The 55,287-nt window shown below is 67.1% G+C and carries 59 protein-coding genes (2 of these 59 only partly in view); 34 read left to right on the plus strand and 25 right to left on the minus strand.

Annotated features, from left to right (window positions below; all coding sequences use genetic code 11):
• The 5 genes from trhA to GYM46_RS01960 form a co-directional block, all read right to left on the minus strand.
• Positions 1 to 511, minus strand: partial view of a PAQR family membrane homeostasis protein TrhA gene (gene trhA / locus GYM46_RS01940; RefSeq protein ID WP_008263735.1) — the 5' portion only. 122 nt of this gene lie to the left of the window's left edge; 511 of the gene's 633 nt are visible here — the first part of the coding sequence; it begins with the start codon at positions 509 to 511; its stop codon lies beyond the left edge, outside the window.
• Between the two features lie 205 nt (positions 512 to 716).
• Positions 717 to 1,574, minus strand: a complete 858-nt coding sequence (locus tag GYM46_RS01945) for an SMP-30/gluconolactonase/LRE family protein (protein ID WP_008263857.1) — start codon at positions 1,572 to 1,574, stop codon at positions 717 to 719.
• Entirely contained in the window at positions 1,571 to 2,203 is a 633-nt protein-coding gene (locus tag GYM46_RS01950; RefSeq protein ID WP_008260372.1) for a 2-dehydro-3-deoxy-6-phosphogalactonate aldolase, read from the minus strand. Before GYM46_RS01950 ends, GYM46_RS01945 begins: the two co-directional genes overlap by 4 nt.
• Positions 2,200 to 3,075: a 2-dehydro-3-deoxygalactonokinase gene (locus GYM46_RS01955; protein WP_050771605.1), complete on the minus strand. Its 876-nt coding sequence runs from the start codon at positions 3,073 to 3,075 to the stop codon at positions 2,200 to 2,202. Before GYM46_RS01955 ends, GYM46_RS01950 begins: the two co-directional genes overlap by 4 nt.
• Positions 3,076 to 3,100: 25 nt before the next feature.
• Complete coding sequence (locus GYM46_RS01960; protein WP_040349981.1) at positions 3,101 to 4,675, minus strand: sodium/sugar symporter; 1,575 nt, start codon at positions 4,673 to 4,675, stop codon at positions 3,101 to 3,103.
• Positions 4,676 to 4,867: 192 nt separating this feature from the next.
• Here GYM46_RS01960 and GYM46_RS01965 point away from each other — a divergent pair, with 192 nt between their 5' ends.
• The 15 genes from GYM46_RS01965 to GYM46_RS02030 all read left to right on the plus strand — a co-directional run bounded on the left by GYM46_RS01965 (position 4,868) and on the right by GYM46_RS02030 (position 21,744).
• Positions 4,868 to 5,641, plus strand: a complete 774-nt coding sequence (locus tag GYM46_RS01965) for an IclR family transcriptional regulator (RefSeq protein ID WP_008264181.1) — start codon at positions 4,868 to 4,870, stop codon at positions 5,639 to 5,641.
• 127 nt (positions 5,642 to 5,768) lie between these two features.
• Complete coding sequence (locus GYM46_RS01970; RefSeq protein WP_035305134.1) at positions 5,769 to 6,518, plus strand: SDR family NAD(P)-dependent oxidoreductase; 750 nt, start codon at positions 5,769 to 5,771, stop codon at positions 6,516 to 6,518.
• The gene (locus GYM46_RS01975; RefSeq protein ID WP_008264367.1) at positions 6,519 to 8,330 is read left to right on the plus strand and encodes an IlvD/Edd family dehydratase; all 1,812 of its coding nucleotides are present in this window, start codon (positions 6,519 to 6,521) and stop codon (positions 8,328 to 8,330) included.
• A 158-nt stretch (positions 8,331 to 8,488) separates the two neighbouring features.
• Complete coding sequence (galA, locus tag GYM46_RS01980; RefSeq protein ID WP_040349980.1) at positions 8,489 to 10,948, plus strand: beta-galactosidase GalA; 2,460 nt, start codon at positions 8,489 to 8,491, stop codon at positions 10,946 to 10,948.
• Between the two features lie 29 nt (positions 10,949 to 10,977).
• Positions 10,978 to 13,596 (plus strand): TonB-dependent receptor, encoded by a 2,619-nt coding sequence (locus GYM46_RS01985; protein ID WP_008264327.1) that lies wholly within the window; start codon positions 10,978 to 10,980, stop codon positions 13,594 to 13,596.
• 34 nt (positions 13,597 to 13,630) lie between these two features.
• The gene (locus GYM46_RS01990; RefSeq protein WP_081836051.1) at positions 13,631 to 15,043 is read left to right on the plus strand and encodes a glycoside hydrolase family 53 protein; all 1,413 of its coding nucleotides are present in this window, start codon (positions 13,631 to 13,633) and stop codon (positions 15,041 to 15,043) included.
• A gap of 200 nt (positions 15,044 to 15,243) precedes the next feature.
• Complete coding sequence (locus GYM46_RS01995; protein WP_008258730.1) at positions 15,244 to 15,549, plus strand: DsrE family protein; 306 nt, start codon at positions 15,244 to 15,246, stop codon at positions 15,547 to 15,549.
• Positions 15,550 to 15,646: 97 nt separating this feature from the next.
• Entirely contained in the window at positions 15,647 to 16,297 is a 651-nt protein-coding gene (locus GYM46_RS02000) for a peroxiredoxin (protein ID WP_008258834.1), read from the plus strand.
• Positions 16,298 to 16,489: 192 nt separating this feature from the next.
• Positions 16,490 to 17,431, plus strand: a complete 942-nt coding sequence (locus GYM46_RS02005) for an MBL fold metallo-hydrolase (protein ID WP_008264229.1) — start codon at positions 16,490 to 16,492, stop codon at positions 17,429 to 17,431.
• Positions 17,428 to 17,916 carry a TIGR01244 family sulfur transferase gene (locus GYM46_RS02010; protein WP_008258850.1) on the plus strand — a complete coding sequence of 163 codons (489 nt, stop codon included), beginning with the start codon at positions 17,428 to 17,430 and terminating at the stop codon, positions 17,914 to 17,916. Before GYM46_RS02005 ends, GYM46_RS02010 begins: the two co-directional genes overlap by 4 nt.
• Positions 17,917 to 17,920: 4 nt before the next feature.
• Positions 17,921 to 18,715, plus strand: coding sequence for a sulfite exporter TauE/SafE family protein (locus GYM46_RS02015; RefSeq protein ID WP_164952582.1), 795 nt, complete (start codon positions 17,921 to 17,923; stop codon positions 18,713 to 18,715).
• A 9-nt stretch (positions 18,716 to 18,724) separates the two neighbouring features.
• Positions 18,725 to 20,152, plus strand: a complete 1,428-nt coding sequence (locus GYM46_RS02020) for a cytochrome ubiquinol oxidase subunit I (protein ID WP_008263196.1) — start codon at positions 18,725 to 18,727, stop codon at positions 20,150 to 20,152.
• Complete coding sequence (gene cydB / locus GYM46_RS02025; RefSeq protein WP_008259839.1) at positions 20,142 to 21,143, plus strand: cytochrome d ubiquinol oxidase subunit II; 1,002 nt, start codon at positions 20,142 to 20,144, stop codon at positions 21,141 to 21,143. Before GYM46_RS02020 ends, cydB begins: the two co-directional genes overlap by 11 nt.
• The gene (locus tag GYM46_RS16920) at positions 21,143 to 21,271 is read left to right on the plus strand and encodes a DUF2474 domain-containing protein (RefSeq protein WP_194943540.1); all 129 of its coding nucleotides are present in this window, start codon (positions 21,143 to 21,145) and stop codon (positions 21,269 to 21,271) included. Before cydB ends, GYM46_RS16920 begins: the two co-directional genes overlap by 1 nt.
• Positions 21,268 to 21,744: a methyltransferase family protein gene (locus GYM46_RS02030; protein WP_008259823.1), complete on the plus strand. Its 477-nt coding sequence runs from the start codon at positions 21,268 to 21,270 to the stop codon at positions 21,742 to 21,744. Before GYM46_RS16920 ends, GYM46_RS02030 begins: the two co-directional genes overlap by 4 nt.
• A gap of 646 nt (positions 21,745 to 22,390) precedes the next feature.
• Here the strand turns inward: GYM46_RS02030 and GYM46_RS02035 are convergent.
• Both GYM46_RS02035 and GYM46_RS02040 read right to left on the minus strand, forming a co-directional pair.
• On the minus strand, positions 22,391 to 22,816 hold the full coding sequence (locus GYM46_RS02035; protein WP_008259726.1) for a DUF305 domain-containing protein: 426 nt from the start codon (positions 22,814 to 22,816) through the stop codon (positions 22,391 to 22,393).
• 57 nt (positions 22,817 to 22,873) lie between these two features.
• The gene (locus GYM46_RS02040; RefSeq protein ID WP_040349360.1) at positions 22,874 to 23,149 is read right to left on the minus strand and encodes a metal-sensitive transcriptional regulator; all 276 of its coding nucleotides are present in this window, start codon (positions 23,147 to 23,149) and stop codon (positions 22,874 to 22,876) included.
• A gap of 102 nt (positions 23,150 to 23,251) precedes the next feature.
• Between GYM46_RS02040 and GYM46_RS02045 the strand changes: the two genes are divergently transcribed.
• From GYM46_RS02045 to GYM46_RS02070, 6 genes are all read left to right on the plus strand, one after another.
• Complete coding sequence (locus GYM46_RS02045; RefSeq protein ID WP_040349359.1) at positions 23,252 to 25,606, plus strand: heavy metal translocating P-type ATPase; 2,355 nt, start codon at positions 23,252 to 23,254, stop codon at positions 25,604 to 25,606.
• Between the two features lie 147 nt (positions 25,607 to 25,753).
• Positions 25,754 to 26,248: a DUF305 domain-containing protein gene (locus tag GYM46_RS02050; protein ID WP_228763639.1), complete on the plus strand. Its 495-nt coding sequence runs from the start codon at positions 25,754 to 25,756 to the stop codon at positions 26,246 to 26,248.
• Between the two features lie 117 nt (positions 26,249 to 26,365).
• Positions 26,366 to 26,728, plus strand: a complete 363-nt coding sequence (gene copC / locus GYM46_RS02055; RefSeq protein ID WP_008260662.1) for a copper homeostasis periplasmic binding protein CopC — start codon at positions 26,366 to 26,368, stop codon at positions 26,726 to 26,728.
• Positions 26,729 to 26,732: 4 nt separating this feature from the next.
• Positions 26,733 to 27,647 carry a copper homeostasis membrane protein CopD gene (copD, locus tag GYM46_RS02060; protein ID WP_008260446.1) on the plus strand — a complete coding sequence of 305 codons (915 nt, stop codon included), beginning with the start codon at positions 26,733 to 26,735 and terminating at the stop codon, positions 27,645 to 27,647.
• A gap of 62 nt (positions 27,648 to 27,709) precedes the next feature.
• A complete protein-coding gene (locus GYM46_RS02065; RefSeq protein ID WP_040349358.1) occupies positions 27,710 to 28,042 on the plus strand; it encodes a hypothetical protein in 333 nt (110 codons plus the stop codon).
• A 48-nt stretch (positions 28,043 to 28,090) separates the two neighbouring features.
• The gene (locus GYM46_RS02070) at positions 28,091 to 28,237 is read left to right on the plus strand and encodes a hypothetical protein (RefSeq protein WP_164952583.1); all 147 of its coding nucleotides are present in this window, start codon (positions 28,091 to 28,093) and stop codon (positions 28,235 to 28,237) included.
• Positions 28,238 to 28,335: 98 nt separating this feature from the next.
• Here GYM46_RS02070 and GYM46_RS02075 read toward each other — a convergent pair whose 3' ends face one another.
• Genes GYM46_RS02075 through GYM46_RS02085 form a run of 3 tightly spaced genes read right to left on the minus strand, consistent with a single transcriptional unit; the run spans position 28,336 to position 30,504 of the window.
• Entirely contained in the window at positions 28,336 to 28,827 is a 492-nt protein-coding gene (locus tag GYM46_RS02075) for a YybH family protein (protein WP_008260359.1), read from the minus strand.
• A 49-nt stretch (positions 28,828 to 28,876) separates the two neighbouring features.
• The gene (locus tag GYM46_RS02080; RefSeq protein ID WP_008259918.1) at positions 28,877 to 29,353 is read right to left on the minus strand and encodes a DUF411 domain-containing protein; all 477 of its coding nucleotides are present in this window, start codon (positions 29,351 to 29,353) and stop codon (positions 28,877 to 28,879) included.
• Positions 29,350 to 30,504, minus strand: coding sequence for an acyltransferase family protein (locus GYM46_RS02085; protein WP_198004268.1), 1,155 nt, complete (start codon positions 30,502 to 30,504; stop codon positions 29,350 to 29,352). The genes GYM46_RS02080 and GYM46_RS02085 overlap by 4 nt, the downstream gene beginning before the upstream one ends.
• A gap of 140 nt (positions 30,505 to 30,644) precedes the next feature.
• On the opposite strand from GYM46_RS02085, the gene GYM46_RS02090 reads away from it, so the two are divergent.
• The 7 genes from GYM46_RS02090 (at position 30,645) to GYM46_RS02120 (ending at position 35,651) form a co-directional block, all read left to right on the plus strand.
• Positions 30,645 to 30,911, plus strand: a complete 267-nt coding sequence (locus GYM46_RS02090) for a hypothetical protein (protein ID WP_205911595.1) — start codon at positions 30,645 to 30,647, stop codon at positions 30,909 to 30,911.
• On the plus strand, positions 30,908 to 31,348 hold the full coding sequence (locus GYM46_RS02095; protein ID WP_008264166.1) for a Spy/CpxP family protein refolding chaperone: 441 nt from the start codon (positions 30,908 to 30,910) through the stop codon (positions 31,346 to 31,348). The genes GYM46_RS02090 and GYM46_RS02095 overlap by 4 nt, the downstream gene beginning before the upstream one ends.
• 9 nt (positions 31,349 to 31,357) lie before the next feature.
• Positions 31,358 to 31,927: an RNA polymerase sigma factor gene (locus tag GYM46_RS02100; protein ID WP_008260971.1), complete on the plus strand. Its 570-nt coding sequence runs from the start codon at positions 31,358 to 31,360 to the stop codon at positions 31,925 to 31,927.
• Positions 31,928 to 32,055: 128 nt separating this feature from the next.
• Positions 32,056 to 33,867 (plus strand): copper resistance system multicopper oxidase, encoded by a 1,812-nt coding sequence (locus tag GYM46_RS02105; RefSeq protein WP_008264371.1) that lies wholly within the window; start codon positions 32,056 to 32,058, stop codon positions 33,865 to 33,867.
• Positions 33,864 to 35,015, plus strand: coding sequence for a copper resistance protein B (locus GYM46_RS02110; protein WP_040349356.1), 1,152 nt, complete (start codon positions 33,864 to 33,866; stop codon positions 35,013 to 35,015). Before GYM46_RS02105 ends, GYM46_RS02110 begins: the two co-directional genes overlap by 4 nt.
• Positions 35,016 to 35,032: 17 nt before the next feature.
• On the plus strand, positions 35,033 to 35,416 hold the full coding sequence (locus GYM46_RS02115) for a copper resistance CopC family protein (protein ID WP_008261639.1): 384 nt from the start codon (positions 35,033 to 35,035) through the stop codon (positions 35,414 to 35,416).
• A gap of 10 nt (positions 35,417 to 35,426) precedes the next feature.
• Positions 35,427 to 35,651, plus strand: a complete 225-nt coding sequence (locus GYM46_RS02120; protein WP_008262058.1) for a hypothetical protein — start codon at positions 35,427 to 35,429, stop codon at positions 35,649 to 35,651.
• 52 nt (positions 35,652 to 35,703) lie between these two features.
• Here GYM46_RS02120 and GYM46_RS02125 read toward each other — a convergent pair whose 3' ends face one another.
• The 3 genes from GYM46_RS02125 to GYM46_RS02135 are packed head-to-tail and all read right to left on the minus strand — an operon-like array spanning position 35,704 to position 36,700.
• Positions 35,704 to 36,063: a bleomycin resistance protein gene (locus tag GYM46_RS02125; RefSeq protein ID WP_040349972.1), complete on the minus strand. Its 360-nt coding sequence runs from the start codon at positions 36,061 to 36,063 to the stop codon at positions 35,704 to 35,706.
• Positions 36,064 to 36,098: 35 nt separating this feature from the next.
• Positions 36,099 to 36,317, minus strand: coding sequence for a GDCCVxC domain-containing (seleno)protein (locus GYM46_RS16925; RefSeq protein WP_083793340.1), 219 nt, complete (start codon positions 36,315 to 36,317; stop codon positions 36,099 to 36,101).
• Complete coding sequence (locus GYM46_RS02135) at positions 36,314 to 36,700, minus strand: MFS transporter permease (protein WP_008264030.1); 387 nt, start codon at positions 36,698 to 36,700, stop codon at positions 36,314 to 36,316. Before GYM46_RS02135 ends, GYM46_RS16925 begins: the two co-directional genes overlap by 4 nt.
• Before the next feature lie 62 nt (positions 36,701 to 36,762).
• Between GYM46_RS02135 and GYM46_RS02140 the strand changes: the two genes are divergently transcribed.
• The gene (locus GYM46_RS02140; RefSeq protein ID WP_040349355.1) at positions 36,763 to 37,167 is read left to right on the plus strand and encodes a MerR family transcriptional regulator; all 405 of its coding nucleotides are present in this window, start codon (positions 36,763 to 36,765) and stop codon (positions 37,165 to 37,167) included.
• A gap of 40 nt (positions 37,168 to 37,207) precedes the next feature.
• Here the strand turns inward: GYM46_RS02140 and GYM46_RS02145 are convergent, their stop codons facing one another.
• The gene (locus GYM46_RS02145; RefSeq protein WP_008261099.1) at positions 37,208 to 37,606 is read right to left on the minus strand and encodes a four-helix bundle copper-binding protein; all 399 of its coding nucleotides are present in this window, start codon (positions 37,604 to 37,606) and stop codon (positions 37,208 to 37,210) included.
• 947 nt (positions 37,607 to 38,553) lie between these two features.
• Here GYM46_RS02145 and GYM46_RS02150 point away from each other — a divergent pair.
• Positions 38,554 to 38,982, plus strand: a complete 429-nt coding sequence (locus GYM46_RS02150; RefSeq protein WP_008263799.1) for a DUF411 domain-containing protein — start codon at positions 38,554 to 38,556, stop codon at positions 38,980 to 38,982.
• Positions 38,983 to 39,001: 19 nt separating this feature from the next.
• On the opposite strand, the gene GYM46_RS02155 is transcribed toward GYM46_RS02150, so the two are convergent.
• Positions 39,002 to 41,161 carry a heavy metal translocating P-type ATPase gene (locus GYM46_RS02155; RefSeq protein WP_040349352.1) on the minus strand — a complete coding sequence of 720 codons (2,160 nt, stop codon included), beginning with the start codon at positions 41,159 to 41,161 and terminating at the stop codon, positions 39,002 to 39,004.
• 190 nt (positions 41,162 to 41,351) lie between these two features.
• On the opposite strand from GYM46_RS02155, the gene GYM46_RS02160 reads away from it, so the two are divergent.
• A complete protein-coding gene (locus tag GYM46_RS02160; protein ID WP_232216216.1) occupies positions 41,352 to 41,867 on the plus strand; it encodes a Fur family transcriptional regulator in 516 nt (171 codons plus the stop codon).
• On the opposite strand, the gene GYM46_RS02165 is transcribed toward GYM46_RS02160, so the two are convergent.
• From GYM46_RS02165 to GYM46_RS02205, 9 genes are all read right to left on the minus strand, one after another.
• Positions 41,868 to 43,070, minus strand: a complete 1,203-nt coding sequence (locus GYM46_RS02165; RefSeq protein WP_008261134.1) for an acyltransferase family protein — start codon at positions 43,068 to 43,070, stop codon at positions 41,868 to 41,870.
• Positions 43,071 to 43,493 (minus strand): hypothetical protein, encoded by a 423-nt coding sequence (locus tag GYM46_RS02170; protein ID WP_112863181.1) that lies wholly within the window; start codon positions 43,491 to 43,493, stop codon positions 43,071 to 43,073.
• Positions 43,494 to 43,496: 3 nt separating this feature from the next.
• Entirely contained in the window at positions 43,497 to 43,940 is a 444-nt protein-coding gene (gene copM, locus GYM46_RS02175) for a CopM family metallochaperone (protein WP_008261944.1), read from the minus strand.
• A complete protein-coding gene (locus tag GYM46_RS02180) occupies positions 43,937 to 46,003 on the minus strand; it encodes a heavy metal translocating P-type ATPase (RefSeq protein ID WP_008263530.1) in 2,067 nt (688 codons plus the stop codon). Before GYM46_RS02180 ends, copM begins: the two co-directional genes overlap by 4 nt.
• Before the next feature lie 150 nt (positions 46,004 to 46,153).
• Positions 46,154 to 46,843: a methyltransferase family protein gene (locus tag GYM46_RS02185; protein ID WP_008264189.1), complete on the minus strand. Its 690-nt coding sequence runs from the start codon at positions 46,841 to 46,843 to the stop codon at positions 46,154 to 46,156.
• Positions 46,840 to 47,400 carry a cation transporter gene (locus tag GYM46_RS02190; RefSeq protein ID WP_008261511.1) on the minus strand — a complete coding sequence of 187 codons (561 nt, stop codon included), beginning with the start codon at positions 47,398 to 47,400 and terminating at the stop codon, positions 46,840 to 46,842. Before GYM46_RS02190 ends, GYM46_RS02185 begins: the two co-directional genes overlap by 4 nt.
• A 38-nt stretch (positions 47,401 to 47,438) precedes the next feature.
• Entirely contained in the window at positions 47,439 to 50,660 is a 3,222-nt protein-coding gene (locus tag GYM46_RS02195; protein WP_008263211.1) for an efflux RND transporter permease subunit, read from the minus strand.
• An 11-nt stretch (positions 50,661 to 50,671) separates the two neighbouring features.
• A complete protein-coding gene (locus GYM46_RS02200) occupies positions 50,672 to 51,880 on the minus strand; it encodes an efflux RND transporter periplasmic adaptor subunit (protein ID WP_040349349.1) in 1,209 nt (402 codons plus the stop codon).
• Positions 51,880 to 53,085 carry a TolC family protein gene (locus GYM46_RS02205; RefSeq protein WP_244304272.1) on the minus strand — a complete coding sequence of 402 codons (1,206 nt, stop codon included), beginning with the start codon at positions 53,083 to 53,085 and terminating at the stop codon, positions 51,880 to 51,882. The genes GYM46_RS02200 and GYM46_RS02205 overlap by 1 nt, the downstream gene beginning before the upstream one ends.
• Before the next feature lie 189 nt (positions 53,086 to 53,274).
• Between GYM46_RS02205 and GYM46_RS02210 the strand changes: the two genes are divergently transcribed.
• A complete protein-coding gene (locus GYM46_RS02210) occupies positions 53,275 to 53,610 on the plus strand; it encodes a hypothetical protein (RefSeq protein WP_156796407.1) in 336 nt (111 codons plus the stop codon).
• Between the two features lie 223 nt (positions 53,611 to 53,833).
• Here the strand turns inward: GYM46_RS02210 and GYM46_RS02215 are convergent, their stop codons facing one another.
• The gene (locus GYM46_RS02215) at positions 53,834 to 54,265 is read right to left on the minus strand and encodes a hypothetical protein (RefSeq protein ID WP_008262257.1); all 432 of its coding nucleotides are present in this window, start codon (positions 54,263 to 54,265) and stop codon (positions 53,834 to 53,836) included.
• A 255-nt stretch (positions 54,266 to 54,520) separates the two neighbouring features.
• Between GYM46_RS02215 and lspA the strand changes: the two genes are divergently transcribed.
• Complete coding sequence (gene lspA / locus GYM46_RS02220; RefSeq protein WP_008258720.1) at positions 54,521 to 55,045, plus strand: signal peptidase II; 525 nt, start codon at positions 54,521 to 54,523, stop codon at positions 55,043 to 55,045.
• 190 nt (positions 55,046 to 55,235) lie between these two features.
• On the plus strand, positions 55,236 to 55,287 hold the start of the coding sequence (locus GYM46_RS02225; RefSeq protein WP_153923203.1) for an MAPEG family protein. Its footprint extends 296 nt past the window's final position; 52 of the gene's 348 nt are visible here — the first part of the coding sequence; it begins with the start codon at positions 55,236 to 55,238; its stop codon lies off the right edge, out of view.

Consider the following 55,287-nt stretch of genomic DNA (forward strand, 5'->3'; position numbering starts at 1 on the left):
AATACAGCAGGCCGCCGACCGCCAGCAGGATCAGCGGCGCGATCCCGAGGCTCTCCATCAACGGCTGAACCGCGATCACCATGAGCCAACCCAGGGCCAGGTAGATCGCGATCCAGAAACCGCGCCCCAGGCCCGGCAGCAGCAACTTGGCCAGGGCGCCGAACAGCGCCGTGGCCCACACCGCCGCCGTCATCCCCCAGGCCCAGCCCCCCGTCAGATGTTGGGTGGTGAACGGCGTGTAGGAGCCCGCGATCATGAGGAATATCCCCGCATGGTCGAAGCGCCGCAGCACCGGCTGAAACCGCGCGGGCGCGAAATTATAGGCCGTCGAAAGCGCGAGCATCGTCAACAACCCGCCTGCGTAGATGGCCGAGGCCGCCAAGCGGCCCACATGGCCGAACCCGATCGCCAGACCCAGCAGCATCCCGCCCCCGACGAGAGCGAGCGCCAGACCCGTCAGGTGCACCACCAGATCGGCCAGCCGCGCCTGGGGGTCGTCATAGTGTTTCATGAGCGTGGATGGGTCGGTCACGGGCGTATCCGATGCTGGGCCGCCAACGGCTACACCGCCTCCAGGAGGCGCGCCAAGCGCTGCGGCGATTTCAAGCGGCCAGTTCGAGGAATCTGCCGCTTAAACCGTCACCGGCACAGGCCATCCGCCAGGCGCCTCAGCCTGTCACGCCAATTGCCGCCGACATCATCGGCCTCAAGGGCGATCACAGCCGGATCAGGTTCTGCGGCAGGCCGGGCGTCTTGACCCGCAACCGGTAAAGGCCGCCCAGAGTCGGTTGTTCGCCGCGCTTGTCGGCGTTCCCCAGCCAGGCCGTGGTCATATAGAGGTCGCGCAGATCCTCGCCGCCGAAGGCCGCCTTGGTGACGGTCTGGACCGGCATGTCGATCTTGCCGATCCGTTCGCCCTCAGGCGAAAACTGCGCCACCCCCCAGCCGTTGAACAGACCGACGTGCAACACGCCGGCGGAATCCATGCTGGGACCGTCGGCATAGCCGTCGTCGGTCACGGCGAAGACCCGCCGGTTCGACAGCGCCCCGTCGTCATGGTCGAAGGCCAGGATGGTCCTGGCCAGGGTGTCGTGGTGATACAGGGTGCGGCCATCCGGGCTGAGGCACGGCCCGTTGGTGACGCCATAGCCATCGTCGTGCCGTGTCAGCTCGCCGTCGGCCCAGCGATACAGGGCGCCGGTCTTGACCACCTCGCTGTCGTCCATCGAGCCGAACCACAGCGACCCGTCAGGGGCGACGAAGCCGTCGTTCAGCCGGTTCTGCGGCCGGTCTTGCTCGACCGGTTGGATCAGAGTGAAGACACCCGTATCCGGTTCAAACCGGTGCAGGCCGCCGCGCACCCCGCAAACCAAAGATCCGTCCTCGGCCGGCAGGGCGAAACCGATCTGGTCGGGCGTGTCCCAGGACGCCGTGTCGCCGGTCGCCGGCGTATAGCGGTGCAAGCCCCGGCCCTTGATATCGACAAACCAAAGGGCCCCGCGCACGGCGTCCCAGGCGGGGCCTTCCGCCAGCTCGGCCCCCAGGTCCCAGACAAGTTCGGCTGCGGCGCTCATTGTCCGCTTCCGAACCAGGCCGCGACGAAGGCGCACGCAGCCGCACCCACCTCGTCCGCCGTTCGGCCGGGTCTGTAGAGGGCCGAGCCGATGCCGAAGCCGTCGGCGCCCGCCGCGCGCCAGGCGCCCATGTTGTCCGGATCGACGCCGCCGACCGCATAGACCGGCTGCCCCTTGGGCAGGACCGCCTTGATCGCCTTGACGGCGCCCGGCCCGGCCAGTTCGGCGGGAAACAGCTTCAGCACGTCGGCCCCCGCCTCCAGCGCAGTAAAGGCTTCCGTGGGAGTGAAAAAGCCGGGCATGGTGAACAGGCCCAGCGCACGGGCGCGTTCGATTACGCGCGGGTCAACGTTGGGCGAGATCACCAGTTGCCCGCCCGCATCCGCGACGTCCTGCGCGGCCGAGGGCGTCAGGACCGTGCCCGCTCCCACCACCGCCCGGCCATCCATCGCGTCACGCAGCCTCCGGATGCTCTCCAACGCGCGGGGAGAGTTCAACGGCACCTCCAGGCAGGTGAAGCCGGCCGCGACCAGGACCTCGCCGATCTCGACCGCCTCCTCGGGCGTCAGGCCGCGCAGGATGGCCACGAGGGGCAGCGTCTTCAGGGCCTTTTCGACGGCCTGGGTCATGGGATCGCCTTCCAGATGCGGTGGAGTCCGTGCGCCACAGCCACTTCGCCGGAGGTGCTGCGGATGTCTTTAAAGCCGGCCAGAGCCAGGGCGCGTGCATAGCGTTGGCCCAGGCCCGCCTCGCTCACCACCTGCACCGGCTTGTCGCGATGGGTCGTCTCGGCCGCCAGTTCGGTGCCGATCAACAGGCCGGACAAGAAGTCCGCCGCCCCCTCTGGGCGCAAGGAGCCGGCCAACTGCCGGACGCGAACAGTGAACAGGTGGGCGGTGACGGCCGGGTCGGACAGCGCCAGCCGCACCCCATCGTCGAAGGCGGCGTCGTCACCGCCCGGCGCTCCCATGTCGCGACCGATCAGTGTGGCGTGGCGCACGGCGGCGAACAGTTCGCCGGTCAGATAGGTGCGAAAGCCCGCGATGGCGCCGTTCTCGACCCGCACCCATTTGCTGTGGGTGCCGGGGGCGATCATCAGGCCTGTTTCGTCTGGGCCGAACAGCCCCAGCGCCTGCGTCTCCTCGCCGCGCATGACGTCGCCCAGTCCCTGGGGCGTCAGGGCGACGCCGGGAACGATATAGATGTCGCGCGCCGCATCCGGTCGGGCCAGTCGCGCAGCCAGGGTCGCCACATCGGCCGGGCAGAAGGCATAGGGCGTCTCGATCCAGCCTTGGCGCGATCCGGCCATGCCCGCGATCAGCACCGGCGCCAGGTCCAGCCAGTCGCCCGCCACCTCTTCAAGCACCCCGAGGAAGGCGCCGGAGGCCAGGCGGCCGACGCCGCGGGGGTCGATGCGCCGATCCAGCACCGCCCCGTCCGCCCCCAGTCGCATGACGCGCAGATTGCTGGTGCCCCAGTCGACGCCGATCAGTCCGGTCATCTCGATGCGTTCATACAATGAGCGATCACCACCAGATCGAATAGACCAGGATCAGGAAGGCCACGACGCCGACCGCGGCCAGATTGAAGCCCAGCGAGGTCTTGTAGCTGATCTGGTCCAGCTTGATCTTCATGGCGTCTGGCTTGGCCGGGATCAGCAGCGACACGACCACGGCCGCGACCAGGGAGACGACGAAGACGACGCCGACCCGGTTCATGAAGGGGAAGATGAACTGGCCGGTCTCCTGCAGCCACCAGAAGATGGCCGACAGCACCACCGAGCCGATGGCGGCGGTCAGGGCGCCAGCTTCAGACGCGCGCTTCCAGAACAGGCCCAGCATGAAGATGACGACGATGCCCGGCGTGAAGAAGCCCGTGAACTCCTGGATGAACTGGAAGGCCTGATCAAACCCGCCCAACAGGGGACGGGCGGTCAGGATGCCGATGACCACGGCGGCGACGGCGGAGATGCGGCCGACCGTGACCAGCTGGTGCTCGGGCACGTCCTTCTTGATCTTGGCGTAGAGGTCCAGGGTGAAGATGGTCGAGATCGAGTTCACCTTGGACGCCAGCGAGGCGATGATGGCGGCGATCAGGGCGGCGAAGACCAGACCCTTCAGGCCGACCGGCAGCAGGTTCATCATCGACGGATAGGCCTGGTCCGGCGCCGACAGGTTCGGGGCCAGGATCAGGGCGGCCATGCCGGGCAGGACCACGATCACCGGCATCAGCAGCTTCAGATAGGCGGCGAAGGCGATGCCTTTCTGGGCTTCCGGCAGCGACTTGGCGGCCAGGGCGCGCTGGATGATGTACTGGTTGAAGCCCCAGTAGCTGATGTTCATGACCCACAGGCCGCCCAGCAGAACGGCGATGCCCGGCAGCTCCTGATAGTGCGGATTGTCCTTCGACAGGATCATGTCGAACTTCTCGGGGAACTGGGTCAGCAGAGTGTGGAAGCCGGCCGCCGCGCCGCCCTCGCCGCCGATGGTCGACAGGGCGATGAAGCCGATGATCAGACCGCCGCAGACCAGCAGGGCGACTTGCACGATGTCGGTCAGGGCCACGGCCTTGAGGCCGCCCCACAACTGATAGGCCAGGGCGAAGACGCCGATGGCGACGATGGCGTAATCCTGGTTGAACCCGGTCACGGTGTGGACGGCGATGGCGCCCAGCCACAGGATCGAGGTCACGTTGACGAAGACGTAGAGCAGCAGCCAGAAGACGGCCATGACATTGCGGATCGTCGGCCCGTACCGCTGCTGCAGGAACTGCGGCATGGTGACGATGTCGTTGCGCAGGAAGATCGGCAGGAAGAACTTGCCGACGATCAGCAGGGTCAGGGCCGCCATCCATTCATAGGAGGCGATGCCCAGGCCGATCACATAGCCCGAGCCGCTCATGCCGATGATCTGTTCGGCCGAGATATTGGCCGCGATCAGCGAGGCGCCAATGGCCCACCAGGGCAGGCTCTTGGACGCCATGAAATAATCGGTGGAGGTCTTCTGCTCGCCGGCCTTGGTCCGCGAGACCCACTGGGCCAGGCCGAAGATGAAGACGGCGTAGATCGCCAGAATGGCCAGATCGATGCCCGCGAGCGTCATGTGCATTTCCCCCAACTATCGTGCCCTTTGGTTCGGGCTTCCGCAAAAGCCTAAGGGAGGCGCGGGCGGGCTGCAACGGCTTTTTATATATGCGTAAACATTTCACGGGCGACAATGTTAGGGTCGGTGTCCTTCGAGGCTTCACCCGATCAGGGAGCCCCGGTAGCCTATCCATCTTCCGACAGGATTCTCATGACTGGCCAAGCTTCCACCGACGATCGCAAATACCGCGCCCCGGCGCTCGAGAAGGGGCTCGACGTCCTTGAGCTGTTGTCGGCCCAGGGCGAACCCATGACGCCATCGCAGATGTCGGTGACGTTGGGGCGTTCGGTCAGCGAATTGTTCCGGATGATCCAGGTGCTGGAGTTCCGCGGCTATATCGAACAGTCGCCGGACGGCTATCGGCTGACCAACCGCCTCTTCACCCTGGGCATGACCCAGGCCCCGATCAAATCTCTGGTCGACGTCGCCATGCCGGCCATGCGTGACCTGGCGTCCACTACGCGACAATCCTGCCATCTCGTCGTACCCTCCGGTGACCAGATCGTGGTCATCGCCCGGATCGAGAGCCCCGGAGATCTGGGTTATTCGGTCCGGATCGGCTATCGCCGCAGCATTCTGGACGCCACCTCGGGGCTGATGTTCTATTCGCGCGCCAACGAGCGAGCGCGCAAACATCTGCACGACCGTCTCGTCGCCCTGTTCGGAGCGGCGGTGGTGGCCGAGTTCGCCGAACGCGCCGACGCCATGACCCAGGGGGCGCATGTCGAGCGGGCCAGCGATTTCGTCGTCGGCGTGACCGATCTGGTCGCCCCGATCATGGGCTCGGACGGCGTCATCGCCACCCTGATCACGCCCTTCATCGAACAGACGCCCATGGTGTGCAGCAAGGCGGAGGCAGCGACCCTGCTGGTGCGGACGGCCACAGCGATCTCCGGGCAGATGAGCGCCGTCTCCCAAGCCTGAGAGCCAGGACAGTCCACCGTTGACAGGGCCAGTGGCTATTGCCATTTTCGTGGACGGCACAGGTTTCATTTGTAAAATCTCACAAGTCGCCGGATAAACGGCGGGCGTCGAGGAGGCGCGCTCTATCATGGCCGCCATCTATCCTGATCTGAAGGACAAGACCGTCATCGTCACCGGAGGCGCGGGGGGGATAGGCGAAGCCATAGTCCGCAGCTTCCACGCCCAGGGCGCCCGGGTCGGCTTCCTGGATATCGACACACAACGCGGACCCAGGCTTCGGGCCGAGTTGGGGGCGGACACATTGTTCATTCCCTGCGACCTGACCGACATTCCGGCCTTGAAGGCTGCGGTCGCGGAAGTGCGCGCAGCGTTCGGGCTGATCGACGTTCTGGTCAACAACGCCGCCCATGACGAACGTCATGCGACCCTGGACGTGACCGAGGAATACTGGGACGGCCGCATGGCCATGAACCTGAAGCACCTGTTCTTCGCCGCCCAGGCCGTGCTGCCGGACATGCAGGCGACGGGCAAGGGCGCCATCGTCAATCTGGGATCCACGTCATGGATCATCGGTCAGGGCGGCATGCCGGCCTATACGGCGTGCAAGTCCGCCGTGATTGGGCTGACCCGTTCGCTGGCCCGCGACTTCGGCCCCTTCGGCGTGCGGGTGAACGCTGTCGCGCCTGGATGGATCATGACCGAGCGCCAGTTGGAGCTGTGGGTCACGCCAGAGACCGAAAAGGAAATCTACGCCAACCAGTGCCTCAAGCGCCGACTCGTGCCGGACGACATCGCCAAGGTGGTCGTCTTCATGTGTTCGGACGAGGCGGGGGCAATCACCAACCAACACTATGTCGTCGACGGCGGCTGGACCTGAATGACCGATACCTCAAAGACCCCTCCCCCCTCCAAGACGCTCCGCAGCCGCGCCTGGTTCGACAATCCGGAAAATCCGGACATGACGGCCCTCTATCTTGAGCGCTATCTGAACTACGGCCTGACGCGCAAAGAGCTGCAGTCCGACAAGCCGATCATCGGCATCGCCCAGACCGGTTCGGACCTGTCGCCGTGCAACCGCCACCACCTGGTGCTGGCCGAGCGCGTGCGTGAAGGCATCCGTGAGGCGGGCGGCATCGCCATGGAGTTCCCAGTTCACCCGATCCAGGAAACCGGCAAGCGCCCGACCGCCGGCCTGGACCGCAACCTGGCCTATCTGGGGCTGGTCGAGAGCCTGTACGGCTATCCGCTGGACGGGGTCGTCCTGACCATCGGCTGCGACAAGACCACGCCCGCCTGCCTGATGGCGGCGGCCACCGTCGACATCCCCGCCATCGCCCTGTCGGTCGGACCCATGCTGAACGGCTGGCACCGGGGCGAGCGTACCGGGTCGGGCACGATCATCTGGAAGGCGCGCCAGATGATGGCGGCCGGCGAGATCGACTATGACGGCTTCATCGAGTTGGTGGCGTCCTCGGCTCCGTCGGTCGGTTACTGCAACACCATGGGCACGGCGACGACGATGAACTCGCTGGCCGAGGCCCTGGGCATGTCGCTGCCCGGCTCGGCCGCCATTCCCGCCCCCTACCGCGAGCGCGCCCAGGTCGCCTATGAGACCGGGCTACGGATCGTCGAGATGGTGCGCGAAGATCTGAAGCCGTCAGACATCCTGACGAAAGAGGCCTTCCACAACGCCATCGTCGTCAACTCGGCCATCGGCGGCTCGACCAACGCCCCGATCCACCTCACCGCCCTGGCCCGCCACGCCCATGTCGACGTGCCGCTGAAGGACTGGCAGACTGAGGGGCTGCACGTTCCGCTGCTGGTCAATCTGCAGCCCGCCGGCGCCTATCTGGGCGAGGACTATTTCCACGCCGGCGGCGTGCCGGCGGTGGTGTCAGAGCTGATGAAACAGGGGCTGATCCGCGAGAACGCCCTGACCGTCACCGGCAAGTCGATCGGCGACAATTGCCGCGACGCCGAGATCGTCCTGCCCGATGTGATCAAGACCTTCGACGCCCCGATGAAGACCGACGCCGGCTTCGTCGTCTTCACCGGCAATCTGTTCAACTCGGCCATCATGAAGCTGAGCGTGATCTCACCCGAGTTCCGCGAACGCTATCTGTCCAACCCCGATGACCTGAACGCCTTCGAGGGCCCTGCCGTCGTGTTCGACGGACCCGAGGACTATCATCACCGGATCGACGACGAGAGCCTGGGCATCACCGAACAAACCCTGCTGTTCATGCGCGGCGCCGGCCCCATCGGCTATCCGGGCGCGGCCGAGGTCGTGAACATGCGGCCGCCGTCCTACCTGATCAAGAAGGGCGTCAGCGCCCTGGCCTGTATCGGCGACGGACGCCAGTCGGGCACCTCCGGTTCGCCGTCGATCCTGAACGCCTCGCCGGAAGCGGCGGCGGGCGGGAACATCGCCCTGCTGAAGACCGGCGACCGGGTGCGGATCGACATGAACACCGGCCGCGCCGACATCCTGATCTCGGACGAGGAACTGGCCGAGCGCCGCAAGACGTTCGAGGCGGCGGGCGGCTACAAATACCCGGCCTCCCAGACGCCGTGGCAGGAAATGCAGCGCGCGGTGGTCGGTCAGTTGGAGACCGGCGCCGTGCTGGAACCGGCGGTCAAATACCACCGGATCGTCGACAGGTTCGGTCTGCCTCGCGACAGCCACTGAGCACGATCAACATCGCCTGTAAAAATTATTTCATTGACAGAAGTCGGCCTAGCCGGTTTCCTGAACTCAAGGGCCGGCAACAGGCCTGAGGGTTTCAGGGAGGCGTCGCGTTGGATCGCGAAGATCTACTAGTTTCACGCGTGGATCGGCGCGCCCTGATGCAGGGCGCAACGGCGGCGGCTGTGGCGGCGATTCTTCCCTCAACCCCGGCCTTGGCGGCGACGCCCGAGACCCGACGACGCATCAAGCTGGCGTTCGATTGGAAGTTCGCTCTCGGCCACGCGGCGGACATCGACAAGGATTTCGGCTTCGGTCGAGATCAACGCACCTACGCCAAAACGGGCGGCTCCGAGACCTCCCCCATCGCCGAGGCGGCGAAGGCGGACTTCGACGATTCCGCCTGGACCGACGTCCAGACTCCGCACGACTGGGCGATCGACCTGCCCTACGATTCCACGCCTCGCATCCTGGCGCCCGATCAGGACGATCCCCGCGCCGCGCATGGGTTCCACGCCCTGGGCCGCGACCATCCCGAGAACAGCGTCGGGTGGTACCGACGCCCCCTGGACATCCCGGCCGACTGGGCCGGCCGCCGCATCGGACTGGAGTTCGACGGCGCGTTCCGCCAGGTCGTGGTCTTCGTCAACGGGATCATCGTCGACGAGCATGCCGGCGGCTATTCGCCCTTCCGCATCGACATCACCGACGTGGCGCAACCCGGCCGCCCCAACTGGCTGACCGTCCGTGTGGACGCCAGCTTGGGCGAGGGCTGGTTCTATGAAGGCGCGGGTCTTTACCGACATGTCTGGCTGACGGCGGCGAACCCGGTCCATGTGCCCCCCGACGGCGTGTTCATCCGGGCGGAGCCGCAGGGTTCGGGTGCACGGGCGACGGTCGAGGCGGCCGTGCGCAACCAGTCGGACTCGTCTCGCACGGCGACGGTGCGTACCGTCGTCGTGGCGCCGAACGGCCTGGAGAAGGCGCGACGGGAAGTCATGCTGTCGCTGGCGCCCTGGAGGAACGAAAACGCCGACCTGGCCCTGGCCTGGGACGTTGCTCCCCTGTGGTCGCCCGCCGATCCCCAGCTCCATCGGCTGACCACCGAAATCGAGATCGACGGCGTCGTGGTCGACCGGATCGAGACGCCCTTCGGCGTCCGGTCCGCGGTCTTCGACGCCCAACGCGGCTTCCTGCTCAATGGACAACCGCTGAAACTGCTCGGCGCCTGCTGTCACCAGGACCACGCCGGCGTCGGCGCCGCCATCCCGGATCGGCTCCAGGATTGGCGGATCGAACAGCTGAAGGCCATGGGCTGCAACGCCTATCGCGCCTCGCATAATCCGGCCATGCCGGAGCTGATGGACGCCTGCGACCGGCTGGGAATGCTGGTCATCGCCGAGACGCGGCGTATGTCCTCCGACGAAGAGTCCATGACAGAGCTGGCCACCCTGGTGCGGCGCGACCGCAACCGACCCTCGGTCATCGCCTGGTCGATCGGCAATGAAGAACAGGCGATCCAGGGCAACGAAACCGGCGCCGCCATCGCCCGCACCATGAAGCGGCTGGTCAACCGCCTGGACCCGTCCCGCCCCGTCACGGCCGCAAAGGACCAGGACTTCGACACCGGCGTATCGCGCGTCGTCGACGTTCTGGGCTTCAACTATCGCACCCCCCAGATGGAGGGCTATCACGCCCGCTTCCCAGATCAGCCCATCCTCGGCAGCGAGACGGGCAGCACGGTCTCGACCCGGGGCGAATATGTGCTGGACGCGGCCCGGCACATCGTCCCCGCCTATGACCGCGAACACCCCTGGTGGGCCTCGACCGCCGAGGAATGGTGGACCATTGCGGCTGAGCGCCCCTATATCGCCGGCGGCTTCATCTGGACCGGCTTCGACTATCGCGGCGAACCGACGCCCTACAGCCGTTGGCCCAGCGTCGGCTCCTACTTCGGCGCCATGGACTCCTGCGGCTTCCCGAAGGACAATTACTGGTACTACCGCGCCTGGTGGCGGCCCGAACCGCTGCTGCACCTGTTCCCGCACTGGAATTGGGAAGGGCGCGAAGGCGAGGAGATCGAGGTCTGGGTCCATTCCAACCTGGATCGCGTCGAACTGTTCGTGAACGGCCGCTCGGTCGGAGCGAAGACCGTCGAACGCAATCGTCACCTGGCCTGGTCCGTCCCCTATGCGCCGGGCGTGCTGGAGGCGCGCGGGTACAAGAATGGTCACCTAGTCTCGACCCAGCGTCGCGAGACCGCCGGCGCCCCGGCGGCTCTGCGTCTGTCCGTTGATCGTCAACGATTGACTGCCGACGGCGAGGACGTGGCCATGATCGCCACCAGCGTCGTGGACGCCCGTGGCCGACCCTGTCCGCGCGCCAACGACCTTGTCGCCTTCGAGGTTGCGGGCGACGCCCGGGTCATCGGCGTCGGCAACGGCGATCCTGTCAGCCACGAGCCGGATCGCAGCGACCGCCGACATCTGTTCAACGGACTGGCCCAGGCCATCGTCCAGACGGGCCGCAAAGGCGGCCCCATCACCGTCACCGCGCGGGCCGACGGGCTGCGGCCCGCCGTGCTTCGTCTCGACGCCCGCAACACCAAACTATCGACCTGAAAATCAGGCGAGCACAGGGGGAGTTTCTAATGACCGCCAATCGCAAGACCATCGCCGCCGCCAGCGTATCGCTGGCCGCCCTTCTCGCCGCAGCCCCCGTCTGGGCCCAGGAGGCCCCCGCCACCGACGACGCCGCCCAGGTCGACGAGGTTGTCGTCACCGGCATCCGCGCCTCGCTGCGCGACGCGATCGGCGTCAAGCGCCGCTCTGACCTGGTGGTCGAGGCCATCTCCTCCGAGGACATCGGCCAACTGCCGAACGTGACCATCGCCGAAGAGCTGGTGCGTCTTCCCGGCGTCAACGGCACGCGCGACCGCGGCAACCAAAGCCAGGCCTCGATCCGGGGCCTCGGCCCGCGCCTGGTGCTGGGCCTCGTCAACGGCCGCGAGGTCGCCTCGTCGGAGCCGGACCGCAACGTCCGCTGGGAAATCTATCCGTCGGAGGTCGTCTCGGGCGTCGAGGTCTACAAGTCCCAGTCGGCCGACCTGATTTCCGGCGGCATCGCCGGCACCATCAACATCCGCACCATCCGCCCGCTGGACTATCGCGGCCCCAGCTTCGTCGGCACCGCCGGCGCGGTCTATTACGAGGGCGGCGAGGACCTGCCTGACTATGATCCGCTGGGTTCGCGCTTCAGCGCCAGCCTTACCCATCGGCTTACCGATACCCTCGGCGTCAACCTGGGTGTGACCCACCAGGAGCAGAAGAACGGCTATTCGACCTTCGAGGGCTGGGGCTGGAACGACGAAGATACGGGCGGATCGCCCGGCGATATCGACGGCGACGGCGATCTGGACGCGACCTTCTGGGGCGCCCAGACCCAGGTCAAACGCCTGACCGAGACCCGCAACGGCGTAAACGGCGCCCTGCAATGGAAGCCGTCCGACCAGTTCGAACTGAACATGGACGCCCTCTATTCGAAGGTCGAAATCGACGAGGACCAGAACCAGATTTGGTACGGCAGGAACAACACCTACTCGAACTTTGCCGGCGCCTCCGGCTGGGCCTACGGCGATCCGGCCGCCTCCTACACCATCATCGACGGCACAGTGGTCGCCGCCACGCTGCCATTCGCCTCGGTCACCAACGTCATCGCCAAATACGTCGAGGACAAGACGCTGCTGGCCACGGGGCTGAACGGCAAGTGGATGTCGGGCGCCTGGACCCTGACCGGCGACGTCGCCTATTCGAAGGCCGAGCGCGAGAACCTCTGGCGCGCGATCTTCACCGAACACTATCCGGCGCTCGCCGGCGTCGACATGACGCCGGGCCGGACGCCGTCGGCCTTCGCCAGCTATGATACGTCAGACCCCAGCTTCCAGCCGCTGTTTGACTATGTCCCCGGCCAGGCGGACGGCGGCAAGCTGACGGACGAACTGACGTCGGCCCAGTTCGACGTCGCCCACTACGGCGGCGAGACGGGCGTCACCAAGACCTCCTTCGGCGTCCGCGCCTCTGACCGGTCGAAGGCCTACGAGCGACTGCTGTGGACCCAGGCGCCGATCGTCGCCACCCTTCCCTCGTCGCTGCTCAGCAGCTTCACCGTCTCCGACTTCGACACCCCGGGCTTCCTGAACGGCGATTTCGACGCTGTGGCCCAGGCGGCCTACGGCGGCTTCGTCCAGCCCGCAGACGCCGTGGACGAGGCCTCGGGATGGTCCGTCGATGAAACGGTGTTCGAGGCCTATGTGAAGGTCGATTTCGCCGGCGACTTCGCGGGCCTGCCCGTCACTGGCAACGTCGGCATGCGTGCGGTTCAGACCGAGACCACCAGCAACGGCTATGAATCCGTCAACAGCGGAGCCCTGACGCCGATCTCGATCGACAATGACTATTTCGAACTTCTGCCCAGCCTGAACCTGACCCTGGCCCTGGCCGAAGACCAACAGCTGCGGTTTGGCCTGGCCCGGACCCTGGCGCGTCCGCCGCTGGATGAACTGCGCGCCGGCCGCACCCTGTTCAACACCAGCCCTCCGCCCACAGGCTCGGCCGGCAACCCGAACCTGACCCCCTACATCGCCAACCAGGTCGACCTGTCCTACGAGTGGTATTTCGCGCCGGAAGCCCTGTTCGCCGCCGCCGCCTACTACAAGGACGTCGAGACCCACATCGGCTACTTCACCCAGCCGGTGACCATCGACGGCGTGACCTACAATGTCACCGGTCCGTTCAACGGCGACGGCGGCGGCATCAGCGGCATCGAGCTGACCTTCCAGACGCCGTTCCGCTTTATCCCGGCGCTCGAGAATTTCGGCGTTTACGCCAACTTCGCCTATGTCGATTCCGACGTGAAGGAGTTCTCGCCGGCCAACAACCCGCTGGAGTCGACCGGCCTGGCCCGCGAGACGGCGACGGTCGACCTCTGGTACTCCGACGGCAAGTTCGAGAGCCGGCTGGGCTACAAGTACCACAGCCCCTTCACCGTCATCAGCGGCTGGGACGGGTCTGCGCTGCGCACGCTGGACAACGAATCCACCCTGGACTTCAGCGCCTCCTACCAGGTGACGTCGAACCTGGGCGTACGCTTCCAGGCCAGCAACCTGACCGATGAAGAGGTCAACACCTACTACGACAACGACGAGAACCGTCTGGCCAGCAACACCCGCTTCGGTCGCCGGTTCAGCCTCGACGCCACCTTCCGCTACTGACCCCGCGTCGCACCTCAAGCCTACGGAATCGCCCATGAAGATCCGCCGCATCCTCCTTCCCGCCTTCGCCGCCCTGATGGCCTTGCCCGCGCAAGCCCAGCAGGCGGGCCAGCCGGCGCCCTTCTATTTCGGCGCCGACCTGTCCTATGTGAACGAGATGGAGGACTGCGGCGCGATCTATCGCAAGGACGGTCAGGCCCGCGATCCCTATGGCCTGTTCGCCGAAATGGGGACCAATCTGGTGCGGGTCCGGATCTGGAACGACGCCGAATGGACCAACTACAGCGACCTGGACGATGTGCGCGAAACCATCCGCCGCGCCCGCGCGGCCCGAATGGAGGTTCTGCTCGACTTCCACTATTCGGACGACTGGGCCGACGGGGACAAGCAGATCGTGCCCAAGGCCTGGCGGTCGATGCGCGACGACACGCCGGCCCTGGCCCAGGCTCTTTATGACTACACTTTCCAGACCCTTCGGACGCTCGACGCCGAAGGCCTGATGCCGGACCAGGTTCAGGTCGGCAATGAAACCAACCCCGAAATGATGGGCGAGCTCGACTGGAAGACCGCCCGCCCCGGCATCAACTGGGAACGCAACGCCGCCCTGTTCAACGCCGGGATCAAGGCCGTACGCGACGCCGGCGCCCAGTCCAGCATCCAGCCTTTGGTCATGCTGCACATCGCCCAGCCCGAGAACGTCGAACCCTGGTTCGCCGACGCCTGGAAGCACGGAGTCACCGACTTCGACCTGATCGGCGTCAGCTATTATCGCAAATGGTCGACCCAGGGCCTGGACGGACTGGAGCAGACGATCAATCGTCTGCGCCATCGCTATCCGGCGGAGGTGGTTGTGGTCGAGACCGCCTATCCGTTCACCACGGACTCGGCGGACGATTCCCCGAACCTGCTGGGCGAGGACTCCCTCTTGCCCGGCTATCCCGCCACCTACGAGGGCCAGCGCCAGTACATGGTCGATCTGACCCAGCGGGTGAAGTTCGCTGGCGGCGTGGGTGTCGTCTATTGGGAACCGGCTTGGGTCTCTACCGACTGCTCGACCCGCTGGGGTCAGGGATCCAACTGGGAGAACGCGACCTACTTCGACTGGCGACGCGACGGGGAACCGACCCCTGCGGCGACCTTCGCCCAAGCCGCCTATCAAGAACCGACGACCATCACTCTGACCATTCGTCGTCCCGAGGGCGCCGCCGGGTCATTGTGGCTCTGGGGCGATTTCCTAGGCGCCAACGACGTCGCCGTGCGGCTCGCACCCGACGGCTCCGACCCAGGTCTTTACCGTTACACGACGAAAGTCAGGCCCGAAACCGACATCCGATTCCAAGTCTTCGACCGCCGCCCCTTCGAACGGGGTCTGCTCGAATCCGGCCAAGTGATAGCCGTTCACGTTGGAAATGACGACTTCGTCGGGGTCTATTCGACTACGCGCTGACGGTTTGGCGGACACCTTCGACGGCAGGCGCGGGTCGCCGTGATCAGCCGGTGCGAGGCGCTGGTCCCGATCATGAACGCCCTGAAGGTCGATGCCATTGAGGGCGTATAGTTGACCGAACTGGGCCTAGTCGTCACGACCACCGACATCGCCCCGAGGAGGCGGGCGAACAGCCGGATCGCGTCGCGCGGCTGACGAATATGCTGGCGGCGGGCGGCGTCGACGCCGACCATCGTCAGATCGTCGTCGTCCTGCACGGCGCCGCCACGACTGCGGTCCTGTCCGACGCCGCCTGGGCCGCGCGCGGCAAGGGCGACGCCAATCTCAACAGCGCCCTGATCCGCGCCCTTCTCGCCGCCGGCGTTCAGGTGCGCCTGTGCGGCCAGGCCATGGCGGGCCACGGCGTCACGGAAGCCGAACTCGAGCCGGGCGTGACCGTCGATCTCGCCGCCCTGATGACGGTGATTCACCATCAACAGGCGGGCTATGCGCTGATCGTCAATTGACGGGGGTCATAGGCTGAACCTTTCAGGCGGATAAAAACTATTAGTTTGTGTAACTATGTATATAAGTGTTGATCAGGATGTCTGAAGGAGACATCACATGACCGGACTTCCCCGCCTCAACGAACCCGCCCCCGACTTCCACGCCCGCACGACCCACGGGGATCGCTGCCTGGCCGACTATCGCGGCAAATGGCTCATTCTCTTTTCCCACCCCTCCGACTTCACCCCGGTCTGCACGACCGAGTTCATCGGCTTCGCGAAGCACGCGGATGAGTTCGCCGCGATGAACTGCGACCTTCTGGGACTCTCGATCGACAGCATCTTCTCCCACCTGGCCTGGACCCGGAACATCAAGGAGAAGTTCGGCGTCGAAATCCCCTTCCCCATCATCGAGGACCTGAAGATGGAGGTGGCCCAAGCCTATGGGATGATCCATCCGGGCGCGGCCGACACCTCAGCCGTTCGCGCGACCTTCCTGATCGATCCGGAAGGCAAGCTTCGCGCCATGGTCTATTACCCCATGAGCAACGGCCGCAGCATCGACGAGTTCGTCCGACTGCTGACCGCCATCCAGACGTCGGACGCCAATGGCGTGGCGACCCCGGAAGACTGGCGCCCGGGCCAGCCGGCCATCGTGCCCCCGCCCAAGACCGCCGCGGCGGCCGAGGCCCGCGCCTCCGAAGGCTACGACTACACCGACTGGTACTTCTCGACGCGCGAGCTCCCCGACGCCCCGAAAGCCGCCTGATCGGACGCCGGCCGGACCGCGACAGCGGTCCGGCCCTCCCTTTCCCGGACGCGAAAGGAGCTCACATGGGCGGCCTAAGACGAATCCAAGAGGCGGAATCTACCGACCTTCAGGCCGCTTCGCCATGCCGAAATACATACTTGCGCCAAGTATGAATATATCTATATATGAACACCCAACGGAGACGCCCCCATGTCCTCGCACCCCCAAGACCCCATCCGTGAACAGGCCGCTGAAATCGTGCGCGCCGCCCTGGCGGACGCCACGCAACGTCCTGTTGTGAAGTCCTTTTTTGACGAAGCGACCTTTACGGTCAGCCATGTGGTGCGCGACCCCGGCTCCAAGGTCTGCGCCATCATCGACAGCGTGCTCGACTACGATCCGGCCTCCGGCCGAACCTCGAACGCCTCCGCCGACGCCCTGATTGACTACGTGAAGTCCGAAGATCTCCAGGTGCAATGGCTGCTGGAGACCCACGCCCACGCCGACCACCTGTCGGCCGCGCCCTATCTGCAGGAAAAGCTGGGCGGCCGGCTCGCCATCGGCCACGAAATTCTCACTGTCCAGGCCGTATTCGGCAAGATCTTCAACGAGGGAACCGAATTCCGCCGCGACGGCAGCCAATTCGACCAGTTGTTCAATGACGGCGACCGGTTCCGCATCGGCGGGCTGCAGGCCATGGCGCTGCATGTGCCGGGCCACACGCCCGCCTGCCTGGCCTATGTGATCGGCGATGCGGTCTTTCCCGGCGACACCATGTTCATGCCGGACTATGGCACGGCGCGCTGCGACTTCCCCGGCGGCGACGCCCGGACCCTGTACCGCTCGATCCATCGCCTGACCGCCCTGCCGGATGAGGCGCGGGTCTATCTGTGCCACGATTACAAGGCGCCGCCCGGCCGCGATGAATTCGTCTGGGAGACCACCATCGGCGCTCAGCGCACCGGCAATATCCACATTCGCGACGGCGTCTCCGAGGACGCGTTCGTGGCCATGCGCACCCAACGCGACGCCACCCTGCCCATGCCCCGGCTGATCCTGCCGTCGGTTCAGGTCAACATGAACGGCGGACGCCCGCCGGAGCCCGAGGCCAACGGGGTTCGCTACCTCAAGGTCCCGCTGAACGCGCTGTGAACCTTCAGCGCGCCGGCCGGCCTGAGCCGCAAGACCTGAACCCGATCCGCAAGCAGGAAGACCGAGCGATGGATATCCGCCCGCTGGACGACGCCCTTTCGGCCTCCCCCCAGATCGCCTTGCAGGACCTGGCCGCCGTCGCGGCCCAGGGCTTTCGATCCGTGATCTCGAACCGGCCCGACGGCGAAGACCCCGATCAGCCCAGCGCAGCCGAATTTCGCCAGGCCGCCGAGGCCGTCGGCCTGGCGTTCGCCCATGTGCCCGTGGTTGGAGGCGCCATATCCGACGCCGATGTGGCGGCCTTCCGCCGGACCCTCGACGCCCTGCCCCGGCCTGTGTTCGGCTTTTGCCGCACCGGTACGCGCACCACCACCCTGTGGGCGCTCGCCCGCGCGGCCGACGAAGCCGACCGCCTGATCCAACGCGCCCAGGCGGCCGGCTACGACCTGTCGGCGCTTCGTCCACGCCTGGAAGGCGCGCGCTGACCCCATGGATCTTTCCCCTCTTCAATACGGCCTCGGCGCCGGCGCGGGTTCGCTGGTCGGTTTCAGCCTGGGTCTGGTCGGCGGGGGCGGGTCCATCCTGGCCGTGCCGCTGATCGTCTATCTGGTCGGGGTCAAGGATCCCCACCTCGCCATCGGCACCAGCGCCTTCGCCGTGGCCGCCAACGCCTTCGCCAACCTGCTGAACCACGCCCGACACGGCACTGTGAAATGGAAGATCGCCGGCCTGTTCGCCCTGGCTGGCGTCCTCGGCGCCGTCCTGGGCTCGACCCTGGGCAAGGCGGTGGACGGCCAGAAGTTGCTGGCCCTTTTCGCCGTCCTGATGCTGATAGTCGGGGCGCTGATGCTGAGGGGCCGCTCGGCCGCCGGCGACCCCGATGTGGTTCTGACGCCGGGCAATGCGCCGAAGCTGATCGGAACCGGCGCCCTGACAGGGATCATGTCCGGCTTCTTCGGCATCGGCGGCGGCTTCCTGATCGTCCCTGGCCTGATGGTCTCGACCCGCATGCCCATCTACTATGCGGTCGGCTCGTCGCTGGTCGGCGTGACGGCCTTCGGCCTGACGACGGCCTTCAACTACGCCCTGGACGGCTGGGTCGACTGGCCACTGGCGGCCGTCTTCATCGGCGGCGGGGTGTTGGGCGGTCTGGTCGGCGCACGGCTGGCCAAGGCCCTGTCAGGACAAAAAGGCCTATTGAACACAGTGTTCGCCGGGCTGATCTTCGTCGTCGCCTTCTATATGCTTTACCGCAGCGCCGGCGCGCTCGGCCTGATCGGGTGAGACCACACCATGGAACTTGACGCCCTGATCCTGGCGCGGATGCAGTTCGCCTTCACCGTCGCCTTCCATATCGTCTTCCCCGCCTTCTCCATTGGCCTCGCCAGCTATCTGGCCGTGCTGGAGGCCCTGTGGCTGAAGACGGGGCGAGACCTCTATCTGAACCTGTTCAAATACTGGCTGAAGATCTTCGCCGTGGCCTTCGGCATGGGCGTCGTTTCGGGTTTGGTCATGTCCTACCAGTTCGGCACCAACTGGTCGGTCTTCTCCGACAAGGCCGGACCGGTCATCGGCCCCTTGATGGCCTATGAGGTGCTCAGCGCCTTCTTCCTGGAGGCGGGTTTCCTGGGCGTCATGCTGTTCGGCCTGAACCGCGTCGGCAAGAAGCTGCACTTCCTGGCCACCCTGATGGTCGCGATCGGCACCTTCGCCTCGGCCTTCTGGATCCTGTCGGTCAACAGCTGGATGCAGACCCCGCAAGGCTACGCCATCAACGAGGTCGGCCAGTTCGTACCGGCCGACTGGTTCAAGATCGTCTTCAATCCCTCCTTCCCCTATCGCCTCGCCCACATGCTGCTGGCGGCCTATCTGACCACCGGCCTGGTGGTCGGCGCGGTCGGGGCCTGGCACCTGATGAAGGAGCGGACGAACAAGGGGGCGCGCAAGATGTTCGCCATGGCCATGGGCATGATCCTGGTCGCCGCCCCGGTCCAGATCTTCATCGGCGACATGCACGGGTTGAACACCCTGGAGCATCAGCCCGCCAAGGTCATGGCGATGGAAGGCCATTTCGAAAGCCACCCGGACGGGGCGCCGCTGATCCTGTTCGGCATTCCTGACCGCGAGGCGGCCACCGTCCACGGCGCGGTCGAGATCCCCAAGCTGTCGTCCCTGATCCTGAAGCACGATCCGAACGCGCCCCTGGCCGGTCTGGACACCATCGCCCGCGCCGACTGGCCGCCGGTCGAGATCGTCTTCTGGTCCTTCCGCGTCATGGTCGGCCTGGGCATGGCCATGCTGCTGCTGGGGCTCTGGGGGCTTTATGCTCGCCTGCGCAAACGCCTCTACGATGCGCCCTGGCTGCACCGCTTCGCCCTGATCATGGGGCCGATGGGCTTCGTCGCCGTGCTGGCGGGCTGGATCACCACCGAGGTCGGCCGTCAGCCCTGGACCGTCTATGGGCTGCTCCGCACCGCCGACAGCGCGGCGCCCCTGGCGGCGCCCGCCGTCGCAACCTCCCTGGCCGCCTTCGCTGTGGTCTATTTCACCGTCTTTGGCGCCGGGGTCTTCTACATCCTGCGTCTGATGAGCCATGCGCCGCACCGGGACGAGCCGGGCGTGGCGGAAACCCCGATCCGCACGGCGGGCATCACCCCCGCCCCCGCCATCGACCCGGACCGCCCCATCCCGACCGGCGAGGAGACCGATCATGAGCGTTGATCTGACCCTGGTCTGGGCCGGCCTGCTGGCCTTCGCCGTCTTCGCCTATATCGTCATGGACGGGTTCGACCTGGGCGTCGGCATCCTGTTCCCGACGCTGAAGGCCGGGGACCAGCGCGACAAGGCGATGAACTCGATCGCCCCGGTGTGGGACGGCAATGAGACCTGGCTGATCCTGGGCGGCGGCGGCCTGTTCGCCGCCTTTCCCCTCGCCTACGCCGTGTTGATGCCGGCGGTCTATACGCCGATCATCGCCATGTTGCTGGGCCTGGTCTTCCGGGGCGTGGCGTTCGAATACCGCTGGCGCACGGTGCGGGCCAAGCCCGTCTGGGACGTCGCCTTCTTCGGCGGCTCCCTGCTGGCCGCCTTCTCCCAGGGCGTCACCCTGGGGGCCATCCTGCAGGGGGTCGAGGTGTCGGGCCGCGCCTATGGCGGCGGCTGGTGGGACTGGCTCAGCCCCTTCAGCCTGCTGACCGGCGCCGCCGTCGTCGTCGGCTACGCCCTTCTGGGGGCCACCTGGCTGAACATGAAGACGGAAGGCGCGCTCCAGACCCACGCCCGCGCGCAAGCCTGGAAACTGGGTCCGGCGACCCTGCTGATGATCGGCGCGGTCAGCCTGGCCACCCCCTTCCTCGACGGCGAATACGCCCGGCGCTGGTTCGACTGGCCCGGCGTGCTTCTGACGGCCCAGGTGCCGTTGCTCGTTCTGATCGTCGCGGCCGCCTTCTTCTGGACCATGCGTCAGAAGCGCGAAGTCTGGCCCTTCCTGCTGTCGCTGGGCCTGTTCGCCGTCACCTTCGCGGGTCTGGGCGTCAGCGTCTTCCCCTACGCCGTGCCCGACGAGATCACCCTCTGGCAGGCCGCCGCCCCGGCCTCCAGCCAGCTGTTCATGCTGGTCGGCGCCCTGATCCTGATCCCGATCATCCTGGCCTACACCGCCTATGCCTACTGGGTGTTCCGGGGCAAGGTCGGCGACGACGGTTACCACTGATGCGTCGCGACTCCAGAAACGGGCTCCGGCAGGGCCTTTGGTTCGTCGCCCTCTGGGTGCTGGGCGTGGGTGTCCTGGGCGTGATCGCCTATCTGCTGCGCGGCGTTCTCAAGCTGGCCGGCGGGTGACGCCGCAGGCGCCGAACCGCTGGCCCTGGCCGCCGCTCATCACGGGCGGCGCCGTCCTTGTCGCGCTCATCACGGCGCGTCTATGGACTCCGCCCGCCCTCTTCCCCGGCGCCTTCGCCGCCGGCGGCCTCCTGGTCGGGCTCGCCCTTGGTCTGGACCTCTGGGCCATGCTGGAGATGCGGCGGCGGCGCGCCAACATCTTGCCGCACCGGGCGGCGACCGCTCTGGTCACGACCGGTCCGTTCGCCTGGAGCCGCAACCCGATCTATCTCGCGAACGGGCTGCTTCTGCTCGGCCTCGGGGGCCTGTTCGACAACGCCTGGTTCTTCGTGGCCGCCCCCGTCGCCGCCTTCGCCACCGACCGTCTCGCCATCCGGCGCGAGGAACGACACCTGGCGGCCCTCTTCGGCGCGGCGTGGTCCGTGTACGTGGGCCGGGTGCGCCGCTGGCTGGGCCGGCGGATGACGTCGTGATCCCCTTTCGCCCGGCCCACAGACGCCTCCCTATCCCGTCGCTTCGTCACTACCGTGAGGTTACGGGGCGCGGCATGTGAACCAAGCAGCTATGCTCCGCTCATTACTCCGCAATCATCTCGTCAGGGGGCGCCTTATGACTGCCCCTCACTCCCACTCGATTACACAAATTACCCCAAGCCGCTGATCGGCTTGGGGTTTTTTCTCGCATATCGGTCGCCGGACCGATTGAATAACCGACAAACGGGAAGTATTCTGAAAACATTCAGAAAATTCTAAGCAATAACATTTGCGTGAATTCGTCATCTTTTGCGGTCTATCGGACTTTCTGAGCACCGAGATGCAATGCAACGAGTTCGATTCGCCTTGCCACTTTGCACCATCACTCGGACGTACACTGTATCTCATGCGCATGTTCGTCGTCGAGCTTACCGGCTCGATCGTATGGCGATAGCGACAAGCGTCGTCGATGCCTGTCATGCCGCGCTCGACGACCGGAATGCAAACGCCGCACTGGCTTTGCGGCCGACGGCGTCCTGATTTTCGACGACGGCGGGACTGGCCGATCGGTCTTTCGCCACGAGGACGACAGATGGCGGATTACGCACATCCGTTGGTCCTCGGACGCGGTGCCCTGATCTCGCGATCAGGCGGCGGGAGTCGCTGACGCTCCCTTCTGGGCGAGCCAGGCGTCGATCAGGGTGATTTCGCGCTCCTGAGCCGAGATCACCGCCTGGGCCAGGTTCCGCGCTTGGGCGTCCTTGCCTTGCGCGAGCTCCACACGGGCCATCGAGACGGCTGCGACGTGGTGACCTCGCATCTGCGTCATGAAGTCGATGTCCGCGTCCCCGGTGAAGGGAGGCATCGCCTCCATCATCGTGTTCATCGATGCCTTGTAGCCTTGGGTGGCGACGGAGTCGCCGGGCGCAGGCGCAGCCATGCCGCCCTCCATTCCGCCATGGGCGTCCGCCGCTGCGGCGGCCTCAGGCGCGGCTACGGCGGGCTCTTCGGCTTGCGGGGAACAGGCCGTAGCCAAGGCGCAGGCGGCGAGGACGAGGCTGATGCGTTTCATGACGGCTCCTTGGGATCCGACGTTAGCGACCAGGAGGGCCCATTCGTTCCGCCAACTCTACCGTCCGGCCCGCGCCAAGAGCTCGATCAGCTCGCCGGCCTTGGCCTTGCGATCCTCGGGATCGTCGCCGGTCATGGCGCCCATGACGCAGTGGTCGAGGTGATCCCGTAGCACTTCGGTCTCCACGCGATGGAGCGCGGCTCGAACGGCCTGAAGTTGGGTCAGCAAGTCGACGCAATACCGGTCATCTTCAACCATGCGGGAGATTCCCCGCACCTGGCCTTCGATCCGGCTGAGCCTGTTGAGGACTTTGGGTTTCGTGTCGGTTTGCATGCGGCCTGTCCTCCTGAGCGCCCCCATATACCCCAGACGGGTATCTTGCGATATACCCCCCATGGGTATATGTGAGCCCTTCGGTCAGCCGGAGAGAGCGACATGTCCACGCATCCTCACAATCATGCCTCGGGTCACGCCTGCTGCGGGGCGAAGGCCTTGGATGGCGCGGCTACGGTCAAGGATCCCGTCTGCGGCAAGTCGGTCGATCTCACGACTACCGCTCACCGAGCCAGTCATGGCGGTCAGGACTATTTCTTCTGCTCGGCGGGGTGCCGGACCAAATTCATCGGCGATCCGATGCGTTACCTGAACCCTCGCGTGGAGGCCGAGCCGGCCGTTCCCGGCGCCATCTACACCTGCCCGATGCACCCCGAGATCCGGCAGGAAGGCCCAGGCTCCTGCCCGATCTGCGGCATGGCGCTTGAGCCGGAGACGGTCACGGCGGAAGCCCCGCCCAACCACGAGCTGATCGACTTCACCAGACGCTTTTGGGTTGGTCTGGTCCTGACCCTGCCGGTCTTCGCCCTGGAAATGGGCGGACACCTGGCCAATCTCCACATGTTCATCCCGGGCCAGATGTCGAACTGGATCCAGTTCGCTTTGGCGACCCCCGTGGTTCTCTGGTGCGGCTGGCCCTTCTTCGAGCGCGGCTGGACATCGCTGCGCACCCGGCGGCTGAATATGTTCACCCTGATCGCCATGGGGGTCGGCGTGGCATGGCTTTACAGCGTCGTGGCCGTCGTCGCGCCAACCCTGTTCCCGCCCGCCTTCCTGAAGGCCGACGGAAGCGCGCCGGTGTATTTCGAGGCGGCGGCGGTCATCACCGTGCTGGTCCTCGTCGGGCAGATTCTGGAACTGCGCGCCCGCGAACAGACGTCGGGCGCGATCCGAGCCCTGCTGGACCTCACGCCCAAGACCGCGCGCCGAATCCGGGCGGACGGCGTCGATGAAGATGTCTCGCTTGACCAGATCGCCGTCGGCGACCGCCTGCGGGTAAGGCCCGGAGAGAAGATCCCGGTCGATGGCGAACTCCTGGAGGGTCGGGTCGCTGTCGACGAATCCATGGTGACCGGCGAGTCCATGCCGGTGACCAAGGATGTCGGCGACCGCGTCGTGGCCGGCGCGCTCAACAAGACCGGATCCTTCATCATGCGCGCCGACAAGGTGGGCGCCGACACCCTGCTGTCGCAGATCGTCCAGATGGTGGCCCAGGCCCAGCGCAGTCGCGCCCCGATCCAGCGGCTGGCCGATACGGTCTCCGGATGGTTCGTTCCCACGGTGATCGCGATCGCCCTGCTCGCCGCCGTCGTCTGGGGCCTGGTCGGTCCCGAGCCCCGTTTGTCCTACGCCCTGGTCGCCGCCGTTTCGGTGCTCATCATCGCCTGTCCCTGTGCGTTGGGTCTGGCGACGCCGATCTCGATCATGGTCGGGGTGGGACGTGGCGCCCACGCCGGCGTCCTGATCAAAAACGCCGAGGCGCTCGAACGCTTCGAGAAGGTCGACACTCTCGTTCTGGACAAGACCGGCACCCTGACGGAGGGCCGTCCGTCGGTAACGGCGATCCTGCCCGCCCTCGGCTTCGTTGAAGCCGACATCTTGCGTCTTTCGGCCAGCCTCGAGCGGGGCAGCGAACATCCGTTGGCCGACGCGATTGTCCGGGCAGCCAAGGACCGGGACATCCCCCTTACCGAGGCCGTGGACTTCGACAGCCCGGTCGGTCGCGGCGTTCGCGGGACGATTGAGGGCCGCCAGGTCGCCCTGGGCAACACCCGTTTTCTCGGCGAGCTTTCGATCGACGTCTCCGCGCTGGAGCCGAAGGCGGAGGCCCTTCGCCACGACGGCGCCACCGCCATATTCGTGGCGATCGACGGAAAGGCGGCCGGGGTCATCGGCATCGCCGATCCCATCAAGGCCACCACGCCGGCTGCGATCCTCGCGCTGAAAGCGGCCGGTCTGCGGCTGGTGATGATGACCGGGGACAACCGGACGACGGCCGAAGCGGTCGCGCGTCGCCTCGGCATCGACGAAGTCCAGGCGGAGGTTCTGCCGCAGGACAAGGCGTCTGTCGTTCAACAGCTTCGTTCGCAGGGTCGGATCGTCGCCATGGCGGGGGATGGCGTCAACGATGCCCCTGCCCTCGCCGCAGCCGATGTCGGCGTCGCCATGGGGGCGGGTTCGGACGTCGCCATCGAGAGCGCCGGCGTCACGCTGCTGGGCGGTGATCTGCAAGGCATCGTGCGCGCACGGCATCTGTCCCGTGCGGTGATGGGCAACATCCGCCAGAACCTCGTTTTCGCCTTCGGCTACAACGCCCTTGGCATCCCCGTGGCGGCTGGCCTGCTTTATCCCGTCTTCGGCTGGCTTCTCTCGCCTGCCCTTGCGGCGCTCGCAATGGCGCTCTCCTCGGTCAGCGTCATCGGCAATGCGCTGAGACTGCGCGCGGTGAGGCTTTAGCCAAGATAGGCAATCAACAGTCCGCCCACCCACCTAAGGGAGGAACCGGCTGTGACGGGCCGGATTGATTTAGACGCTGACCGCAGTCTCCAAGCATTCGCAGCGGCAGGCGATGACGAACTGAAATTTCTGAAGAGGATACGGACGATGTCTCATCAACAGATGGACCACGGCGGTCAAGGCAACGCTCGTGGACTTGGCCCTTACCGAAGCCTGTACCTGGAGTTGGCGCTCGACTTCGTCATCATGTACCTGGTCATGTACACGATGATCGCCACGCTCGGTCACTTCTATCTCAACCTGAACAACGTCTACATGACCCTGATGATGGTCGCGCCGATGGCGGTCCTCATGCTCGTCTTCATGCGGTCCATGTACCCGTCGCGCAAAACAAACCTGGCCATTGGCGCGGTCGCGGCCGTGATCTTCGTCGGCAGCTTCATCGGCATGCGCACCCAGGCGTTCGTTGGCGACGACGAATTCCTGCGATCGATGATCCCGCACCATTCCGGGGCCGTGTTGATGTGCGAGCAAGCCTCCCTGACAGATCCGGAGATCATCGCTTTGTGCGACGGCATCGTGCGTGGTCAACAGGCGGAGATCGCCCAGATGCAGGCGCTCCTCGAGAAGCGTCGCCGCTGACCCCGGCGTGCGGGGGAAGGCCTCAGCCGCCGCCCGCTTCCTCTTCATGAGGGACGCGGTCGTGTGGCGCGTAGAGAAGCAGAAGGCCGGGACCGGCCAAACGTCTGGAGACTGAGTATGCGTTACTTCCACCCCGCGCCCTTCATCGCCGTCGCGGCGGTCGTGGCCTTCGCCGCCGGACCGGCGGCGGCCCACGCTCGCCTGGTCAGCGCCACCCCGGCGCCCGACTCCACCGTGGCCGCGACCCGGACGCTGACCCTGACCTTCAGCGAACGCAGCGTTCCCGCCTTTTCCGGCTTCGACGTCGTCAATGCGGCGGGGGAGAAGATCGCGATCCGCACCTCGGTGGCCGAGGACGGCAGGACCCTCACGGGCGCGCTGGCTCGCCCGCTGGCCGCCGGCGCCTACCGTGTCGACTGGCGTATCGCGTCGAGCGACGGCCACCGCATGACGGGATCCTACGCCTTCACGGTGCGCTGACGCCGTGCTGGAAGTCGCGGTCATCGCGCTTCGCTGGCTTCAATACGGCGGCGGCGTCGTCCTTCTCGGCGCGCCGCTGTTCCTTCTCTACAGCTTCAAAGACGCCGACGCGCCGAACCTGGAATGGTCGCGACCGACATTGCGCCTCGCCGCGATCATCGTCGCGCTCGGCTCGCTCGCCGCCCTGGTGGCACAGACGGCCGTCATGGCGGGGTCGCTGGGCGAAGCCGTCAAACCCGCGTCCCTGTCCTTCATGGTCACCGGCACGGCCCTGGGCATGGCGATGGTCGTGCGGGCCGCCGCCGCCTTGCTTGGGCTCGTCGCCTTGGTCGCCCTGAAACCCGGTCGCGCGCTCTGGAGCGTGACGGCCGCCTTGGGTCTGATGGTGGCCGCCAGCTTCGCGTGGACGGGTCACGGCGCGGCCACCGAGGGCCCTGGCGGGCCCCTCCATCTTGTCGCCAACATCATTCACGCGGTGGCAGCGGCCTTGTGGCTGGGCGCCCTGGCGGCGTTGACGGCCCTGCTTCTGCGCCGAGCCGGTCCGGACGACCTTGCAATCCATCGCGCCCTGCATGGCTTCGCCGGCCTTGGAACGCTCGCGGTCCTGTTGCTGGTGCTGACCGGTCTCGTGAACAGCTGGTTCCTGATCGGTCCCGAGCGCGTGGCGTCGATCGCGGGCAACCTCTACGGCCAGCTTCTGGTCGCCAAGCTCGTCCTCTTCGGTTTGATGCTTGCGCTGGCGGCGAGCAACCGGTTCCGGCTGACGCCGACACTGGGCTCTGCGCTGGAGACGGGCCAACCCTCCGTCGCCGCCATGAGCGCGCTCCGGCGCAGCCTGTTGATCGAAACGGGTCTGGGACTCGCCCTGATCGGCGTCGTGGCGGTCATGGGAACCCTGCCGCCCCCGGCGTCTCTGTAGGCTCGATTGCAATGATCAAAATGAGATCGTCGCTCCGCCGACCGTTGAAGTATGATCAGACAATGCCGTTCCTGCGTCATGACCTCGTCCGACTGACGACCGCGCTGCTCGCGGCGTTTGCCATGCTGTTCGTGTCCACCGCTTCGATCGCCTGCGAAGCTCCGGTCGATCCGGATATGGCGTCCATGTCGATGAGCGGCGACGGCGTCCCGTGCGAGCCGAAGACCGTCAGGATCTCATGCCATAAGGCGTGTCTGGCCATCTGCCAGGGCCTTGTCCCCCAGGGCGGTGAATCCACCCCCGCACGGGTCTATGCGTCTGTCCTCTATCCATCCCTTGATGCGCGGCATGCCGATTTCACCGTGGAGGCGGACGACCCGCCCCCACGACGCTGATCCTGTTGAAGATGACCGAACTCATTCAATCAAACAGAGATCAAAACCATGAAACGCACTCTCACCCTCGCAGCCCTGGTGCTGCTGGCTTCCGGTTCAGCCGCCTTCGCGGCCGCGCCGGACGCCGTGGCGCAGGCCGTATGCGCTTGCTGCGACGCTATCGCAGCCTGCGCGGAAGCCTGCACCTGCTGCTGATCGTATGATCGGGGACGCCCGCCCGCGAGGGCGGGCGTCTTCTCGATGTTCCTCACCGACGTCGCAGGGCCGGCGACCCGCTGGCGCGGGCCTGAGCGTCAGCCGGGCGCGCGCGACGACCAGTGAATGTGGTGGATGCGCCAGCCGTCGGCATGGCGTTTGAGGACCATGGTTTCGGTCGTCAGGCGGTCCACGGCACGGCCGTTGAATTGGCCCGTGGTGCGGCCTTCGCTGGCGATCCAGGCGATGTCCCCATCGGCCCATCCCGATCTGCGCGTCACCGTCGCTTCAGAGGCGGCGGCGAAGGCGGCGTCCGAGCCCAGGTGATGGGACGCATACTCGTCGCGCGATCGCTCCGCGCCACCCTCCTCGAAGATCATCACATCCGGCGCCATCAGGGCCAGGGCGACGGCCGTGTCGCCGGCCTTGAGAGCGACGTGAAAGGCATCGACGGCCGCCGCCGCGTCCGCAGCTTCCGCGGCGACCGAGCCGGCGGCCCGGGCATGCCCGTGGGCGTGGTCCTGGGCGAAGGCGGGTGTCGCCGAAAGCACGGCGAGCGACAGGACGAGTTCGAGAGAGGTGCGGGACATGGCGAACTCCGGTTTGTGGGTGATCTGAACGGACTGAGCGCGATCGGCGTCAGGCCCGCGGGTTGTGGCGGGCGAACACGCGGGTCGCGCCCGAGCGAAGCACCAGCAGGGTGTCGTAGGGCTCCTTGTGCCCCTGCGGCGTCTCCATGCCGGGCGAACCGAGCGGCATGCCCGGGACCGCGACACCCACCGCCGCCGGTCTCTCGGCCAGCAGTCGGATGACGTCCGGGGCCGGCACATGACCCTCGACCAGATAACCATCGATCAGACCGGTATGACAGGAAGCGAGCGCGTCCGGCATGCCGCGGCTGCTCCGGACCGATTCAAGGCTCGGAAGGACGGTGATGGTTGTGGTGAAGCCCGCCTCGCACATGTGCGCGATCCAAGCATCGCAGCAGGCGCAGGTCGGCGTCTTGAAGACCGTGAGGCTTCTTGACGGCCGCGTCTGGGCGCAGGCGGTTCCGCTGATGCCGATGAAGGCGGCCGCGCCGAGCAGCAGGCGGCGGTTCAGGCTGGCGGGGTTCAAAAGGGTTCTCCCTGATCGCTGTGTACGGATCGTCTGGCTTCGACGGGGTCGGCGCCCTGCGGCGCCGTTCGTTTGCGTAGCCACCGTCGGCCGGGCTGCTCGACGAAGACATGGATGGCCGCCGCGGCGGCGAGCGTCAACACAAGCATGGCGGCCAGTTCGACCAGGCCCATTCGATAGTCCGCACCCCAGCCGGCGAACGCCTGCGCCGCATTGCGCCACACCATCAGGATGGGGATGTGGACGAGATAAAGGGCGAACGAGGCTTCGCCGGCGAACAGAAGCACGGGGTGAGACAGGATGGTCCGGACCGGAGCCTTGGCTAACAGGGCGAGCGACAGGATAAAGGGACCGGCCGCCGCCACGATGACCCGGTCGTCGGCGCCGATCTGCATGAGCGCCAGCGGCAAGGTCGTGGCGACCAGGGCGCCCATGAGGGACATTCGCGGCGAAGGCGTCCAGCGCTGACCGAGATAGTAGAGGCCAATGCCGTAGAGGAATTCGGGAATGATGCGCAGGATCCCGAGGCTGTCCTCAGCCCGAGGCAACATCCGGCCGAACCAGGCGCGGTAGAAGGCGTCAAGGGCAACGAACAACAGCATGGCGAGGGCGATCAGGACCCACGGCCTGGCCCGCAACCGGAGCGCGAGGGCGGCATAGGCGGGGAAGGCCAGATAGGCGAACCACTCCGCCGACAGCGACCAGGCCGGTCCGTTCCAGAGCGCCATGCTCTCTCGCGGGAACCACGCCTGGACGAGCAGAAGGGTGCCCGCGAAGTCGACGGGATTGAACCGGCCAGGCTCCAGCCCGACACCGAACACAGGCGCGATCAGCACCAGCCCAAGCATGGCCAGGAGGATGAACAGGTGAGCCGGATATATCCGGGCGAGGCGCGCCGCCAGGAATCGACCGTAGTTCGGGGCCCGGTCTCCCTGCAGGTAGACGTGGGTCAGGATGAAGCCCGACAGGATGAAGAAGACATCCACGCCCAGGCGCGCGCGGTTCAGCAAGCCCGCGCTCTCCGCCGGGAGCGTCCAGTAGAGCTGGAAGTGAAACAGCACGACGCCGAGGGCGAGAAAGAACCTCACGCCCGTGAGTTGATCGAGCACGTCGGGGAATGGAACCCGCGTGGGCCCTGATCTGTCGCTCACGTCTTTTCCCCGGACGACAGGGCGCGTCCCGGTCGTTCTCTGGTATCTACGCGGGCGACGGCTCGTCCCCTCGTGAGGGGACCGGAAGGCTGGCGCGTATGGCAGATGGGGCGTGACGCAGGTGCGCAATGACTGACGACATGAATGAACTGATCGCAGCGGTCGGGCCGGGCGACGCCGGCCGGCTGGTCGGCATGGAAGACGCGGTCTGGGTGCGGATCGGCGAACGCAGGGAGCGCGCCCGCATGGGTCAGGTCCGGGTCGCCGCCGTTGCGCTCGCTCTGGTGATCGGCGTCGCGAACGGAGGGCTGATGCTCATGGCTCCACGGCCGGAGCCGTCCGAGATGCGGATTTTCACCGTCTCGGCGGGCTTGTCGCCTCTCTCCGGCCTGGACGTTCGGGGATGAGAGCCTCCTGGAAGTCGATCGTCATCACGGCCATCCTGGCCGCGCTGGCCAGCGGCGCGGCGACCTGGGCGAGCGCGACCTGGGTCATGCGGGAGCGGCAGCCGCCAAGCCTGCACAGCGTCGTCCATGAGAAACTCGACCTGAGCCCTGAGCAGGATCGACGGCTCGACGTGGTCGAAGCCCGGTTCGCCGCTCTGCGGCCGGCGCTCGAAGCGGAAGTGCGCGCGGCCAATCGCGAACTGGCGGCCGCCATCGCCGCCAGTGACGGCGACACGCCCCAGGTCCAGGCCGCGGTCGATCATTTCCACGCCGCCATGGGCGATCTGCAGAAGGCGACAATCACCCATGTGTTCGAGATGCGATCCGTCCTGACCCCGGCGCAGGCCGAGGTGTTCGACGCCGCGGTCGTCGAGGCCCTGCACGACGACGCCGGCTAAGCGGCGCGCGTGTGTGCTGAGCAGAGCATCGAGGCCCGTGCGGCGACCGGAGACCGGGCCGCCTTCACCGCCTTGATGGCCGCCACAAAGGCCGATCTCTACCGGTTCGTGCGCCGCTATGTCGGCGACGAGTCCGAAGCGCATGACGTGCTTCAGGAAAGCTATGCGTCCGCCTGGCTCGCCCTGCGGCGGTATGATCCGGCGCGGCCGTTCGACGTCTGGCTTCGCTCCATCGCCCTCAACAAATGTCGAGACTGGGGCCGGCGGCGCGCGGTCCGCCGGGTTGTGCGCGGCGTCATGGGCCTGGAGGCGCCCGAGGCGGCGGCGGTGGGCGACGATGCGCCGTCACCCGAGACACGGCTGGACGATCAGCGCAGGGCCGAAGCTCTGCAACGCGCCTTGCGGGACCTTCCCGACGCCCTGAAGGGGCCGCTTCTGCTCGCCACGCTCGAGGGACGGTCTCACGCCGAGATCGCCTCGATCCTCGGTATTACGCCCAAGGCGGTCGAGACCCGCGTCGCCCGCGCCCGCAAGACCTTGACGGCGGCTTTGGCCCAAGCTTCCGGCGGAAACGCTTGACCTTGCCCTGATGGGAAGATGCACAAGCTGCAATCCCGACGTCTGCGGCATCCTGACGCGAGGGATACGCCGCCCGGCCGCGTATCTGAACGAACGGCTGAATAGCCCGACCAAGGAATTTCTCGCCTATGTCCACGCCCCGCCTCGATCGCCGAACGCTTCTCCGTGGCGCAGCCGCCGGCGGCGGGCTGCTGGGCCTGCAGGGTCTGCTCCCCGCCTGGGCGCAAACCGGATCGGCGGGACTGCGGGCGGATCTTCCGACGCTGACGGGACCGAACATCGACCTGACCGTCGGACACACGCCCTTCACCGTGGGCGGCCGCACCGGCCATGCGGTGACCATCAACGGCGTTCTGCCGGCGCCGCTGCTACGCCTTAGAGAAGGCCAGAACGTCCGGCTAGCGGTGACCAATACGCTGGACGAGGACACCTCAATCCACTGGCACGGCCTGCTCGTCCCGTTCCAGATGGATGGTGTTCCTGGCATCAGCTTCCCCGGCATCAAGGCCCGTGAGACCTTCGTCTACGAGTTCCCGATCAAGCAGTCGGGCACCTTCTGGTATCACAGTCACTCTGGCCTACAGGAGGCGATGGGTCACTACGGCCCAATCGTGATCGACCCGGCGGGCGCCGATCCGGTCGCCTACGACCGCGAGCATGTGCTGGTCCTGTCGGACTGGAGTTTCATGCATCCGCACGAAATCCTGGCCAAGCTGAAGAAGAGCCCGGGTTACTTCAACCAGCAGCGCACCACGCTGGCGGGGCTCATGGACGGCAGCGACCGCATGAGCCTGGAGGAACGGCGCATGTGGGGCCAGATGCGGATGGACCCGCGCGACATCCTCGACGTCAGCGGGTCGACCTACACCTATCTGATCAACGGCCATGGACCGCAGGAGAACTGGACCGGCCTGTTCCGGCCCGGCGAGCGGGTGCGGCTGCGCATCATCAACGCGTCGGCCATGTCCATCTTCAACGTTCGCATCCCGGGCTTGCCGATGACCGTGGTGCAGGCCGACGGCGAGAACGTGCGCCCGGTCGAGACGGACGAGTTCCAGATTTCGGTCGCCGAGACCTACGACGTCATCGTCCAGCCGACCGAGGACCGCGCCTACACCATCGTCTCCGAAGCCATCGACCGGTCCGGCATGGGCCGGGCGACCCTGGCGCCGCGCCTGGGCATGACCGCCGAGGTCCCTCCCCTGCGAGAGGTCCCGAACCTCACCATGCGCGACATGGGCATGGGCGGAATGGATCACGGCGCGATGGCCGACATGTCCGGTATGGATCATGGCGCGATGGCCGGCATGGACCACGCGGCTCCGGCCCAGAACGCGCCCGCGGCCGGCGAGATGGCCGGGATGTCCATGTCGGGCATGAACATGCGCGATCCCGAGAACGCTCCGCCCGACATGGCGGTGGGCGTCGGCGTCGATGCGATCGCCATGGATCCCGCCAACCGTCTGGGTGAGCGTCCGATCGGTCTCACTACAGTCGATCATCGCGTCCTCGTCTACACCGACCTGGTGTCGCTCCAGCCGAACAAGGACCCGCGCCCCCCGTCTCGGACGATGGAGATCCACCTGACAGGCAACATGGAGCGGTTCATGTGGGGCTTCGACGGCCGAAAGTTCAGCGAACTGGTCGAACCGATCCGCTTCGAGCGCAACGAGCGGGTGCGGGTGACCCTGGTCAACGACACCATGATGGCCCACCCGATCCATCTGCATGGTCATTTCTTTGAACTGGTGACCGGCGGACCCACCGGTCACCAGCCCCTCAAGCATACGGTCAACGTCGCGCCCGGCGGCAAGGTGACCTTCGATCTGACCGCCGACGCGCCCGGCGACTGGGCCTTCCACTGCCACATGCTGATGCACATGCACGCCGGCATGTTCAATGTTGTGACGGTGCGGCCCATGGACGGAGCCGCGTCATGAGCCGCCTCGCCGTCGCCCTCGCCCCGCTGGTGCTCGCCGTCAGCGCCTTCAGCGCCCAGGCCCAGGACACTCACACGGGCCACACTATGCCGGCGACCGCGGCGCCGGCCCGACCGGCGCAGGATCCGCACGCCGGTCACGTCATGCCGCCCGCGCAGACGCCGCCCGCCGCGGATCCGCATGCAGGCCACCGGATGCCGGCGCAGCCCGCGCCCGTAGACCCGCAGGCGGGACACCAGATGCCGGCGGCGACGCCCGGCCAGGCTGATCCACACGCGGGCCACGACATGTCGGCCATGTCACCCGCGCAGACCGACCCTCACGCCGGGCATGACATGTCGACCATGAGCATGGGGCCGCCCAATGTGGCGACCAGCGCCGACAACCCCGGCCGTCCTCCGGAGGACCCGCTCCCGCCCGCCGCCCTGGCCGGCCCTGTCCACGCTGCCGATCTCGTCTTCGGCGCCGAGGCCATGGCCGCCTCTCGCCGGACCCTGATTCACGAAAACGGCGACGTCCGCACCACGGCCGTCATTCTCGATCGCCTCGAAGCCGGCTTCGGCGACGGCGGCGAGACCTACCTCTGGGACGTCCAGGGCTGGACGGGCGGCGACATCAACCGCTTCTGGTGGAAATCCGAGGGCGAAGGCGATTTCAACGGCGCGCTCGAGGACGCCGAAGTCCAGGCTCTCTACAGCCGCGCCGTGACGCCCTTCTGGGACCTCCAGGCCGGCGTGCGACAGGACTTCCGGCCCGACGGCGAAGATACGACGCATCTGGTCCTCGGCCTGCAGGGCCTGGCGCCCCATTGGTGGGAAGTCGACGCCGCCGCCTTCCTGTCGACCGACGGCGACCTGACCGCCCGCGTCGAGGCCGAATACGACCTGCGCATCACCCAGCGCCTGATCCTTCAGCCCCGCCTCGAAATCGACGCTTCGGCCAGCGACATTCCGGAACTGGAGATTGGCTCGGGCGTGTCCTCGGTCGAGGCGGGCCTGCGACTGCGCTACGAGTTCCGCAAGGAGTTCGCCCCCTATGTCGGCGTCGAGTGGAGCCGCGCGCTCGGAGACACAGCCGGCTACATCGAAGCCCGCGGCGGCGAGGCCGAGGACATCCGGTTCATCGTCGGCCTCAAGGCCTGGTTCTAACCGAAGGAGACCACCCCTTGATCCGCATTCTCACCCTCACGGCGGCCCTGGCTTTCGCCGGCGCCGCCTCCGCCCAGGATCCGCACGCCGGCCACAGCATGCCGGCGCAGGCCGCCGCGACCCAGTCGGGAGTCACGACGGCTCCCGCGAACGGGGCGATGACCCAGGGCTCGCCGGAACGCTTCAGCGTCACCTTCCCGCATACGATGGTCCTCAAGACGGTCACGCTCACCGCCGAAGGTCAGGCCCCGGTCGAAGTGAGTGTCCCCGCAGCGCCCGCCGCCGCGACCGTCGGCGTGGCTCTTCCGCGTCTGGCCCCAGGAACCTACACTGCCGCCTGGACCGCCGAGGGCCCGGACGGCCACAAGATGTCCGGCTCGGTCAGCTTTATGGTTCACTAGGAGAACGACGATGAAAGTTTCCAACCTGCTGGCCGCCGCCGGCGCGATCCTAACCCTGAGCGCCGGCGCGGCCCTCGCCGCCGAAGGTTGCGAGTGCTGCAAGGACATGGCCGCGGACGCCGCCATGAGCTGCTGCGACGAGATGAAGACCGAGCCCGCCCCGCCCGAGCCGACGCCGCCCGCCCCGGCGCCGTCGGATACGCCCGCGCCTCAGGGCCACGCCGACCACAACTGATCGTCGCATCGATGGTTTCCGGCGGTTTCCCGTGGGGGAGCCGCCGGACGCCTCAGTTCTGGATAAGGCGGATCAAGTTTCCGTCCGGGTCGATGAGCGCGCCGATCCGCAGTCCCGACTCCTCAAGCTTCGGCGCGTGCAGGCGAGGGTGGCCCCAGCAGGTTTTCGGCAATCCTGAAACGACGCACTCTGCGTAAAACCCGTCCAGGTCGTCCAGCCGCAGGCAGCAGCTGAAGTTGCTGGTCAGCGGATCCACGTCCGGATGCGGGAAGAACTCCAGCGTCAAACCGCCCCTTTTCAGGATCATCCAGCCTTTGTCGCGCCAGTCCTGTTCGAAGCCCAGTCGAGTGTAGAACTGGGACGTAACTTCGAAATCCCGCGACGGTAGGTTGGGCGTGGCGTGGTCGGTCACGGCGAACTCCGGGAATGCAGCAATGCCGCCGTAGCCTAGCTGCAACACCCCTTGCCATCTACCTGGATCGGCGGACACGGCACGTCGGCATAGGAGCAGAACACGCAGCAGTCGCCGGGTAGGGGCTTCAGCTTCACGCCGCAGCCGAGACAATCGTAAAACCAGATGCAGGCGTCGGTGGGCATGGTCTCCGTCGCGACATGACCGCAATCCGGGCAGGTCAGCGTCGAGTCTAGAACGATGGCCCGGGTCATCGCATGGCCGCCAGTCGCGTCATGGCCCACGGCTCGATGTACGGCTGCCAGGCCATGGACAGGACGATCAGCAGACTGGCGATCACCAGCAGCCAGAAGGCGAGCCGCGAAGGGTGGCGGCAGGCCCCGTCTTTCCGACACATCCGCAGGCGACGCCAATGCAGCAGCCAGCCCGCGGCCAGGATGACGGCGGCCAGAAGCGTCAGCCAGTTCCGCGCACCCGCGATGACCGCGGCGCCGGCGAAGGATACGCCCGCCACGGACAGAGCCAGAGGCAACACACAGCACGCGGCCCAGGCGAACACCGAGGCGACACCGCCGAGGGCGGCCGAGGCGCTGACGGCGACCTCGGGCATGCGGGGCCGGTCGTAATCGATGGCCATGGGACCTCCCGTTCGATTTCTGCTACAGGCTACAACCCGTAGCCGCTACGGGATCAAGAGCCATGTCCGCACGAAGTTTGACGATCGGGCGCCTCGCTGACAGCGCCGGGGTGAACCTGGAAACGGTGCGCTACTACGAACGTATCGGGCTGATGCCCGCGCCGGCCCGGACCGAGGGCGGCCACCGCAGCTATGAGCCGGAACACGCCCAGCGTCTGCGCTTCATCCGCCGGTCGCGCGAACTGGGCTTCGGCATCGACGCCATTCGGCGCCTGATCGCGCTGAGCGAGCCGGGCGTTCAGGCGTGCTGCGAAGTCCGCGACATGGCCCAAGACCACATCGCCAGCGTGGACGCCAAGATCGAGGATCTGCAGAGGCTACGGAAAGTGCTGAGGCAGGCTGTGGCCGACTGCAGTGAAGGCGGACGGGTTAGGTGCCCGGTGATTGATGAGCTGGGCTCGAGCTAGCGTCGAAGATACGACCCTGTGCCGATGACAGCGGTCAGCCTCAGTGCCGTGAAGGCCTGATCGACGCGGCCGCCTCGCGGCAAGCATCTTCGCAACGCCGGCATTCTTCGGCGCAGATACGGCAATGCTCGTGCATCTCGGCGTGCTTCTCGCACTCGATGGCGCAGTCGGCGCAAGCCTCGGCGCAGGTCTCGAGCATGCGCTTTATCAAGGCCTCGTTGCTGCCGGCGCGCCGCACGGCGAGCCCGGCCGTAGCCAGACAGACATCGGCGCAGTCGAGATCGAGCCGGATGCACTGGGTCAGGTCCCTGACCATCTCCTCGGCCAGGCAGGCGTCAGCGCAGATGCGGCATACGGCGGCGCAGCCGTAGCCCGCTTCGATCGCGCGAATGAGGCTGTCGTTCACGCTGCCGCGTACGTCGGGGTGGGTGCTGATCATTGGTTGGATTTGCATCGGAGGCTCTCTCGGGTGATCTGGATCCAACCCCGGCGCCGGGAAGATGTTCCGAACGGCGACGCCTCCCGACCTCGTCAAACCCGTACTTCGCCGAGCCGAGATCATGTGGAAATGCGGTGGACCAGACATCAGGGGCCGGCCGGCGACCTCAAGCTCACATGCATTCGACCACGGATCACTGAACCGCTTGCGATTTGGATCTCCGCACTTGCCCGCGAGAGTTCATCTACAATCGGCGGCGCAACCGAGATTGTGGGGTCGGCGGGCTCCGGAACAGAGAGGCGCTGGTCTTGAGCCAGGGACGTAATGCGTCGGCCCGGGCGCGCCGGGCCGGCCTCGTCCTCGCTGCCCTCGAGGGCCGAAGGCTCGTCTTCGCGAGCGGGCCCGCGCGAAAAGTCAGCCTGTTGGTCGCGCGCGCCGTGTTGCGCCTTATACGGCCGGGCGGAGGCCGTTGCCGCTCACATGCAGTTTTTGGCGCCTTCGGGGCCCCGCAAGCGTCTGCGGGCTAGCTCTCGACGCCACGTTCGCCGCAGCGGACGCTTCGCCTCCGGCTTCCGCCGGCTCCTCAATCCCGTCGCCCATGACCATTCCGCGGGGATCAGCGCTTGCGTGACCGGCCTCGTACGGTCGCGATACGTCAGCGAAGGCATGGTTGCGAGACCCCGGGCGCCTCAGGCGAACGGATTCGCTTGGCCGCGCCGGCCGAGCAGGGGGCTGTGTCCTGCCCGGGCGGGTGCGGGCCTTCTACCAGAGGTTCCGCTGCGATATGGGCGGGCTTAGCCGGCGCTCCACGCCTGGGCGACGTCAGGTCAGGGCGCGACAACTGCGCCCGTCGCCAAACCGGCCCGCGCCCGCCATGGTGGGATTTGGACTCCCAAGGAGCGCTCACTTTGGTTCAAACTCGCCCGCGCTTGTCCCGCCGGACCCTCGTGTTCGGCCTGCCCCTGGTCGCCGTGCCCGGCCCGGCCCTCGCCGCGCCCCCGAAACGGATGATCGCCTACAAGACGCCATGGTGCGGCTGCTGCGGCGGCTGGATCGCCCACATGCGCCAGGCGGGCTGGATCGTCGAGGTCGTCGAGCGCGAGGATCTCGCCCCGATCCGGGCCCGGCATGGCATTCCGGACCGCCTCGCCTCGTGCCACACAGCGGTGGTCGGCGCCTACGCCATCGAGGGCCATGTTCCGTCGAGCGATGTCGAGCGGCTGCTCGGCGAACGCCCCGCCGCCCGCGCACTAAGCGCGCCCGGCATGCCGGCGGGCTCGCCGGGCATGGAGGCCGCCGGGCGCGAACCCTATGCGACCGTCCTGATCCTCAACGACGGTTCGACCCGCGTGTTCGGTCGCCACAACGGGGCCTGAGAAGGCGCACCGCCGGCAGTCACGACGGTTGACGACGCGGCGTCCAGCGCAGCAGGCGCATGGCGTTGGCGGTGACCAGGACCGTGGCTCCGGTGTCAGCGAGGATGGCGGGCCACAGGCCCGTCACCCCGATCACGGTGGTGACCAGGAACACCGCCTTCAAGCCTAAGGCGATGGTGATGTTCTGCCGGATATTGCCCATCACTCCGCGGGACAAGGCGATCATGTCGGGAATGTCCCTGACCCGGCCGTGCAGGACGGCGGCGTCCGCCGTCTCCAGGGCCACGTCGGTGCCGCCGCCCATGGCGATGCCGACATCCGCCTGGGCCAGGGCCGGGGCGTCGTTGATGCCGTCCCCGACCTTGGCGACCACCAGCCCCTCGGCCTGCAGCGCCTTGACGATGACTAGCTTGTCCTGCGGCAGCAGTTCGGCCCGGGGCTCGATGCCCAGGCCGGCGGCGACCGCCTCCGCCGTGCGGCGGTTGTCGCCCGTCAGCATGATGGTCCGGATGCCCCGCGCCTTCAGGTCGGCCAGACCCTGGACTGCGTCGGGCCGCGCCTCGTCGCGCATGGCGAGGAACCCGGCGACGCCATCCCCGACGACAAGGACGGAAACCGTCTTGCCCTCGGCGTTCAGGGCGGCGATGGCCGCGTCCTGGGCCGGCGTGATCGGGGCGCGTCGGGCCGCGGCCTGCGGCGAGCCGAGGAATATGCGTTCGCCGCCGACCTCGCCTTCCACGCCCTCCCCCGGAATGGCCTGGGTGGCCGAGGCCGGCGGCGCCGTGATCTTGTCCGCCTCAGCTCGGGCGAGGATGGCGAGGGCGAGCGGATGGCTCGATCCCGTTTCCAGCGCGGCCGCTAGGGTCAGCAGGGCGGAGGCATCCCGCGTTCCGGCGACGACGTCGGTGACGACGGGCTTGCCGGCGGTCAGGGTCCCCGTCTTGTCGAAGGCGATCGCCGTGATCTTGCCCAGCGTCTCCAGCACGGCCCCGCCCTTCATGAGCAGGCCGCGCCGGGCCCCCGCCGACAGGCCGGCGGCGATGGCGGCCGGCGTGGAGATGACGAGGGCGCAGGGGCAGCCGATCAGCAGCACGGCGAGGCCCTTGTAGACCCATTCGCTCCACGTCCCGCCGAACAGCAGCGGCGGCGTGACCGCGACGAGGGCGGCGAACACGAGCACGCCCGGCGTGTAGATTTTCGAGAAGCGGTCGATGAAGCGTTCGGTCGGCGATTTCGATTCCTGCGCCTCCTCGACGAGACGCACCACCCGGGCGATGGTGTTGTCCGAGGCCGAGGCCGTCACGCGCACCCGCAGGACGCTGCCGCCGTTAATCGTGCCGGCGAACACAGGATCGCCCACGACCTTGCGCCTGGGCACGCTCTCGCCCGTCACCGGGGCCTCGTCGAGGTCTCCCGCGCCCTCGATGATCTCGCCGTCCGCCGGAACGCGGTCTCCGGGCCGGACCAGGATGATCGCGCCCACCGCCACGGTCTCGGCGGCGACCTCCGTGGTCACCCCGTCCGCCTCGACGAAGGCGGTCTTGGGCACGAGGGCGGCGAGCCCCTGGATGCTCTTGCGCGCGCGTCCGGCCGCCACCCCTTCGAGCATCTCGCCGACCAGGAACAACAGGACGACGGCGGCGGCCTCTTCCGCGGCCCCGATGAAGACGGCGCCGACGGCGGCGATGGTCATCAGCATTTCGATGGAGAAGGGCGTGCCGTGGCGCGCCGCCGAAAAGGCGCGCGACGCGATCGGAATCAGCCCCACGGCCAGGGCGGCGAGGAAGGCGTATCGTTCGAGGGAGGGGAACAGCGTGCCCAGTCCATAGGCGGACAACAGCGCCAGGCCGCAGAGCGCGGTGAGGCGGGCCTTGCCGGTCCACCACCACGGGGCGCCCCCGGCCCGGGCGGCCGCCGGAGGTGGGCCCGCCGCCGCAGCGACGGCTCCGGACGTCGGCGCGGCCGCTTCTCCGCTGTAGCCGAGGTTGCGCAGTTGCTGCAGGACCGCCTCGTCGGCGAGGTCTCCGCCATGCCGGATCTTGAGCACGCCGGTCTGCACCGCCACCGAGACGTCCTCGACGCCCGGCAGCCTGCGGATCGCCGTGTCGATCTTGCGGCCGCAGCTGGCGCAATCCATCCCGGTGACCCGGTATCGGCTTTCGAGGGGTTGCGCCGTCATGTCTGTTCCTTGTGATCTCTATAGGGCAAGGCTACCTCCTCCAGCGACTGTAGGTGCAAGCTAAAAAATGAGCCCGCCGTTCCCTTGGAGTGGAGAGCGCCGTCCGACGAACCCTGGAGGCGGGCCCAGCCCCTCGATGACCTCGCCTTGTCCGCACGACCGTGAGACCGCGCCGCCAACGGCCGCACAGGTGGAACGCGCCCTGGACGCTGCCGCCGCCAGCGTCGCCGCCACCGGGGATAAGCTGACGCGCCCCCGGCGCAGGGTGCTGGAGCTCCTGCTCGTCGCGGGCGCTCCGGCCAAGGCCTATGATCTCGTGGCGACGTATCACCAGGATGCTCGCGTCGCGAAGCCGGCTACGGTCTATCGGGCGCTGCAGTTCCTCGAAACTCACGGTCTGATCCATCGTCTTTCCAGCCTCAAGGCCTATGTGGCCTGCGATCCCGAACGCCTCGGTTCGCCTGCGGTTTTTCTTCTGTGCGACTGTTGCGGCTTCTGTCGCCAGATCCCTTCGTCCGGCATGGCGTCGCTGGGCGCGGCCGCGACAGCGGCGGGCTACGAGATCGAACGGATCACGCTCGAAGGCCAGGGTCTGTGTCCGGCCTGCCGCCCGCAGCGCCCCGGCGCGGCCCGGGATCTGGCCCCCCAGACAGGGCCGGAGGTGGCCGCGGGGTCCGGGCCCACAAGCACTGAGCCGCGCCCCTGATCAAGCCCGGGGCGGGTCGATGGCGGCCTGCCCCGGGCGCCCGGGCGCGGCGACGCCGGGGCCGCCCAATTCCACGGCCCGTTCCGTGGCGGCGGCCGACCTTCGGGTCGACCCCGGTCGTCGGGACGGACTAAGCCAGGTCTGGACCGGTCGGTCGAAGCCGTAGCGAAACACGGCGGCGGCCACGAACGCCCCGACCAAGCCGATGGCCCACAGGACCCAGCGAACGTCGGACGACCAGGCCTCCTGTCCCAAGGCGTCGAGCAAGCCGAACCAGACGATGCGGCTCACCTCATTGGTGAGGAACATCGAGAAAGACATAAGGGCCAAATGCTCGATCATCCGTGAAGGACTGCGCACCGGCACGGCGCCGGCGGCCCAGATGATCACGGTCATCAGGCCCAGCGACAGCAGGCTGAAGGCGCCGAAGGCCTGCAGCCCCACGAGCGCGAAGGCGGCGGCGAGGCCGATCGCCCTGGCCCGGTGTGGCGCGACACAGACCCGCGAACCGTAGAAGGCCGCCGCGACCCCGAGCAGGAAGAGCGGCAGGGCGCGCAGGATGCCGTAGCGCATCGGCAGGCGGTAGATCGGATCGCCGAGCCACAGCGAAGCGGCGATATCGGCGGCGACGACGAGGAGCGTCGCGCCGATCACCACTGCGACCGGCGGCCAGCGCCACAGAGCGCGGCAGATCCAGGGCAGCAGGAGATAGCAGCCGATCAGGGCCGAGAGGGTCCAGGTCGGGGCGTTCCACCCCTGCCCGCCCGGCACGCCATAGGCCTGGACCAGTAGCACCTGCGCGGGCAGTTGCGACCAGTCGAACCAGCGCGGATTGCTGGGCGCGATCCCGGCCAGGGCGGCGCCGCCGACGAGCAGCACCAGAACGAGGCTGACCGCCAGGTGGGCCGGAATGACCCGCAGCAGGCGCTGGCGCGCATAGGCGCGCAGCGAGGCCTGTCCGGACGCGAGGCGATCACCGTAGATGCGGGCCAGGACATAGCCGGAGTCGATGATGAAGAAGTCGGTGAGCAGATAGCCGCGCTCGAAGACTGGATGCAGTTGTCCGAGAGGCACAGGCGCGGCCTCGCGGAAATGGTAGAGGATGATCAGCGCCCCTACGATAAAACGCAGCGCGTCCAGCCAGCCGCCGCGCGCGATCCGGACGGGGCGAGGCGATGGCTCGGTCAGCGCGGCTTCGGGCATTCAGTCAGCCTTCCGTGGCGCAGACTTGGCGGCGGCGCTGCGGTGCTCATGTGGACGCAGGACGATCTGGTCTCGCGAAGCGTAGAGAACGGCCGTTCCCAAAACCCAAACGACGACCAAGCCTCCGACGACCATCAGTCCTGGCCTATCGCGGGGTCCAAACACAAACGAGCAGCCGATCACGCCGCCCAGAATGGCCCCGTACCCAAAATGCAGCGGCACCTTGTGTGCGCCCAGCAGCAGAAGGGCCATGCAGAAGACCAGGCCTCCTGCGAACAGGCTGACCCCGATGGCGACGAGCGTATCGAGCACGGGCCGTGGCTTCAGCGGGCGCGCCTGGAGCCGCCGCCTACCTCGTTGGCGATAGCGGCCTTCCCGCCAACGAATGCTCCGGCCGCGCACGGTGAAGCGTTTGCCGGCCATGCGTCAGGGCCTTGCGTTGGGCGCGGGCGTGTCCTCATGGCGCGCAAGAAGGATTCTCATCCGGACAATTTCGGATTCCTGGGCCGCGATGATCTCATCGGCCAGACTGCGCACGTCGCGGGCTTCGCCATGCTCGACGGCGACCTTGGCCATTGCGAGCGCACCCTCGTGGTGGGCGATCATTCCGCGCAGGAAGTCGATGTCGGCGTCGCCCGTGTAGTTGATGCTCATGGCCTGGTGCATCTTCGCGCTGGCCTCGCGATAGGCGCGAGTCGATGGGCTGTCCGTGGTCTCGCCAGCGTGGCTTGCCTCGGTGTCGCTCGGGCGAGAGTCAGCCGCCGACGGCGCCGCAGGGACCTCGCGGGTTTGCCGCGAGATCATCCCGAAGGCGAAGGCCGACAGGGCGAGAAAGACGGCGATGACGGAAATCCATCCGAAACGCTTCATGACGATGTCCTCGAGAGAGCCGGCGGGGCCACGGGGGCGGCCGGGATTGCACTGGGAAGGATGGGCGCCGTTCGGTCGTGGTAGCCGAGCAGGCGCAGAGCGTTGAACACCACCAGCAGGGTCGACCCCTCGTGGAGCGCCACGGCAGGGCCGATGCCAAGGCCGAGGATCGTCGCCGGCACAAGGAAGGCGACGATTCCGAGACTGACGTAGAGATTCTGGAGAATGATGCGCCGCGTCTGTCGGCTGAGACCGACGGTGAAGGGCAGCTGCGACAGGTCGTCCGACATCAGGGCGACGTCGGCGGTCTCAAGCGCAACATCGGAGCCAGCCGCGCCCATCGCGATACCGACGGTCGCCGTGGCCATGGCCGGGGCGTCGTTCACCCCGTCGCCGACCATGGCGATCTTGCCGTCAGCGCGAAGGCGTTTGATGGCGTCAACCTTGTCCTCGGGCATGAGGTCGCCCCAAGCCTCTGTCAGGCCGACCTGTCCGGCGATCGCCTGTGCGGCCTTCTGGTGATCGCCCGAGATCATGATCATTCGCCCGATGCCGAGGGCGCGAAGAGCGGTCAGCGTCGGCCGCGCCGCTGGGCGAGGCGTATCAAGAAGCCCAATGACACCGAGATCGCGCGTGCCGCGTCGCACCACCATCAGGGTTCGACCCTGCAGTCGCAATTGAGCGACGACAGAGGTTGTTTCGTCGCCGAGCGGCGCTACGCCGTCGACGCCGAACATCTCCGGCTTCCCTATCCAGATCGTCTCGCCGTGCAGCTGGGCGGTCACGCCCTTGCCCGTCAGGCTCTTGAGGTCGATCGCGGCCGGGATGATCGTATCGCGCAAGCGTGCGCCACCGTCGCGCGCGATGGCCTCCGCCAACGGGTGGTCGCTGAGCCGTTCGACCGCCACAGCGACCGCCAGAAGATCGCCCTCCTTCGTCCCGCGCACCGTCATGACGTCGGTGATCCGCGGCCGTCCCTCGGTCAGGGTGCCGGTCTTGTCGAAGGCGATGGCGTTGAGCGAGCCGAGGTTCTCCAACGGCGCGCCGCCCTTGATCAGGACACCGGCGCGCGCCGCACGGGCGACGCCCGAGAGGACGGCGCTCGGGGTGGCGATGGCGAGCGCGCAAGGACTCGCGGCGACCAGCACGGCCATGGCGCGATAGAAGCTGTCGCGGAACGGCTCATCGACGACGACCCAGGCGAACAGCAGGACAAAGGCGAGCGCCAGCACCACAGGCACGAAGATGCTTTCGAACCTGTCCGTGAAGCGCTGGGTCGGCGACTTCTGCGTCTCGGCCTCACTCACCATCCGAACCACCTTGGCCAGGGTGGTGTCGCTCGATGTGCGGGTCGTCTCAATCTCGATGGCGCCTGAGCCATTGATGGTGCCCGCGAAGACGAGAGACGGCGATCCGACCTGGGCCGGTCTCGCCCGCGCCGCCTCGGGGTCCGCGACGGGCTGCTTGTCGACAGGCATGCTTTCGCCGGTCACGGGGGCTTGGTTGATGCTTGTGGTGCCGACCACGACAAAGCCATCAGCGGGCAGTCGTTCGTTTGGACGCACCACCACGGTGTCGCCGACGACCAAATCTTCGACAGGCAATTCGACGACCTGCCCGTCGCGTCGCACATGGGCTGTCCGGGGGGCAAGCTCGGCCAGGGCCTCGATCGCGCGTTTGGCGCGGCCCATGGCGTAGTGTTCGAGCGCGTGGCCGATGCTGAACAGAAACAGCAGGAGAGCGCCTTCGGCCCAGGCCCCGAGCGCCGCCGCACCTGCGGCTGCGACGAGCATCAAGGTATCGATCTCGAAGCGCTTCTGGCGGAGGTTCTCGAACGCTTCTCGCACCGTAAAAAAGCCGCCGAAGATGTAGGCGATCAGGAAGAGGGCGAGGGGAATCCAAGCGGGAAGGCCCGTTGCGAGTTTCTCGAGGGCGAATCCAAGGCCCAGAGCAAGGCCACTTGTCAGGGCGAAGATCAGCTCCGTATTGGAGCCTAGAACGCCACCGTGATCGTGCTCCTCGGACTTGGTGTGGAGATGGTCCGGCAGTGTTGTGCTGGTCATAAATAGGGTCCCGTTGCGGGTTGGGAATCGCGGCTGCTTGCGGCGACCGCCGCGATCGAGGGGGCGGGATAGCGACACGGGCGAAGGCGCGCCGGGCCAGCGGGTTCCAGCGCGATCCGCTCGCAGGTGGTCATCCCGGTTCTCCCGACCTCAGGGCACGGGCACGACGGCATTAAAGCCCCCGAGCCGCTGGAGCTGCTCAATCGCTTCGAAAAGCGGAAGCGCTAGGAGAAAGACGAAGCCGTCGCGCACCGTGCGGACGAAGAATACCGGCCGGATCATGATTTCCGCCTCGTCGCGCCATAGGGAGAGCTTGGGCAGGAACCGAGGGGTGCGCTCACGGTAAGCTTGGTAGTCGTGTCCAAAGGCGTCGGAGAGGAAGCGTTCTTCGCGGCCGACCACGATGCGAAACACCACCCAGCAGGCTAATCCGAAGACCAAACCGACGCTAAGGCTGCCGGACTGGGCGCCGATGCCAAACGCGCCGATGAAGCTGAAGACGTACAGCGGATTGCGGCTGACCGAATACGGTCCTGCGGATATGATCTCCTGTTTCTTGCGGCCACCGATGTAAAGGGAACACCAAGCCCGACCGATGATGCAAACCATGATGGCGATCAGGCCCAGATGCTCGACAGGATGTTCGAGCAAGGGCCAGGATGTGACGAGCGCCGCGCAGACGACAAGAAGCAGGCCCCCGACGAGAATGCCCGCCTTGCGCCATCGTTGAACGGATTGGATATCGACCGCTGATCGACAGGCGTCATCAGGGGGCGAGGAGCCGGACAAAGCGGGGCTTGCGGGCTTGGAGACGCTGTCGGAGGGCTCGAGCGGCATCATTGCCCCTCCCCCTCAGCCGGACGATCCTTAGCCGCATCGCGCAGGATATCCACGCCGCCCTTCAACGCGATGGCGGCCACGAGGACGCCGACGACGAGGTCCGGCCACGCCTGGCCGAGCCAGAGCACCAGGGCCCCGGCGACGAGGATTCCCCCGTTGGAGGCGAAGTCGTTAAAGCTGAACGTCTCGGCAGCCTTCATGTTGACGTCGCCGCTGTGCTGACGGCGGATCAACTGCAGGCAGATCAGGTTGATGATCGCTGCGACGACCGAGAGTCCCATCATGGTCGGGCCGATCGGTTCGGTCCCGATGAGGAATCGACGACCCGCGTCCAGAAGGACGCCAGCGCCGAAGATAAGGAGCATGACGCCCGAGAGGCGCGCCGCCCCCCGCTTCCACGAACCAGGCCGACCGATCGCGAGAAAGCTGATCAGATAGACAGCAGCGTCCGAGGCGTTGTCCACTGCATTGGCCAGCAGAGCGCTGGAATCGGCGGACAAGCCGCCGATCCCGAGCGCTAATGCCAGGCCCGCGTTGAGCGCGAGAACCGTCAGCAACGTGCGTCGCTGCTGACGGTCATCCTGAGTGCGAGCAATCAATCCTCAACCCCCTCGTCCTTGCGATGACGCACCGCCTTGGCCGCGAAGGTCGGCAGGACCAGCAGGGTCAGGGCCGTCGCGGTCAGAAGGCCGCCGATGACGACCGTCGCCAGAGGCTTCTGAACCTCGGCCCCCGCGCCGTGGGCGAGCGCCATCGGGATGAAGCCGACAATGGCGACCAAGGCTGTCGTCAACACCGCACGCAATCGGCTGGACGCCCCTTCGATCGCCGCGTCCCGGGGCGCGAGCCCCGCCTGCAATCGCTCGCGAATGGCCTGCATCAAAACAAGTCCGTTCAGGGTCGCCACACCCGAGACGGCGATGAAGCCAACGGCCGCAGACACCGAGAACGGCATCCCTCGCATGAGAAGCGCCAAGGCGCCGCCGATCAAGGCCAAGGGCACGCAGGCGAAGACCAGCCCAGCCTCGGAGAACGACCCCAGAGCCATAAACAGCAGCACACCGATCAGGACGAAGACGATCGGAATAACCAGGCCCAGCCGTTGTTCGGCCCGTTTGAGGTTCTCGAACTGACCGCCCCAGGTCAGGCGGACGCCCGGCGGGAGCTGGATTTGGTCCACCTTGGTTTGTGCGTCGGTGACGAAGCCGCCCAGATCCCGGCCGCGAACGTTGGCCTGGACCACCATCCGTCGGCTACCGTCGTTGCGGCTGATCTGGTTCGGCCCCTCGGCGCTTTGGATACGGGCTACCGAAGACAGCGGCACGGTTACGCCTGTCGAAGAGACGATCGGCAGGGCCGCGAGCGCCGCCGGATCGTTGCGCGCATCGTCCGGAAGACGGACGACGACGTCGAAGCGACGGTCGCCCTCGAAAATCCGGCCGGCCTCCGCGCCGCCGATGGCGGCCGAGACCGCTTCAGAAACGTCGGCTGCGGACAGGCCGTAGCTGGCCGCCGCGAACCGATCGACGCTGACCGTGAGCGTCGGCAAGCCCGACGCTTGTTCGACGCGAACGTCGGCGGAGCCGGTGGTCTGCCGCAGTACGCCGGCCACCTCATCAGCGACCCGCTGCATGGTGTCGAAGTCATCGCCGTAGACCATGACCGCGAGGTCGGTCCGGACCCCGGAAATGAGTTCGTTGAAGCGGAGCTCGATGGGTTGGCTGAACTCGAAATTATTCCCGATCTGTTGGTTGGCGAGCTCTTCGAACCGCTCGAGCAAGGCTTCCTTCTCGAGACCTGAATCCGGCCAGTCCTTGCGGTCCTTCAGAACGATGACGCTGTCCGAAATGTTGGGCGGCATCGGGTCGACGGCCGCCTCGGCGGTGCCGGTCCTGGAGAACATGGTCTCGACTTCCGGCTGGGCGGTGATGACCCGTTCCAACGCCATCTGCATGGCGAGCGACTGTTCCAGCGACGCCGAGGGAACACGCAGCGCCTGCATGGCGATGTCGCCTTCGTCCAGGGTAGGGATGAACTCCCGCCCGAGGGACGAAAAGGCCAGACCACCGACGACGACCGCGCCGAGCGCCGAGATCAGGACGATCTTCGGACGATCGACGGCGGCGCGGATGGCCGGCTGGATCCAACGCCGCGCGTGGCGGAGCAGGAAGGTTTCGTGTTCGTGGGCGTGGCCGTGTTCGTCGGTCTCGACCTTCTTGGGATCCCGCACCAGCAGGGCCGTCATGGCCGGAACGAAGGTGAAGGAGAAGATGAAGGCCCCGACCAAGGCCAGCATCACCGTCGCCCCCATGGGGACGAAGGTCTTGCCCTCCACCCCCTCAAGCATCAGCAGGGGCGTGAAGACCAGCAGGATAATCAGCTGACCGAAGGCGGCCGGCTTGACCATCTTGCGAGCTGCGGCCACGGCGACATCGAGGCGTTCCCGACGGGTCAGGGCCCGTCCCAGATCGATCCGCCGCTGCGATAGCATCAGCAGGGTGCTTTCGACGACGATGACCGCCCCATCGACCAGAAGGCCGAAGTCCAGCGCGCCCAAGCTCATCAGGTTTCCACTGATGCCAAACCTATTCATGCCGATGACGGCGAACAGGAAGCTGATCGGGATCATCAAGGCCGTGATGCTGGCCGCACGAATGTTTCCGAGCAGCAGGAACAGCACGACGATGACCAGAAGGGCGCCCTCGGTGAGGTTGCGGGCCACGGTCGAGATGGTCGAGTTGACCAGGGCGCTACGGTCAAGGACCGTCACCGCCTCGATCCCTGCGGGCAGAGTCTTGCGAACCTCATCGAGTCGCTCCCCGGCCGCCTGGGCCACGGTGCGGCTGTTGCCGCCCGCGATCATCAGCGCCGTTCCGAGCACGGCCTCGTGGCCGTCACGGCTGGCGCCGCCCAGGCGCGGAGCCTGGCCGATCTCGACCGTGGCGACATCGGCGACCCGCACGATCAGGCCGTTCCGGTTGACGACCGGCGCCTGAGCCAGATCTTCCACGGTGGAGGCCAAGGCGTCGGTGCGGACCGTCAGAGCTTCGCCAGCGCGTTGGATATAGCCTGCGCCGGCCTGAGTGTTGGCGCGATCGAGGGCCTGGATAAGGTCGCCCATGCCCAGGCCGTAGGCGGAAAGGCGCGCCGCGTCCGGACGGACCGCATACTCCTTCACATAGCCGCCGACGGTGTCGACGCCGGCGAGACCGGGGGCGGTCCGCATTTGCGGCGCGACGATCCAGTCCTGCACGGTGCGCAGATAGGTGGCGCGCTGCTGCGGGGTCGAAAGCAGATCGCCTTCGGGCGTCAGATAGGCTCCGCCCGCCTGCCAGCCCGGCTCGCCAGGCTTGGCGAGGTTCTGACTGTTGAATGGCTTGTAGTCGATCGTCCACATCAGCACTTCACCGAGGCCCGTGGTGATCGGGGCCATGGTCGGCTCCACCCCGTCAGGCATGGCCTCCCGGGCGCCCGCGAGCCGTTCGGCGACCTGCTGGCGCGCGAAATAGATGTCGGTCTGGTCGGTAAAGATGACCGTGACCTGGCTGAAGCCGTTTCGGCTGAGGGATCGGGTCGTGGTCAGGCCGGGAATGCCGGCCATGGCGGTTTCAATCGGGTAGGTGACCTGTCGTTCGATCTGTTCAGGCGCGAGCGCCGGAGCGACCGTGGTCACCTGGACCTGGCGATTGGTGATATCCGGCACGGCGTCGATGGGAAGCCGTGTCAGCTCGAGGAGTCCGTAGGCCGCGACAAGCGCCGTGGCGAGAACCACGAACCATCGGAATTTGACCGAGAGTTCGATGATGAATTTGAACATGCGGTGCGCCCCTAGTGACCGTGCTCGGCCTCGCCCTTGGCGAGCTCGGCTTTGAGGAGGAAGGCGTTCGTGCCGGCGACCCGTTCAGCCCCGGTGAGGCCACGCAGGATTTCAGTCCGCCCCCCGGCCTGACGACCGGCGAGCACCGGACGGGCCTGGAAGCCGTTCGGGACCTGAACGAAGACGACGGTGTTGCCGTCGACGGTCTGGACGGACTCGGTCGGCACGGTGAGACCGCCGGTCGTCTCGCCCGTCACGATCGCCCCCGTGACGGCGGAACCGGCCGGCGGGAGGACAGAGCCCGTCGGCCGGGCCCGAATGACCGTGGCGCCGCTTTCGCCGCCCGCGCCTGCGGCAACGCCGGTGACGATGGCGTCGAAGTCGCCGCTGGGGCTGCTGACCCGCAGAGGCGCCCCGGCCCTTACATTGGCGGCCAAAGCAGGCGGCGCGTTGAAGACGAGCTCAACCCTGGCCGGGTTGGTGACCTCGGCGACAACGCCGCCAGGGGCGACGAAGCCGCCCGGTCCGACCTGGACGCTGGTCACGACTCCGGTGATGGGGCTGGTGACGCTGAGGCGGCCCGAAGCGTTGGGCGAGCCCGCCGCGCTGGACCGCGCGCGAGCCGCGCGGGCGCCGGCTTCGGCGCTGAGCAGTTGCGCGCGGGACGCCTCGACCTCCTGTCGGGCGACAACGCCCTGGTCCGCCAGATTGCGGTTGCGTTGATAAGCCTGGCGCGCCACTTCAGTTTCGGCGGCCGCCGCGTCTGCGTCCGCGCGGAACGTCGCCGCTTCACCGCTGACGACGCTCGCCAGGGGCTGACCGATCCGGACCGACTGGCCCGGAGCTACGAGAACCCGCTCGACCCGCCCGCCGACGGACGCCGCCACAGCGGCGCGCGCGTCGACCATGGGCTCGACCCGCCCGGAGAGCCGGGTTTCGGCGCCCCCTCCCCGACCGACGCCGACCACGATCAGGTTGGCGGCCTGGGCCTGGGCCGCGCTCAGAGCGACGAAGCCTTCCGGCGCTTCGGCCTCGCCTTCGTGGCCGGCTTCGCCCTCGGCATGAGCGCCCTCTTCTTCAGCGTGACCCGCCTCACCCTCGGCGGCGGCTGGAGCGGCGTCCGGCCCGCGCGTGAGCAGGAACAGCCCGCCTCCGCCAAGCAGAACGACGGCGGCGGCGCCGCCGATCAGCAACGTCTTGTTGGATGTGCGCTTGCGCATCATTGGGCTCCTTGGAAGGGGGCGCGGCCGTCCTGGCGCGCAAGTTCAATCTCGGCCTGGACGCGTGCAAGGCGCGCATCGACGGCCGAAGTTCGGGCAGAGATCAGGGCTGCACGGGTGACCCGCAGCTCGAGTTGAGAGATGCGCCCCGCTTCGGATCCGATCCGCGACAGACGGTAGGCCTCCTCGGCAGACGCCACCCCTGCATCGGCGGCGGAGACCCGGCTCACGGAGGCGGCGAGGCGCGCCCGCGCTGCGGCGCGATCGGCCTGGGCCTCCTGGCGGGCGCCCAGGAGCCGCGCATCCGCAGCCCGGAAGTCGGCCTGCGCCGCGTCGATGTTCCCGCGGTTGCGGTCGAACAGGGGCAGCGGCATGCTGACGCCGAAAGTCAGCGCCGTCGCGTCTTCCATCTCGTAGCGACGGACACCAACGCTGGCGTTGATGTCCGGGCGCGAGCGGATCCGCTCCACATCGATCCTGCGTTCGGCGGCCGCGCGCTGAGCCTCGGCGACGCGAACGGCCGGCGCCTCCGCCGGGGGAGCGAAGGTCGCGGCAGGTGCGAGGTCCAGCAGGCTGGTGTCGATCGTCGTGACCGGAGCCGCCAGCATGGCGACTGCGGTCAGCCGCGCGAAGGCCGCGTCGCGCTCCGCGACGGCTTCATCGCGAGAGGCACGCGCCGCAGCCGCTTCGCTTTCCCCCTGGATGCCGCGCAGCAGCGGCTCACGGCCTTCCTCGACAAGAACAAGGGCGGCCCTCGCATCGGCGATGGTCAGGGTGAGGCTTTCCTCCGCGAGAGCAGCCCGCCTTTGGGCGGCTTCCGCATCGGCATAGACCTGAGCGAGCCTTCCGGCGGCGTCGATGATGGCGAGATCCCGCTGCAGCGCCGCGGTTCCGGCTTCCGCGCGGGCGACATTGACCCGCGCGGTCCGACGTCCCCACAGCTCGAGGTCCTGGCTGATCGACAAGGTGGTTTCGGCATTGGCGTAGCCCGAGAAGGGCCCCGTGCCGAAAGCGTTCTCGGCGTCGAGAGCGATCGTCGGATTAGGCCTCGCACGGGCCTGGCGGACACGTGCTTCGGCGGCGTCCGACAGGGCGCCGGCTTCAAGGGTGGCCGGGGTTTGACCCAGCTGGGCGAGCAGCTCGGCGAAGGACGGCGCGGGGTCAGCCCAAGCGGGACTGGCCAGCACGGCCGCGAATGCGGCCAACGCGCAGCCGACCGCGAAACGCGGCGGCCTGCGATATGAGGGAGGCATGATTCATCTTCCAGAAATTTGACACGAGTTCGCGCGCACGGCGGCGCAGACGTCCGGTCAGACTCTGGGAGGGCGCTTCAGGCCGTCGGGAGAGATCGACGACGGAAAATCACTCGAGGGGAAGGCGTGAACAGGCCGCGCGTGGATCTGCATCGCGATGTGGTCGGCGACATCCGCACGGGCAGTTCCGTTGTGGTGGCAGTGGCCGTGGGTGCAGACTCCGTGCCCAGCGCCAAGGTCGACCTGGTCGCCATCGCCCGCATCTTCAACGACCATGGCGTGAGCCGATGCCGTCTCCGGGACGCAGGTCGCGGCGTCAGCGATCGGGGCGACGAAAAACACGGCGGAGACCAGGGTCACCGCCAGTATCAGTCTTGCCCATGTCGCAATTGGCCACGCCATCGCGTGGTGGATACTTTCATTCGGGCGATCAAGCAATCTGTTACAGTGTTCGGGGGCTGCGACTGTTTCGAGTGACCACCAATCCGCGGTGAGGGAGAGGGAAAGTCGACATGCAAGGCCGAGAGTGGCGCGTCGTCGGCCATCTCGACCTATTCAGCAACGTCGAGCGATCTTTAAGCGAGCGCACGCTGATCGCGTCCGATTCTTTCGCTGCGTCTGCAGGTGGATCGAGATTGCAGAATGCGCAATCTTCACCTGAGTAGCGCTCCCGCTATCAGGTCGGGCCATCGTGAACCGGTCAGCCAGACCGCTCCGCCGGTCGCCGCGACGCCAGGCTCTGGGTAAGGTCGTTGCGCGCGCATAGCCAGAGCGAGCGGACGTTGGCGTCGCCTGCGCAGTGGCTTACCAGCAGTAAGCCGGCCAGGGCGTTGGCGAAGAAGCCCAGAGGGCCCAGTCCGGTGATGCCACGGGACGGCGCCCCGGAGGTGGCTCGCGAGATCGCGTAGCTGAGGAATAACAGCACCAACGCAACGAGGCTGGCGCCTTGGCCATTGGCCGCCCCGGACTGCACGGCGACCGAACGTCCGATCACGGCCAGGCTGATGCCGTAGGTGGCGCGTCGGCCAGGAAGTTGAGCACATTGGCGCCCAGGGGGCGCCGAGCCTTGCAGGGACACGCCGCTGGCTATGGCCATAAAGGCGGCGCAGTTGACGGCGATCACCGCGATCATGATGCGCCGGTAGGCGGGGTGGCGCTGTCGAACCTGGAGGCCACGCCGCAACTGCAGCCGGGCGAGGAAGTGCACAGGACGAGAGGGGGTTCAGTCATCGGATTACCCTTTCGCGAGAAGCATGCATCTCCCAATGGCTAGACGATCATGCCGAGAATGCATGGCTTCCATGAAAGAAACGCCTGTCAGATAAAACCAGCTTGATCCTCTAGTAACTAGAGGGCCCAAAATCAGTTGAAATCCATTGGAGGCTTCATGATCACCATGCACCCGACGCGACGCGTTCCCGGCCGCCTGCAGACGATCGCCTTCGCGCTCGCGGCGCTGATCGCCGTCGTGGATCAGGCCGCCAAGGCCGCGGCGCGCGCTCAGCTGGACGCTCCGATCAACCTCACGCCGTTTCTCGCGCTGCGTCTCGGGTTCAACCCCGGCGTCACCTTCGGCCTGTTCGCCGGCTCAGGCGCCGTCGGCCGCTGGGCGCTGAGCGCCGTGGCCTCCCTGATCATCGGCGCCCTGCTGGCGTGGATCTGGCGCACGCGCAGCGCCGTGACGGCGGCCGCCGCAGGCCTCATCGCCGGTGGAGCGATCGGGAACCTCGTCGACCGGCTACGCTTTGGCGCGGTCACCGATTTTATCGATCTTCATTGGGGGGCGGCGCACTGGCCGACCTTCAACCTCGCCGATGCGGCCATTGTCTGCGGCGTCGCGCTGCTCCTCCTCACCGTCCGGGGCTCGGACAGCCGCGCGGCGTCCTCGACCCTGGGACGGGCGGCGCGATGAGGCTTCCCGCCGAACAGAGGGCGATCGCCGTCCGCTCGGCGCCGGCGATTCTCATCACCGCCTCAGCGGCGGCCTCCGCCTGGCTGCGGCTTTCCCCGCCCCTTCTCGGCGCGGCGCGCGACATGGCGACGGCCGATAGGCTGGCCTATGCCCTGCAGGCGAATCTCCCGGTCTTCCTGTGGCTCGCGGGGTGTTTGAGGGTGGTGGCCAGCATCCGGTTCCGGTCCGACGCCGACCGGCCG

Source organism: Brevundimonas mediterranea, from assembly GCF_011064825.1.
In the GTDB taxonomy this organism is placed as follows: domain Bacteria; phylum Pseudomonadota; class Alphaproteobacteria; order Caulobacterales; family Caulobacteraceae; genus Brevundimonas; species Brevundimonas mediterranea_A.

Excerpts from the sequence above, each read along its gene's own strand:
- GYM46_RS01955 (WP_050771605.1), bottom strand. The coding sequence starts at position 3,075 with ATGACCGGACTGATCGGCGTCGACTGGGGCACCAGCAATCTGCGCGTC.
- GYM46_RS02090 (WP_205911595.1), top strand. The coding sequence starts at position 30,645 with ATGAATGAACTGATCGCAGCGGTCGGGCCGGGCGACGCCGGCCGGCTG.
- GYM46_RS01970 (WP_035305134.1), top strand. The coding sequence starts at position 5,769 with ATGGCCGCCATCTATCCTGATCTGAAGGACAAGACCGTCATCGTCACC.
- GYM46_RS16925 (WP_083793340.1), bottom strand. The coding sequence starts at position 36,317 with ATGACCCGGGCCATCGTTCTAGACTCGACGCTGACCTGCCCGGATTGC.
- GYM46_RS02015 (WP_164952582.1), top strand. The coding sequence starts at position 17,921 with ATGGATCTTTCCCCTCTTCAATACGGCCTCGGCGCCGGCGCGGGTTCG.
- GYM46_RS02075 (WP_008260359.1), bottom strand. The coding sequence starts at position 28,827 with ATGTCCCGCACCTCTCTCGAACTCGTCCTGTCGCTCGCCGTGCTTTCG.
- GYM46_RS02145 (WP_008261099.1), bottom strand. The coding sequence starts at position 37,606 with ATGATCAGCACCCACCCCGACGTACGCGGCAGCGTGAACGACAGCCTC.
- cydB (WP_008259839.1), top strand. The coding sequence starts at position 20,142 with ATGAGCGTTGATCTGACCCTGGTCTGGGCCGGCCTGCTGGCCTTCGCC.
- GYM46_RS01945 (WP_008263857.1), bottom strand. The coding sequence starts at position 1,574 with ATGAGCGCCGCAGCCGAACTTGTCTGGGACCTGGGGGCCGAGCTGGCG.
- GYM46_RS02215 (WP_008262257.1), bottom strand. The coding sequence starts at position 54,265 with ATGATCGCGGTGATCGCCGTCAACTGCGCCGCCTTTATGGCCATAGCC.
- GYM46_RS01995 (WP_008258730.1), top strand. The coding sequence starts at position 15,244 with ATGCTGGCGGCGGGCGGCGTCGACGCCGACCATCGTCAGATCGTCGTC.
- GYM46_RS02155 (WP_040349352.1), bottom strand. The coding sequence starts at position 41,161 with ATGACGGCGCAACCCCTCGAAAGCCGATACCGGGTCACCGGGATGGAT.
- GYM46_RS02000 (WP_008258834.1), top strand. The coding sequence starts at position 15,647 with ATGACCGGACTTCCCCGCCTCAACGAACCCGCCCCCGACTTCCACGCC.
- GYM46_RS02110 (WP_040349356.1), top strand. The coding sequence starts at position 33,864 with ATGAGCCGCCTCGCCGTCGCCCTCGCCCCGCTGGTGCTCGCCGTCAGC.
- GYM46_RS02045 (WP_040349359.1), top strand. The coding sequence starts at position 23,252 with ATGTCCACGCATCCTCACAATCATGCCTCGGGTCACGCCTGCTGCGGG.
- GYM46_RS02070 (WP_164952583.1), top strand. The coding sequence starts at position 28,091 with ATGAAACGCACTCTCACCCTCGCAGCCCTGGTGCTGCTGGCTTCCGGT.
- lspA (WP_008258720.1), top strand. The coding sequence starts at position 54,521 with ATGATCACCATGCACCCGACGCGACGCGTTCCCGGCCGCCTGCAGACG.
- GYM46_RS02005 (WP_008264229.1), top strand. The coding sequence starts at position 16,490 with ATGTCCTCGCACCCCCAAGACCCCATCCGTGAACAGGCCGCTGAAATC.
- GYM46_RS01985 (WP_008264327.1), top strand. The coding sequence starts at position 10,978 with ATGACCGCCAATCGCAAGACCATCGCCGCCGCCAGCGTATCGCTGGCC.
- GYM46_RS02195 (WP_008263211.1), bottom strand. The coding sequence starts at position 50,660 with ATGTTCAAATTCATCATCGAACTCTCGGTCAAATTCCGATGGTTCGTG.
- GYM46_RS01975 (WP_008264367.1), top strand. The coding sequence starts at position 6,519 with ATGACCGATACCTCAAAGACCCCTCCCCCCTCCAAGACGCTCCGCAGC.
- GYM46_RS02200 (WP_040349349.1), bottom strand. The coding sequence starts at position 51,880 with ATGCGCAAGCGCACATCCAACAAGACGTTGCTGATCGGCGGCGCCGCC.
- GYM46_RS01990 (WP_081836051.1), top strand. The coding sequence starts at position 13,631 with ATGAAGATCCGCCGCATCCTCCTTCCCGCCTTCGCCGCCCTGATGGCC.
- GYM46_RS01965 (WP_008264181.1), top strand. The coding sequence starts at position 4,868 with ATGACTGGCCAAGCTTCCACCGACGATCGCAAATACCGCGCCCCGGCG.
- GYM46_RS02105 (WP_008264371.1), top strand. The coding sequence starts at position 32,056 with ATGTCCACGCCCCGCCTCGATCGCCGAACGCTTCTCCGTGGCGCAGCC.
- GYM46_RS02185 (WP_008264189.1), bottom strand. The coding sequence starts at position 46,843 with ATGATGCCGCTCGAGCCCTCCGACAGCGTCTCCAAGCCCGCAAGCCCC.
- GYM46_RS02170 (WP_112863181.1), bottom strand. The coding sequence starts at position 43,493 with ATGGCCGGCAAACGCTTCACCGTGCGCGGCCGGAGCATTCGTTGGCGG.
- GYM46_RS01950 (WP_008260372.1), bottom strand. The coding sequence starts at position 2,203 with ATGACCCAGGCCGTCGAAAAGGCCCTGAAGACGCTGCCCCTCGTGGCC.
- GYM46_RS02140 (WP_040349355.1), top strand. The coding sequence starts at position 36,763 with ATGTCCGCACGAAGTTTGACGATCGGGCGCCTCGCTGACAGCGCCGGG.
- GYM46_RS02050 (WP_228763639.1), top strand. The coding sequence starts at position 25,754 with ATGTCTCATCAACAGATGGACCACGGCGGTCAAGGCAACGCTCGTGGA.
- galA (WP_040349980.1), top strand. The coding sequence starts at position 8,489 with ATGCAGGGCGCAACGGCGGCGGCTGTGGCGGCGATTCTTCCCTCAACC.
- GYM46_RS02095 (WP_008264166.1), top strand. The coding sequence starts at position 30,908 with ATGAGAGCCTCCTGGAAGTCGATCGTCATCACGGCCATCCTGGCCGCG.
- GYM46_RS02020 (WP_008263196.1), top strand. The coding sequence starts at position 18,725 with ATGGAACTTGACGCCCTGATCCTGGCGCGGATGCAGTTCGCCTTCACC.
- GYM46_RS02135 (WP_008264030.1), bottom strand. The coding sequence starts at position 36,700 with ATGGCCATCGATTACGACCGGCCCCGCATGCCCGAGGTCGCCGTCAGC.
- GYM46_RS02180 (WP_008263530.1), bottom strand. The coding sequence starts at position 46,003 with ATGACCAGCACAACACTGCCGGACCATCTCCACACCAAGTCCGAGGAG.
- GYM46_RS02065 (WP_040349358.1), top strand. The coding sequence starts at position 27,710 with ATGCCGTTCCTGCGTCATGACCTCGTCCGACTGACGACCGCGCTGCTC.
- GYM46_RS02120 (WP_008262058.1), top strand. The coding sequence starts at position 35,427 with ATGAAAGTTTCCAACCTGCTGGCCGCCGCCGGCGCGATCCTAACCCTG.
- GYM46_RS16920 (WP_194943540.1), top strand. The coding sequence starts at position 21,143 with ATGCGTCGCGACTCCAGAAACGGGCTCCGGCAGGGCCTTTGGTTCGTC.
- copM (WP_008261944.1), bottom strand. The coding sequence starts at position 43,940 with ATGAAGCGTTTCGGATGGATTTCCGTCATCGCCGTCTTTCTCGCCCTG.
- GYM46_RS01960 (WP_040349981.1), bottom strand. The coding sequence starts at position 4,675 with ATGACGCTCGCGGGCATCGATCTGGCCATTCTGGCGATCTACGCCGTC.
- GYM46_RS02165 (WP_008261134.1), bottom strand. The coding sequence starts at position 43,070 with ATGCCCGAAGCCGCGCTGACCGAGCCATCGCCTCGCCCCGTCCGGATC.
- GYM46_RS02035 (WP_008259726.1), bottom strand. The coding sequence starts at position 22,816 with ATGAAACGCATCAGCCTCGTCCTCGCCGCCTGCGCCTTGGCTACGGCC.
- copC (WP_008260662.1), top strand. The coding sequence starts at position 26,366 with ATGCGTTACTTCCACCCCGCGCCCTTCATCGCCGTCGCGGCGGTCGTG.
- GYM46_RS02040 (WP_040349360.1), bottom strand. The coding sequence starts at position 23,149 with ATGCAAACCGACACGAAACCCAAAGTCCTCAACAGGCTCAGCCGGATC.